General features: G+C 74.1%; 49 protein-coding genes (2 of these 49 running past the window's edge). 22 read left to right on the top strand and 27 right to left on the bottom strand.

The annotated features are described in order from the left end of the window. Positions 1–719, top strand: partial view of a diacylglycerol kinase family protein gene (locus ACWDYF_RS21300; RefSeq protein ID WP_381744280.1) — the 3' portion only. The gene continues 163 nt to the left of window position 1, outside the view; the window shows 719 of its 882 coding nt (coding positions 164–882); its start codon lies off the left edge, out of view; it ends in the stop codon at positions 717–719. Between the two features lie 42 nt (positions 720–761). On the opposite strand, the gene ACWDYF_RS21295 is transcribed toward ACWDYF_RS21300, so the two are convergent. Beyond that, on the bottom strand, positions 762–1,148 hold the full coding sequence (locus ACWDYF_RS21295; RefSeq protein ID WP_389464655.1) for a transglycosylase family protein: 387 nt from the start codon (positions 1,146–1,148) through the stop codon (positions 762–764). 80 nt (positions 1,149–1,228) lie between these two features. Between ACWDYF_RS21295 and ACWDYF_RS21290 the strand changes: the two genes are divergently transcribed. Further along, a complete protein-coding gene (locus ACWDYF_RS21290) occupies positions 1,229–1,702 on the top strand; it encodes an MSMEG_6728 family protein (protein ID WP_381744281.1) in 474 nt (157 codons plus the stop codon). Positions 1,703–1,809: 107 nt separating this feature from the next. Further along, entirely contained in the window at positions 1,810–2,847 is a 1,038-nt protein-coding gene (locus ACWDYF_RS21285) for a YihY/virulence factor BrkB family protein (RefSeq protein ID WP_381744282.1), read from the top strand. A gap of 19 nt (positions 2,848–2,866) precedes the next feature. On the opposite strand, the gene ACWDYF_RS21280 is transcribed toward ACWDYF_RS21285, so the two are convergent. Further along, positions 2,867–4,165, bottom strand: coding sequence for a PP2C family protein-serine/threonine phosphatase (locus tag ACWDYF_RS21280; protein WP_389464658.1), 1,299 nt, complete (start codon positions 4,163–4,165; stop codon positions 2,867–2,869). 253 nt (positions 4,166–4,418) lie between these two features. Here ACWDYF_RS21280 and ACWDYF_RS21275 point away from each other — a divergent pair, with 253 nt between their 5' ends. The 5 genes from ACWDYF_RS21275 to ACWDYF_RS21255 are packed head-to-tail and all read left to right on the top strand — an operon-like array spanning position 4,419 to position 11,525. Beyond that, positions 4,419–8,081 (top strand): nitrate reductase subunit alpha, encoded by a 3,663-nt coding sequence (locus tag ACWDYF_RS21275; protein WP_389465110.1) that lies wholly within the window; start codon positions 4,419–4,421, stop codon positions 8,079–8,081. Continuing rightward, positions 8,078–9,709 (top strand): nitrate reductase subunit beta, encoded by a 1,632-nt coding sequence (gene narH / locus ACWDYF_RS21270; protein WP_389464660.1) that lies wholly within the window; start codon positions 8,078–8,080, stop codon positions 9,707–9,709. The genes ACWDYF_RS21275 and narH overlap by 4 nt, the downstream gene beginning before the upstream one ends. Next, positions 9,706–10,416 carry a nitrate reductase molybdenum cofactor assembly chaperone gene (gene narJ, locus ACWDYF_RS21265; RefSeq protein WP_389464662.1) on the top strand — a complete coding sequence of 237 codons (711 nt, stop codon included), beginning with the start codon at positions 9,706–9,708 and terminating at the stop codon, positions 10,414–10,416. Before narH ends, narJ begins: the two co-directional genes overlap by 4 nt. Then, on the top strand, positions 10,413–11,156 hold the full coding sequence (narI, locus tag ACWDYF_RS21260; RefSeq protein WP_389464664.1) for a respiratory nitrate reductase subunit gamma: 744 nt from the start codon (positions 10,413–10,415) through the stop codon (positions 11,154–11,156). Before narJ ends, narI begins: the two co-directional genes overlap by 4 nt. Positions 11,157–11,192: 36 nt before the next feature. Next, a complete protein-coding gene (locus ACWDYF_RS21255; protein ID WP_037890360.1) occupies positions 11,193–11,525 on the top strand; it encodes a cupin domain-containing protein in 333 nt (110 codons plus the stop codon). Between the two features lie 121 nt (positions 11,526–11,646). Here ACWDYF_RS21255 and ACWDYF_RS21250 read toward each other — a convergent pair whose 3' ends face one another. After that, the gene (locus tag ACWDYF_RS21250; RefSeq protein WP_381744287.1) at positions 11,647–12,882 is read right to left on the bottom strand and encodes a chitinase; all 1,236 of its coding nucleotides are present in this window, start codon (positions 12,880–12,882) and stop codon (positions 11,647–11,649) included. A 172-nt stretch (positions 12,883–13,054) separates the two neighbouring features. On the opposite strand from ACWDYF_RS21250, the gene ACWDYF_RS21245 reads away from it, so the two are divergent. Together ACWDYF_RS21245 and ACWDYF_RS21240 are read left to right on the top strand one after the other, a co-directional pair. Next, a complete protein-coding gene (locus ACWDYF_RS21245; protein ID WP_234029396.1) occupies positions 13,055–14,200 on the top strand; it encodes an NAD(+)/NADH kinase in 1,146 nt (381 codons plus the stop codon). Between the two features lie 68 nt (positions 14,201–14,268). Further along, complete coding sequence (locus ACWDYF_RS21240) at positions 14,269–14,769, top strand: SRPBCC family protein (protein WP_389464667.1); 501 nt, start codon at positions 14,269–14,271, stop codon at positions 14,767–14,769. Between the two features lie 246 nt (positions 14,770–15,015). Here ACWDYF_RS21240 and ACWDYF_RS21235 read toward each other — a convergent pair whose 3' ends face one another. The 3 genes from ACWDYF_RS21235 to ACWDYF_RS21225 all read right to left on the bottom strand — a co-directional run bounded on the left by ACWDYF_RS21235 (position 15,016) and on the right by ACWDYF_RS21225 (position 19,080). Next, the gene (locus tag ACWDYF_RS21235) at positions 15,016–16,188 is read right to left on the bottom strand and encodes a PP2C family protein-serine/threonine phosphatase (protein ID WP_234029395.1); all 1,173 of its coding nucleotides are present in this window, start codon (positions 16,186–16,188) and stop codon (positions 15,016–15,018) included. A 220-nt stretch (positions 16,189–16,408) separates the two neighbouring features. After that, complete coding sequence (locus ACWDYF_RS21230; protein ID WP_234029394.1) at positions 16,409–17,323, bottom strand: LysR family transcriptional regulator; 915 nt, start codon at positions 17,321–17,323, stop codon at positions 16,409–16,411. Next, positions 17,320–19,080: an FUSC family protein gene (locus ACWDYF_RS21225; protein WP_389464669.1), complete on the bottom strand. Its 1,761-nt coding sequence runs from the start codon at positions 19,078–19,080 to the stop codon at positions 17,320–17,322. Before ACWDYF_RS21225 ends, ACWDYF_RS21230 begins: the two co-directional genes overlap by 4 nt. 289 nt (positions 19,081–19,369) lie before the next feature. Between ACWDYF_RS21225 and ACWDYF_RS21220 the strand changes: the two genes are divergently transcribed. Together ACWDYF_RS21220 and ACWDYF_RS21215 are read left to right on the top strand one after the other, a co-directional pair. Next, positions 19,370–20,956 (top strand): hypothetical protein, encoded by a 1,587-nt coding sequence (locus ACWDYF_RS21220; protein WP_389464671.1) that lies wholly within the window; start codon positions 19,370–19,372, stop codon positions 20,954–20,956. Between the two features lie 114 nt (positions 20,957–21,070). Further along, positions 21,071–21,346 (top strand): hypothetical protein, encoded by a 276-nt coding sequence (locus ACWDYF_RS21215; protein ID WP_389464672.1) that lies wholly within the window; start codon positions 21,071–21,073, stop codon positions 21,344–21,346. On the opposite strand, the gene ACWDYF_RS21210 is transcribed toward ACWDYF_RS21215, so the two are convergent. The 8 genes from ACWDYF_RS21210 to ACWDYF_RS21175 all read right to left on the bottom strand — a co-directional run bounded on the left by ACWDYF_RS21210 (position 21,330) and on the right by ACWDYF_RS21175 (position 29,533). Then, complete coding sequence (locus ACWDYF_RS21210) at positions 21,330–22,343, bottom strand: zinc-binding dehydrogenase (RefSeq protein WP_389464674.1); 1,014 nt, start codon at positions 22,341–22,343, stop codon at positions 21,330–21,332. The genes ACWDYF_RS21215 and ACWDYF_RS21210 overlap by 17 nt on opposite strands. Positions 22,344–22,718: 375 nt before the next feature. Continuing rightward, a complete protein-coding gene (locus ACWDYF_RS21205) occupies positions 22,719–23,963 on the bottom strand; it encodes a cytochrome P450 family protein (protein ID WP_389464675.1) in 1,245 nt (414 codons plus the stop codon). After that, positions 23,960–25,183 (bottom strand): cytochrome P450, encoded by a 1,224-nt coding sequence (locus tag ACWDYF_RS21200; RefSeq protein ID WP_389464677.1) that lies wholly within the window; start codon positions 25,181–25,183, stop codon positions 23,960–23,962. The genes ACWDYF_RS21205 and ACWDYF_RS21200 overlap by 4 nt, the downstream gene beginning before the upstream one ends. Beyond that, positions 25,180–25,806 (bottom strand): GTP-binding protein, encoded by a 627-nt coding sequence (locus tag ACWDYF_RS21195; protein ID WP_381744296.1) that lies wholly within the window; start codon positions 25,804–25,806, stop codon positions 25,180–25,182. Before ACWDYF_RS21195 ends, ACWDYF_RS21200 begins: the two co-directional genes overlap by 4 nt. Further along, the gene (locus ACWDYF_RS21190; RefSeq protein WP_018569909.1) at positions 25,787–26,134 is read right to left on the bottom strand and encodes a DUF742 domain-containing protein; all 348 of its coding nucleotides are present in this window, start codon (positions 26,132–26,134) and stop codon (positions 25,787–25,789) included. The genes ACWDYF_RS21195 and ACWDYF_RS21190 overlap by 20 nt, the downstream gene beginning before the upstream one ends. Next, positions 26,131–26,538 carry a roadblock/LC7 domain-containing protein gene (locus ACWDYF_RS21185; protein ID WP_018569908.1) on the bottom strand — a complete coding sequence of 136 codons (408 nt, stop codon included), beginning with the start codon at positions 26,536–26,538 and terminating at the stop codon, positions 26,131–26,133. Before ACWDYF_RS21185 ends, ACWDYF_RS21190 begins: the two co-directional genes overlap by 4 nt. Then, positions 26,535–28,244, bottom strand: a complete 1,710-nt coding sequence (locus ACWDYF_RS21180; protein ID WP_389464679.1) for an ATP-binding protein — start codon at positions 28,242–28,244, stop codon at positions 26,535–26,537. Before ACWDYF_RS21180 ends, ACWDYF_RS21185 begins: the two co-directional genes overlap by 4 nt. Positions 28,245–28,411: 167 nt before the next feature. Further along, positions 28,412–29,533, bottom strand: coding sequence for a PP2C family protein-serine/threonine phosphatase (locus tag ACWDYF_RS21175; protein WP_381744607.1), 1,122 nt, complete (start codon positions 29,531–29,533; stop codon positions 28,412–28,414). Positions 29,534–29,852: 319 nt separating this feature from the next. Here ACWDYF_RS21175 and ACWDYF_RS21170 point away from each other — a divergent pair, with 319 nt between their 5' ends. The 3 genes from ACWDYF_RS21170 (at position 29,853) to ACWDYF_RS21160 (ending at position 34,417) form a co-directional block, all read left to right on the top strand. Beyond that, the gene (locus ACWDYF_RS21170) at positions 29,853–31,088 is read left to right on the top strand and encodes an EfeM/EfeO family lipoprotein (protein WP_389464681.1); all 1,236 of its coding nucleotides are present in this window, start codon (positions 29,853–29,855) and stop codon (positions 31,086–31,088) included. Further along, a complete protein-coding gene (gene efeB, locus ACWDYF_RS21165) occupies positions 31,085–32,383 on the top strand; it encodes an iron uptake transporter deferrochelatase/peroxidase subunit (RefSeq protein ID WP_389464683.1) in 1,299 nt (432 codons plus the stop codon). The genes ACWDYF_RS21170 and efeB overlap by 4 nt, the downstream gene beginning before the upstream one ends. Before the next feature lie 213 nt (positions 32,384–32,596). Next, the gene (locus tag ACWDYF_RS21160; protein WP_389464684.1) at positions 32,597–34,417 is read left to right on the top strand and encodes a phospholipase C; all 1,821 of its coding nucleotides are present in this window, start codon (positions 32,597–32,599) and stop codon (positions 34,415–34,417) included. A gap of 75 nt (positions 34,418–34,492) precedes the next feature. On the opposite strand, the gene ACWDYF_RS21155 is transcribed toward ACWDYF_RS21160, so the two are convergent. Together ACWDYF_RS21155 and ACWDYF_RS21150 are read right to left on the bottom strand one after the other, a co-directional pair. Beyond that, complete coding sequence (locus ACWDYF_RS21155; protein WP_389464686.1) at positions 34,493–35,824, bottom strand: lipase family protein; 1,332 nt, start codon at positions 35,822–35,824, stop codon at positions 34,493–34,495. Between the two features lie 174 nt (positions 35,825–35,998). Then, entirely contained in the window at positions 35,999–38,782 is a 2,784-nt protein-coding gene (locus ACWDYF_RS21150; protein WP_389464688.1) for a SpoIIE family protein phosphatase, read from the bottom strand. A gap of 165 nt (positions 38,783–38,947) precedes the next feature. Here ACWDYF_RS21150 and rpmG point away from each other — a divergent pair, with 165 nt between their 5' ends. Further along, entirely contained in the window at positions 38,948–39,112 is a 165-nt protein-coding gene (rpmG, locus tag ACWDYF_RS21145; RefSeq protein ID WP_389464689.1) for a 50S ribosomal protein L33, read from the top strand. A 30-nt stretch (positions 39,113–39,142) separates the two neighbouring features. Here rpmG and ACWDYF_RS21140 read toward each other — a convergent pair whose 3' ends face one another. From ACWDYF_RS21140 to ACWDYF_RS21130, 3 genes are all read right to left on the bottom strand, one after another. After that, the gene (locus tag ACWDYF_RS21140) at positions 39,143–41,587 is read right to left on the bottom strand and encodes an ATP-binding SpoIIE family protein phosphatase (RefSeq protein ID WP_389464690.1); all 2,445 of its coding nucleotides are present in this window, start codon (positions 41,585–41,587) and stop codon (positions 39,143–39,145) included. 96 nt (positions 41,588–41,683) lie between these two features. After that, entirely contained in the window at positions 41,684–42,160 is a 477-nt protein-coding gene (locus ACWDYF_RS21135) for a GNAT family N-acetyltransferase (protein ID WP_381744304.1), read from the bottom strand. 119 nt (positions 42,161–42,279) lie between these two features. Then, positions 42,280–43,725, bottom strand: coding sequence for a glyceraldehyde-3-phosphate dehydrogenase (locus ACWDYF_RS21130; RefSeq protein WP_018569897.1), 1,446 nt, complete (start codon positions 43,723–43,725; stop codon positions 42,280–42,282). Between the two features lie 178 nt (positions 43,726–43,903). On the opposite strand from ACWDYF_RS21130, the gene ACWDYF_RS21125 reads away from it, so the two are divergent. Further along, the gene (locus ACWDYF_RS21125) at positions 43,904–44,965 is read left to right on the top strand and encodes a PucR family transcriptional regulator (protein WP_389464692.1); all 1,062 of its coding nucleotides are present in this window, start codon (positions 43,904–43,906) and stop codon (positions 44,963–44,965) included. A 22-nt stretch (positions 44,966–44,987) separates the two neighbouring features. Here the strand turns inward: ACWDYF_RS21125 and ACWDYF_RS21120 are convergent, their stop codons facing one another. Continuing rightward, positions 44,988–45,989: an SDR family NAD(P)-dependent oxidoreductase gene (locus ACWDYF_RS21120; protein WP_389464693.1), complete on the bottom strand. Its 1,002-nt coding sequence runs from the start codon at positions 45,987–45,989 to the stop codon at positions 44,988–44,990. A 519-nt stretch (positions 45,990–46,508) separates the two neighbouring features. On the opposite strand from ACWDYF_RS21120, the gene ACWDYF_RS21115 reads away from it, so the two are divergent. Then, the gene (locus tag ACWDYF_RS21115; protein WP_389464694.1) at positions 46,509–47,045 is read left to right on the top strand and encodes a DUF3566 domain-containing protein; all 537 of its coding nucleotides are present in this window, start codon (positions 46,509–46,511) and stop codon (positions 47,043–47,045) included. Positions 47,046–47,205: 160 nt separating this feature from the next. Then, on the top strand, positions 47,206–49,257 hold the full coding sequence (locus ACWDYF_RS21110) for a flavin monoamine oxidase family protein (protein WP_389464696.1): 2,052 nt from the start codon (positions 47,206–47,208) through the stop codon (positions 49,255–49,257). A 115-nt stretch (positions 49,258–49,372) separates the two neighbouring features. Here ACWDYF_RS21110 and ACWDYF_RS21105 read toward each other — a convergent pair whose 3' ends face one another. From ACWDYF_RS21105 to ACWDYF_RS21095, 3 genes are all read right to left on the bottom strand, one after another. Continuing rightward, positions 49,373–50,281 (bottom strand): DMT family transporter, encoded by a 909-nt coding sequence (locus tag ACWDYF_RS21105; RefSeq protein WP_389464697.1) that lies wholly within the window; start codon positions 50,279–50,281, stop codon positions 49,373–49,375. An 85-nt stretch (positions 50,282–50,366) separates the two neighbouring features. Continuing rightward, positions 50,367–51,230, bottom strand: a complete 864-nt coding sequence (locus ACWDYF_RS21100; RefSeq protein WP_381744311.1) for a ribonuclease BN — start codon at positions 51,228–51,230, stop codon at positions 50,367–50,369. 175 nt (positions 51,231–51,405) lie between these two features. Beyond that, complete coding sequence (locus ACWDYF_RS21095; RefSeq protein WP_018569890.1) at positions 51,406–51,882, bottom strand: SPW repeat protein; 477 nt, start codon at positions 51,880–51,882, stop codon at positions 51,406–51,408. 301 nt (positions 51,883–52,183) lie between these two features. Here ACWDYF_RS21095 and ACWDYF_RS21090 point away from each other — a divergent pair, with 301 nt between their 5' ends. Continuing rightward, positions 52,184–52,981, top strand: a complete 798-nt coding sequence (locus ACWDYF_RS21090) for an SAM-dependent methyltransferase (protein ID WP_018569889.1) — start codon at positions 52,184–52,186, stop codon at positions 52,979–52,981. Positions 52,982–53,075: 94 nt separating this feature from the next. Here ACWDYF_RS21090 and ACWDYF_RS21085 read toward each other — a convergent pair whose 3' ends face one another. The 3 genes from ACWDYF_RS21085 to ACWDYF_RS21075 all read right to left on the bottom strand — a co-directional run bounded on the left by ACWDYF_RS21085 (position 53,076) and on the right by ACWDYF_RS21075 (position 54,116). Further along, positions 53,076–53,270 carry an antitoxin gene (locus ACWDYF_RS21085; protein ID WP_381744608.1) on the bottom strand — a complete coding sequence of 65 codons (195 nt, stop codon included), beginning with the start codon at positions 53,268–53,270 and terminating at the stop codon, positions 53,076–53,078. 80 nt (positions 53,271–53,350) lie between these two features. Further along, a complete protein-coding gene (locus ACWDYF_RS21080; RefSeq protein WP_389464699.1) occupies positions 53,351–53,830 on the bottom strand; it encodes an ATP-binding protein in 480 nt (159 codons plus the stop codon). Positions 53,831–53,960: 130 nt separating this feature from the next. Continuing rightward, positions 53,961–54,116 (bottom strand): DUF6131 family protein, encoded by a 156-nt coding sequence (locus ACWDYF_RS21075; protein WP_018569886.1) that lies wholly within the window; start codon positions 54,114–54,116, stop codon positions 53,961–53,963. Positions 54,117–54,268: 152 nt separating this feature from the next. On the opposite strand from ACWDYF_RS21075, the gene ACWDYF_RS21070 reads away from it, so the two are divergent. Further along, the gene (locus ACWDYF_RS21070; RefSeq protein WP_389464701.1) at positions 54,269–54,676 is read left to right on the top strand and encodes a hypothetical protein; all 408 of its coding nucleotides are present in this window, start codon (positions 54,269–54,271) and stop codon (positions 54,674–54,676) included. Between the two features lie 16 nt (positions 54,677–54,692). Here ACWDYF_RS21070 and ACWDYF_RS21065 read toward each other — a convergent pair whose 3' ends face one another. Continuing rightward, the gene (locus ACWDYF_RS21065; protein ID WP_389464703.1) at positions 54,693–55,478 is read right to left on the bottom strand and encodes a polysaccharide deacetylase family protein; all 786 of its coding nucleotides are present in this window, start codon (positions 55,476–55,478) and stop codon (positions 54,693–54,695) included. A gap of 258 nt (positions 55,479–55,736) precedes the next feature. Between ACWDYF_RS21065 and ACWDYF_RS21060 the strand changes: the two genes are divergently transcribed. Then, a protein-coding gene (locus ACWDYF_RS21060; protein ID WP_381744609.1) for a pyruvate carboxylase crosses the window boundary here: on the top strand, positions 55,737–56,513 show its 5' portion. Its footprint extends 2,598 nt past the window's final position; the window shows 777 of its 3,375 coding nt (coding positions 1–777); the start codon lies at positions 55,737–55,739; the stop codon falls past the right edge of the window.

Genomic DNA, 56,513 nt, shown 5'->3' with positions numbered 1-56,513 from the left:
AGCGCGGCCGGGTGGTCCTCGCGGTGGGCGGCGACGGCATCGCGGGCGGGGTCGGCGGGGCGCTCAGCGGCACCGGGACCCTCTTCGGCCTGGTCCCGGCCGGCCGCGGCAACGACTTCGCGCGGGCGCTCGCCCTGCCCGCCGACCCGGCCGGACTCGCCGCCGTGCTGCTCCACAACGCCCCGCGCCGGGTCGACACCATCGAGGTGGAGTCGGCGGTGCACGCCCGCACCGTCGTCCTCGGCAGCGTGTACGCGGGCGTCGACGCGCTCGCCAACCGGCACGCCAACCGCTCCCGGCTGCTGCGCGGCGCCGCCTCCTACTACGCGGGCGGACTGCGGGCCGTCGCCACCTGGCGGGCCGCGAGCTACCGGGTCACCGTCGACGGCGAGGAGCACCTGCACCGCGGGTACACCGTGGTGGCCGCCAACTCCGCCTACTACGGCTCGGGCCGGATGATCGCGCCGGGCGCGCGGGTCGACGACGGCCTGCTCGACGTCGTGCTGATCCGCGCCGCCCCGCGCCGCATGTTCTTCACCCTGATGAACGAACTGAAGTCCGGGGGACACGTGGACCGGCCCGAGGTGCGCGTGCTGCGCGGCCGGGAGATCCGCGTCGAGGCCGACCGCGCCGTCCCCTACGGCGCCGACGGCGAGGTCGACGCCGTCCTCCCGGTCACGGCACGCGTCCTGCCGGGCGCGCTCGACGTGCTCTGCTGACCGGCGGACCGCACCGCCCCCGGCGCACCGCGGACGGCCGCGTCAGGAGCAGCCCCAGGCCGACATGCCCTGGAGCGCGGCGAGCCGCCGGGCCACCGCGATCTGCTCCCGGCGCGTGGCCAGGTCCGCGCGCGGCGCGTACTGGAGGCCGCCGGCCGCGATCCAGCTCGACTGGGCGAACTGGAGCCCGCCGTAGTAGCCGTTGCCGGTGTTGGCGTTCCAGTCGCCGCCGGACTCGCACGCCGCGATGGAGTCCCAGTCGGCGGTGCGGGTGCCGAAGGGCGAGGCCGCCGCGGCGGGGCCGCCGGCCAGCGCGGCGGTGGTCACCGTGACCAGCAGTGCCCCGCGCAGTCCGCGACGACGTGAGTGACGAACGGGGGCCCGGTCCGGGCGGACGGGGGCCCTGTCGATGTTCTGCTGCCAGATCATGTGCAGACTGTCACATCATATGAACACGCTGTGACGGAGCGACGCGCCGCCGTTCACCCGCCGAGACCCGCGGAGATCTCATGCAGACCTTCCTGCCCTACCCCGGCTTCACCGAGTCGGCGCGGGTGCTCGACCGCCGCAGACTGGGCAAGCAGCGCGTCGAGGCCCTCCAGGTGCTGCGCGGTCTGACCGTCCCCGGCTACGGCTGGCGCAGACACCCGGCGGTGCGCATGTGGGCCGGGTACGAGGAGGCGCTGGTCCGCTACGGCCTGGACGTGTGCCGCGTCTGGCGCGGCTACGGCCACCAGGACAGCTGCGCCGCCACGCTCGTCGCCGACCTGGCCGCCCACCGCCCCGGCGCGCGGGTGCGAGAGCAGTCCGAGCTGGCCGCCGCCGGTGAACTGCCGCCCTGGCTCGGCGACGAGGCTCTGCACCTCAGCCACCGGTCGGCGCTGGTGCGCAAGGACCCGGACCACTACGCGCCGCTGTTCCCCGGGGTGCCCGACGACCTGCCGTACGTGTGGCCCGGCTCGGACCGGCCCTCCGCCGTCTGACCCGCGTACCGCTCCCGTGGTCACCGCATGGAAATCCCTGGCCAGGGCACCCGGAAGAGGTGGTGTCCCGCGTCGGCGGACCCACGGCGGACCGTGTGGGAGAACGCATGGGAGTGCTGGCCCGGGTGGATTCCTACCAGCGGCGGCACCGCTGGGCGGGCCTGCCGCTGGCCGTCGTCTACAAGTTCTACGACGACCAGGCGGCCTATCTGGCCGCGCTGCTGACGTACTACGGCTTCCTGTCGCTCTTCCCGCTGCTGCTCTTCCTGGTCGCGGTGCTCAGCGCCGTGCTCAGCAGCAGCCCCCACCTCCAGCACGCGGTGCTCAACTCGGCGCTGAGCGAGTTCCCGGTGATCGGGGACCAGCTCGTCCACAACATCCACTCCTTCCAGGGCAACGCGGTCGCCGTCGCGGTGGGTGTGGCGGGCAGCCTCTACGGGGTGCTGAACGTCGCGCAGGCCGCCCAGCACGCGCTGAACAAGATCTTCGCGGTGCCCCGGCACGCCCGGCCCGACCCGTTCCGCTCCCGGCTGAAGGGCCTGAAGTTCCTGTCGCTGCTCGCCCTCGGACTGTGCGTCACCACCGGTCTGTCCACCACCGCCGAGTGGGCCGCCGGTCTGTTCGCCGCCCGGCTCGCCGTCGGGGTGCGGGTCGCCGCCGAGGCCCTGGCCATCGTGCTGAACGCCGCGCTGCTGATCGCCAGTTACCGGCTGCTGACCCGCAGACGGCTGCCGCTGCGCGTGCTGTACGGCCCGGCGCTGGGCGCCGCGTGCGCCTGGCAGGCGCTGCTGTGGGGCGGCACCTACTACGTCGACCATGTGCTCCAGGGCGCCACGGCGACGTACGGCCTGTTCGGCATCGTGCTCGGTCTGCTGGCGTGGATCTACCTGGGGGCGCTGGTGTACCTCGGCACGGCGGAGATCGGCGCCGTGCGGTGCATGCGGCTGTGGCCCCGGAGCCTGCTCACCCCCTTCACCGACCGCGTCCACCTCAGCGCGGGCGACCAGCGGGCCTACCGCTCCTACGCGACGACCGAGTCCTTCAAGGGCTTCGAGAAGATCACCGTCCACTTCGACCCGCCCCCGCACGCGCGTCCCGGCGACACGCACGAGCCGGGGGACCACGACCCCGGCCGCCCCGGCTGAGACCGGGCACCGGCGGCGGTCACCGCGCGGCCGGGACCCGCAGCGCCAGCAGGGCCACATCGTCGTCGTACGTCTCGCGCCGGCTCACCAGCGCCTCGCACAGCACATGCGGCGGGGCCGCGGCCAGCGCGGCGGCGTGCGCGGCCAGGTCCCGCAGACCGGTGTCGATGTCCTGGCCGCGGCGCTCGATCAGACCGTCGGTGAACAGCAGCAGGGTGCTCGCCGCGGGCAGCGCGCGGCGGTGGTCGGGGCGGGGCAGCGAGGGATCCACCCCGACCGGGATGCCGTGCGGCTCGGGCGCCAGCACGCACACCGTGCCCTCGGCGGTGACCAGCAGCGGCGGCGGATGCCCGGCGTTGGTCCAGCACACGGAGTAGCCGGTGCCCGGCACCTGCTCGATCCGGGCCGCCACCAGGGTGGCCGCGGTCGCGTCGCCGTACAGGGCGAGCGCCCGGTCGAGCGCGTCCACGACGAGGCCGGGCGGCCCGCACCGGTCGAACGCCAGGGCGCGCAGCATGCTGCGGATCTGTGCCATCACCGGCGCCGCCTCCACGTCGTGCCCGGTGACGTCGCCGACGACGACGAAGACCGCGCCGTCCGGCAGCACCATGGCGTCGTACCAGTCCCCGCCGAGCCGGGGCGGCTCGGCCGCCGGCTCGTAGCGCGCTGCCACCCGCAGCGGCCCCAGATCGGGCAGCACGGGCAGCATCCGGCGCTGGAACTGCTCGGTGGCCCGCTTCAGCCGCTGGTACAGCCGGGCGTTCTCGATGCTGACGCCCGCCGCGCTGGCCAGCGCGGTCAGCAGGGCCTCGTCCTCGTCGCCGAACGGGCGGCCGTCCCTGCGGTCGGCGAGGTACAGATTGCCGTACACCGTGCCGCGCACCGTCAGGGGCACCCCGAGCAGCGTGGTCATCGGCGGGTGCCCGGCCGGGAAGCCGACCGAGCGCGGGTCGGCGCGCACATCGTCCACGCGCAGCGGCCTGCGGTCGGTGACGAGGCTGCCCAGCAGCCCGTGCCGCTGCGGCAGTCCGGCCTCGGCCTTGAGCCGTTCGGCCTCCGCGTCCGCCCCCACCGTGATCAGATCGGTGAAGTCCCCGCCCTCGCCGAGCACGCCGAGCGCGCCGTACCGGGCGCCGACGAGATCGGCGGCGACGTCCACGATGTGCTGGAGCAGGGTCCTGGTGTCCACCTCGGCGCTCATGGCCACCATGGCGTCCAGCAGCCGGTGCAGCCCGCGCCGGCCGGCTCCCTCGGCTGCGGGGGCCGTCCGTCCGGCCGTCTCGGCGCCCGGGACGGGCCGCCGTGGGTCGTCGGACATGCAGGTACCTCCCGCCAGGGGCCGGAGCCCGTTCCTTCCCCCGCAGTGCCCCGGCACGATCACCCTACGCCGACCCCCGTGCGGAAGCTTTCCGATGATTCGCACGATTGGCTGCTTGTGGGCTGATACCTCCCGATCAAGACTGGTCGACGGCCGGACACCGACATGCGCGGGGACGCGTCCGGCGGCATCCCGGCGCGAGAGAGGCAGGAGCGTGGGCACCGACCGCTCGGGTGAGGCCCTCGAACGTCTGATGCGCTCGGCGCAGTACTTCTTCCCCGGGGAGCAGTCGCCCGACCGGCGGGTCCTGTACCGGGACGGCGGCCGGGGGGCCGACGAGTTCTACCGGGAGCGCTGGCGGCACGACCGGGAGGTGCGCTCCACCCACGGGGTGAACTGCACGGGCTCCTGCTCCTGGCGGGTGTTCGTCAAGGACGGGATCATCACCTGGGAGACCCAGGCCACCGACTACCCGTCCGTGGGCCCCGACTCGCCCGAGTACGAGCCGCGCGGCTGCCCGCGCGGGGCGGCCTTCTCCTGGTACACCTACTCGCCGACCCGGATCCGCTATCCCTATGTGCGCGGCCCGCTGCTGGACCTGTGGCGCGAGGCCAGGGCGCGCACCGCCGACCCGGTGGCGGCCTGGGAGTGGCTGACCGCGGACCCCGGGCGTACCGCGGTCTACAAGCGGGCCCGCGGCAAGGGCGGTTTCGTGCGCTGCACCTGGCAGGAGGCCGTCGAACTGATGGCGGCCGCCCAGGTGCACACGGTCAAGCGGTACGGCCCCGACCGCATCGTCGGCTTCTCGCCGATCCCCGCGATGTCCATGGCCTCGTACTCGGCGGGCACCCGCTATCTGTCGATGATCGGCGGGACGATCTCCTCGTTCTACGACTGGTACGCCGATCTGCCGATGGCCTCGCCGCAGGTCTTCGGGGACCAGACGGACGTACCGGAGTCCGCCGACTGGTGGAACTGCGGCTATCTGATCGTGTGGGGCACCAACCTGCCGATCACCCGCACCCCCGACGCGCACTTCATGACCGAGGCCCGCTACCGCGGCCAGAAGGTGGTCGTGGTCTCCCCGGACTACGGCGACCACACCAAGTTCGCCGACGAATGGCTCGCGGCGGCGCCCGGCACCGACGGCGCGCTGGCCATGGCCATGGGCCATGTCATCCTCACCGAGTTCCACCGCGACCGGCCGGTGCCGCGCTTCATGGAGTACGCCAGGACCTACACGGACCTGCCCTTCCTGGTGCGGCTGCGGGAACGCGAGGGCATGCCGGGCGTGTACGTCCCGGACAAGTTCCTCACCGCCGCCGACCTGCCGGACCGCGAGGGCGAGGAGGCCGCCGCGTTCAAGACCGTGCTGCTGGACGCCCGCACCGGTGAGCCCGCCGTGCCCAACGGCTCGCTCGGCTTCCGCTGGACCGCTCCCGAGGACGGCCCCCGCTGGAACCTGCGCCTGGAGGGCACCGACCCGCTGCTGTCGCTGTACGGGCGGCCGGACGGCGAGGCGGTGGCGGTGGACCTGCCGCGCTTCGACGCGGGACCGGGCCAGGCGCAGGACACCGTGCGCCGCGGCGTGCCCGCGGCCCGCGTCGGCGGCCACCTCGTCACCACCGTCTACGACCTGGTCCTCGCCCAGTACGCGGTGGGCCGCCCCGGGCTGCCCGGCACCTGGCCCACCGGCTACGACGACGCGAGCGTGCCCTGCACCCCCGCCTGGCAGGAGGCGATCACCTCGGTGCCCGCGCGGGCGGCGGCCCGGATCGCCCGGGAGTTCGCCCGCAACGCCGAACGCACCGGCGGCCGGTCCATGATCGCCATGGGCGCGGGCACCAACCACTGGTTCCACTCCGACCAGATCTACCGCTCCTTCCTCTCCCTGCTGCTGCTCACCGGCTGCCAGGGCGTCAACGGCGGCGGCTGGGCGCACTACGTCGGCCAGGAGAAGGTCCGCCCGCTCACCGGCTGGTCCCACCTCGCCTTCGGCCTGGACTGGCAGCGGCCCACCCGGCACATGGCGGGCACCCCGCTCTTCTGGCTGGCCACCGACCAGTGGCGCTACGAGGCGTTCTCCGCCGACCTGCTCACCAGCCCGCTCGGCCGGGGCCGGCTCGCCGGCCGGACGCTGCCCGACTGCAACGCGCTCGCCGCCCGCCTGGGCTGGATGCCCTCCCACCCGGCGTTCGGCCGCAACCCGCTCGACCTGTGCGACGAGGCCGAACGCGCCGGCAAGGAGGTCGCCGACCACGTCGTGGACGAACTCAGGTCGGGGCGGCTGCGGTTCGCGGCCGAGGACCCCGACGACCCGGCCAACTTCCCCCGTGTCCTGCTCATCTGGCGCGCGAATCTCTTCGCGTCCTCGATGAAGGGCCACGAGTACATGCTGCGCCACCTGCTCGGCACCGACGACGCCGTGACGGCCGCCGAGACACCGCCCGGCCTGCGCCCCGAGGAGGTCACCTGGCGCGAGGAGGCACCGGTCGGCAAGCTCGACCTGTCGGTGGCCGTCGACTTCCGGATGACCAGCACCTGCCTGTTCTCCGACGTGGTGCTCCCGGCCGCCACCTGGTACGAGAAGTACGACCTGTCCTCCACCGACATGCACCCCTTCGTGCACGCCTTCAACCCGGCGATCGCACCGCCCTGGGAGACCCGCAGCGACTTCGACGTCTTCCACACGCTGGCCGCCGAGTTCTCCCGGCTCGCCGCCGCCCACCTCGGCGTGCGCCGGGACGTCATCGCCTCCCCGCTCGCCCACGACACCCCCGACGAACTGGCCCAGCCGCACGGACGGGTGCGCGACTGGAGGGCCGGCGAGTGCGAGCCCGTGCCCGGCCGGACCATGCCGCGGCTGACCGTCGTCGAACGCGACTACACCAAGGTCGCCGAGAAGATGGCCGCCGTCGGGCCGCTGCTCGACACCCTCGGCACCTCCACCAAGGGCATCACCTGGAAACCCGGACCGGAGATCGACGACCTGCGCTCGCGCAACGGCACCGTGCGCGGCGGCGTCGCCGACGGGCGGCCCTCCATCGCCCGCGACGACCAGTTCTGCGAGGCGCTGCTCGCGCTGTCCGGCACCACCAACGGCCGGGTCGCCGTGCAGTCGCTGCGCGCCCTGGAGGAGAGGACCGGCGTGCCGCTCGCCGACCTGGCCGAGGAGCGCTCCGGTGACCGCATCACCTTCGAGGACACCCGCGTCCAGCCCCGCGCCGTCATCACCTCCGCCGAGTGGTCCGGCACCGAGTCCGGCGGCCGCCGCTACTCGCCCTTCACCGTCAACGTCGAACGCCTCACCCCCTGGCACACCCTGACGGGACGTCAGCACTTCTTCCTCGACCACGACTGGATGGCCGAGTTCGGTGAGCAACTGCCCGTCTACCGGCCCCCGCTGAACCTGCTCGCCCAGTTCGGCGACCCGCGCAGACACCCGGCGGGCCACCCCGAACTCGTGGTCCGCTACCTCACCCCGCACTCGAAGTGGTCCATCCACTCCGAGTACCAGGAGAACCTGCTCATGCTCACCCTGTTCCGCGGCGGGCCGGTGATCTGGATGAGCCCCCTGGACGCGGAGAAGATCGGCGTCGCCGACAACGACTGGATCGAGTCCTACAACCGCAACGGCGTCGTCGCCTGCCGCGCCGTGGTCACCCACCGCATGCCCGAGGGCACCGTCTACATGCACCACACCATGGACCGCCATCTGAACGTCCCGCGCACCGAGACCTCCGGACTGCTCGGCGGCGGCGACAACTCCCTGACCCGGCTGCTGATCAAACCCACCCATCTGATCGGCGGCTACGCGCAGTTCACCTACGCCTTCAACTACATCGGTCCCACCGGCAACCAGCGGGACGAGTTCACCGTCATCCGCCGCCGCGCACAGGAGGTCGACTTCCGGTGAAGGTCATGGCCCAGGTGGCGATGGTGATGAACCTCGACAAGTGCATCGGCTGCCACACCTGTTCGGTGACGTGCAAGCAGACCTGGACCAACCGGCCGGGCACCGAGTACGTCTGGTTCAACAACGTGGAGACCAAGCCGGGCACCGGCTATCCGCGCCGCTACGAGGACCAGGACCGCTGGAAGGGCGGCTGGACCCTGAACCGGCGCGGCAGGCTGCGGCTGCGCTCCGGCGGCCGGGTGCGCAAGCTGCTCACCCTCTTCTACAACCCCGAACTGCCCGCGCTGGACGACTTCTACGAGCCGTGGACCTACGACTACCGCAGCCTGACCACCGCCCCGCTCTCCGACCGCTTCACCAGCGCCCGACCCAAGTCCCAGCTGACCGGCCGCGACATGCGGCCCGTGCACGGCCCCAACTGGGACGACGACCTCGCCGGGGCGCAGGACCACGCCCGCTCGGACCCCAACCTGAAGGACCTGGGCGAACGGGTGCGTCTTGAGTTCGAGCACACCTTCATGTTCTATCTGCCGCGCATCTGCGAGCACTGCCTCAACCCGTCCTGCGTCGCCTCCTGCCCCTCGGGCGCGATGTACAAGCGGGAGGAGGACGGCATCGTCCTGGTCGACGAGGACCGCTGCCGCGGCTGGCGGATGTGCGTGTCCGGCTGCCCGTACAAGAAGGTCTACTTCAACCACCGCACCGGCAAGGCCGAGAAGTGCACCTTCTGCTACCCGCGCATCGAGGCCGGGCAGCCCACCATCTGCTCCGAGACCTGTGTGGGCCGGCTGCGCCACCTCGGCGTCCTGCTCTACGACGCCGACGCCGTCCTGCACGCCGCCTCCGTGCCGGACGAGAAGGACCTCTACGAGGCCCAGCTGTCGGTCTTCCTGGACCCGGACGAACCCTGGGTGCGGGAGGCCGCCGCACGCGACGGCGTGCCGCCCGACTGGATCGAGGCCGCCCGGCGCTCACCGGTGTACGACCTGGTCGAACGGCACCGGGTGGCGCTGCCCCTGCACCCGGAGTACCGCACCCTGCCCATGGTCTGGTACGTCCCGCCGCTCTCGCCGGTCGCCGACGCCGTGCACACCACCGGCCACCACGACGACGACCCCGACCGGATCTTCGCCGCCATCGACGAACTGCGCATCCCCGTCGAGTACCTGGCGAACCTCTTCACCGCCGGGGACACCGCCGTCGTCGAGGGCGTACTGCGCAAACTGACCGCACTGCGCGCCCACATGCGCGCCCGGCAGCTCGGCGACCCCACCTCCGCCGCGCTGCTGGAGCGGGCCGGCGCGAGCGCCGCCGACCTGGAGGACCTGTACCGGCTGCTCGCCGTCGCCAAGTACGACGAACGCTATGTCGTGCCCAAGGCGCACACCGAGGACTCCGGGGCGCTCATGGCCCAGCACTGTTCCCTCGACCGGCCCGGCGGCGTGGGCGACCGGGCGGCGGACGACGACCCGCTCGGCCCGCTGCCGCCGCCCGCGCTGCCCGGACTCGCCGCGCCGGGCGGCGGCGGCCACTTCCGCGACAGCGACGGACAGGTGCGCTTCAACCTGCTCGGCTGGAACGGCGACGGCCCCGCGCCGGGGCTCTTCGGCACCCCGGACGCCCCATGAGCCCCCGACTGGCCGGGCGCCGGGCCGCCGCCGGCACCCCGCTCGTGCACCGCCTCGCGAGCGTCCTGCTGCGCTACCCGGACCCGGCGGTGCTCGCCCGCCTCGACGACATCTCTGCCGTCCTGCCGGGCGTCGCCGCCCCCGCCGACCGGGCCCGGCTCGCCGCCGTCGTCGCGCATCTGCGCGCCCTGGAGCCGACCGAGGCCGCCGCCCGCTACGTGGCCACCTTCGACCACACCCGCAGCCGCAGCCTGCACCTGACGTACTACCGGCACGGCGACACCCGCGCCCGGGGCATGGCGCTGCTGGCCCTCAAGCACGCCTACCGCCGGGCGGGGCAGGACCCGCCCGAGGGGGAACTGCCCGACTTCCTGCCGCTGATGCTGGAGTTCGCGGCCCTCGCGCCCGAGCCGGGCCACCGCGTCCTCCTCCAGTGCCAGGCCGGTCTCGAACTGCTGCGCGGGGCGCTCGCCGAGCGCGGCGACCCGTACACGCCCGTGCTGGACGCGGTGTGCGGGCGGCTGCCCCGGCCGGGCCGCCGTACGCTGGCCGACTGGCGGCGCCGGGCCGCGGAGGGCCCGCCCGGCGAGGAGGTGGGCCTGGAGCCCTTCGCCCCGCCCGAGTACCTGGCCGCGGCAGGCCATTCTCCGGCACCCCGCGCGCCGCACCCCGCTCCCGCACCCCCGCCGACCGGAGAGAGCCGATGAACTCCTGGGACCTGTGGTGGTGGGTCATCCTGCCCTACCTCGCCCTCGTCACCTTCGTCGTCGGCCACGTCTGGCGCTGGCGCTACGACCAGTTCGGCTGGACCAGCCGCTCCACCCAGCTCCAGGAGCACCGCCTGCTCAAGTGGGGCGGCCCGCTCTTCCACTACGGGACCTTCGCGGCCGTGGCGGGACATGTGCTGGGCATCCTGGTCCCGGAGTCCTTCACCCGGTGGCTGGGCGTCCCCGAGGACGTCTACCGCTGGTTCTCCTCGATCGGCGGCACCGTCGCCGCGCTCGCGGTGCTCGCCGGAGTCGCGGTGCTCGCCCTGCGCCGCACCACCGTGCCCCGGGTGCGCGCCGCCACCAGCCCGGTCGACTGGGTGGCGCTGGTGCTGCTGGCGGTCGTGATCGTGCTCGGGGTCGTCCCGACGCTGGGCATCAACCTGTTCGGCACGGGCTACGACTACCGGCGCAGCGTGGCGCTGTGGTTCCGCGGGCTGTTCGCGGGCGACCCCGACGTCGCGGCCATCGCGCACGCCCCGCTGGTCTACCGGGTGCACGCCACCGCGGCCTGGGCGATCCTCGCGGTGTGGCCCTTCACCCGGCTGGTGCACGCCTGGAGCATCCCGCTGTGGTACCTGTGGCGTCCCTACGTCCTCTACCGGCGCCGTGTCCCGACCCGTCCGGCGGAGCCGGGCACCGGCGGCCGCCGCTGGCGCCGTATCGGCGTCCGCTACTGAACACCCGCCGCCGCCCTCACCGTTCTCAGGAGCGCCATGCAGAAGATCTCCCTCGACGCCCGCACCCGCGAGCACCTGGAACGGGCGGCGCGGTCCTCCACCGGCCGCAGCGCGGAGACCGTCTACGGCGGCCATGAGCACGTGCTGCGGCAGACGCTGGTCACCCTGCGCGCCGGTACGGTCCTGGCCGAGCACGAGAACCCGGGGGAGGCGACCGTGCTGGTGCTGCGCGGCCGGGTCCGGCTGCGCAGCGGCGACGCCTCCTGGGACGGCATGGCGGGCGACCTGCTCATCGTGCCCCCGGCCCGGCACAGCCTGGAGGCGGCCGAGGACGCGGCGGTCCTGCTGACGGTCGCCAAGACGGCCTGAGCCGCCCGCGGCACCGCGCCCGCGGAACGGCCGGGCACGAGGAACGGCCAAGCACGAGGAACGGCCGGGCGCGGCGGCGGAGTTCCGCGCCACGCCCGGCCGTCGCCGGGGGGTCAGAGCGTCAGCAGGCGCCCTCGTCCTGCCACGCCCCCCACTGGGAGGCCCCGGGCGTCTCGTTCTGCGTCCACCACTTGGCCTTCCAGTTGTGCTGGTTGTAGGAGACCTCGGTGCCGCCGGTGTAGGCGGTGGTCGCGCTCCAGGCCGTCTTGCAGCCGGTGCCCGGCGGCGGCGAGGTGGGCGGCGTGGTCGGCGGCGTGGTGGGCGGGGTGGTGGGAGGCGTCGCCCCGGCGAACTTCACCGAGTACTTCGCGAAGTCCCAGGAGTTCTGCGGCACGCTGGAGCAGGTGCCGGACGTCCGGCCGCCGTTGTCGGGCGGCGAGCACTGGCGGTCGCGGTTGAGCGACCAGAAGGTGAAGCGGTCCATGTGGTGGCCGGTCGCGTAGTCCAGCACCGTCTGGAAGTCGGCCTGCGGGAACATCTCCCCGGTGTCGCTGCGGCCGTTCATGCCGGAGAAGCCCTCGTGGGCGTAGGCGGTCGCCTCGTCCCAGCCGAACGTGGACTGGAGCACCTGGTTGAACTTGGTCAGCGCGGCGGTCTGCGAGGCCGCGCCGTTGAAGCCGCCGTCGAAGGGCATGATGGAGAAGTTGTTCGGGGTGAACCCCTGCGACTTCGCCTCCAGCAGCATCTGCTTGCCGAACCAGCCGGTGCCGTCCGCCGTGCCCGCCGTGGTGACGGAGACGTACAGGCCCGGGTTGTTCTGCTGGAGGATCTTGGCGGCGCCGATCTCGTTGTGGATGGCCGCCGTGTTCTCGTACTCCGGCTCCTCCAGGTCGAAGTCGATGGCGTGCAGCCCGTACTTGGTGATGACCTGCTGGTAGGCCGCCGCCGTGGCCGCCGGGTCCGAGCAGGCCTGGCCGAGCTTGGTGCCGCCGTAGCCGCCGATGGAGACGGAGACGTCGCCGCCCTTGGCGCGGATGGAGTCGATCACCGACTTGACGGCGGTGTCCGAGGAGACCGGGGCGGTGCCGTCCCAGGTGGGGGAGCAGCCGCCGCCGTTGGGGGCGAGGACGAAGGCGAGCTGGAACGCCTTGAGGCCGGTGGCGTCCATGATGGCGCCCGCGTCCGGCGGATCGTTGTCCAGCGGCATGAGGTACGGGGCCGCGGCGTACCAGCGGTTGCTCAGCGCGTCCTGCGCGCTCGGTGCGCCCGAGGCGTTGCCCGCGACGAGGGCGGTGGTGCCGAGGGCGGCGAGCCCGACGGCGGCGGTCGCGCCCAGACATGCGCGAAGGCGTCTCACTGTGCCTCCAGGGGGAAGGGGAGGGGGTGGGGAAGTCGCCCCAGCTTCCTGAGGCTGTTGCGGGCACGTCAATGGATTGGTCTGGACCAAATGATTCTTTGGACTGGACCATACGATTTCTTTACCTGGATCCGCCGCTGCCCGGCCCGCCGCGCGGGAACCCGGCCGAGCTGTGACAGTGCAGCGCATCGGCCTGGTCGTGCACAGCGGACGCCCCGAGGCCCAGGCCGCCGAGCGGACCGTGCACGCGTGGTGCGACGAACGCGCCGTGCGGTGCACCGACATCGACGTCTGGCACGACGGCGGACGGCGCGACGCCGACGAGGAGGTGGAGGCCGCCGGGGACCCCGACCTCATCGTCACCCTGGGCGGCGACGGCACCTTCCTGCGCGGTGCCCGGCTCGCCGCCGAGCACGACGCCCTGGTCCTCGGCGTCGACCTCGGCCGGGTCGGCTTCCTCACCGAGGTCCCCGCCGCCTTCGTCCGCACCGCCCTGGACGCCGTCGTCGAGGAGCGGCTCACCGTGGAGAGCCGCATGCTGCTCACCCTGCGGGCCTCCCGCCGCCTGCGGGTGCCCGCGGGCATCGGCGAGCTGATGCGCTACGGCCGCCGCCCGATGCTGCCCCCGCCCCGGGTGCGCACCGACTGCGAGTCCGGCGGCGACTGGGGCATCGCCCTGAACGTCACAGCCCTCAACGACATCGTCGTGGAGAAACTCGCCCGCGACCGGCAGGTCTCCGTCGGCGTCTACATCGCCGGCCGGCTCCTGGCCTCCTACTCCGCCGACGCGCTGCTCGTCGCCACCCCCACCGGCTCCACGGCGTACAGCTTCGCCGCCGGCGGCCCGGTCGTCTCCCCGCGCGCGGACGCCTTGGTCTTCACCCCCGTCGCCCCGCACATGGCGTTCAACCGCTCGGTGGTGGCCGCGCCCGACGAACCCGTGGCGCTGCGCGTGCTGGAACGGTCCGGGCAGGCCGCCGTCAGCATCGACGGGCAACTGCGCGGCGTGCTCGACCCGGGGGACTGGATCGGCGTCTACGCCGCCCCGCGCCGGCTGCGCGCCGTACGGCTGGGCCCGATGGACTTCTACGGACGGCTGCGCGACCGGATGAACCTCACCGACGCACCGGCCGCGGTCGCCGACGGGACACCGGCACCGCTGTGGCCGGTGACCACCCCGCCGCCCGGCGACCTCGCCCACCTCGCGCTGCCCCCGGGACCCGGCGGCGCGGAGCCGCACGGCCGGCCGGACACCGCCGCGACCGGCCCGGACGCGACCGGCCGCGCACAGCCGGGCGGCCCGGCGGCGGACGGTTGACCGGGACGGCCGGGGGGCACTCGGCCGACCGACCCCCGACAGCGACCCGGCGAACCGCGGAGGCTCGTGTGGCCGTACGTCACCGTCTGATCAGGACCGCTCCCGAGGCCGTGTGGGCCGTGCTCGCCGACGGCACCCGGTACGCCGACTGGGTGGTGGGCACGGCACGGTCCGCCCCGGTGCGCGGCCGCTGGCCGCAGGTCGGCTCCGCCATCGAGTACCAGGTCCGGCTGGGACCGCTGCGGCTCACCAACCGGACGACCGTCCGCAACCGCGAGGAGGGGACGCTCCTCGAACTGGAGGCCGACGCGGGCTTCCTGGGCACCGCCCGCATCGCCGTCGAGGTGCGGCCCTGGGGCGAGCACACCCTGGTGATCGTGGACGAGCACCCCCTCCGGGGCGCGGGCGGAGCCGTGCACAACAGGGGCGTCGAATCGCTGATCCAGCTCCGGCACCGCGCCATGCTCGCCCGCCTCGCCAAGGTGTGCGAGGCGGGCGGCGACCGCCCCCGGGGCGCCGCGCCGCACCCGGCCGGAGAGCCCGGCGCGCACGGCGACGCCCGTGCCTGACGCCGTGCCGACCGGAGCGGGCCGCCCCATGGCCGTTCGCGCTGTTCGGCCGGACGCCTCACCGGCATCCGGGATCTCCGGGATCTCCCGGACCGCCCGAACCTCAGGGATCTCCGGGATCTCCGGGAACAGGAGTTCGCGGCCGACGGGGTCGGACGTCAGGCCGAACGGTTCGCGCCCGGCTTCCGCGCCACCGTCCGGGCCCTCGACGCCACCCTCGGCACCGTCGGAATCGACGGCGGCCGCTCAGGGGCGGCTGTCGCCGGGCAGCCGGTACGCGGCGAGCGCGGCGATGTCGTCGTCGAGGTGCCCGCCGCTGTAGGCGAGCAGATCCTCGTGCAGCCGGTCGAGGAGTTCCCGGGGCGCGAGGCCCACCCAGGGCGCGACACGGTCGGCCAGCGGATAGAAGACGCCGTCCGCATCGCGCGTCTCGGTGACGCCGTCGGTGTACAGCAGCAACTGGTCCCCGGGCCGGAACGGCTCGACGTCCAGCTGGTAGCCGTCGCCGATCAGCACACCGAGGTTGATGGGCGGCGAGGGGTCCGAGGCGTGCAGCTCGGCGACCCCGCCCTCCTTGATGATCAGCGGCGGCGGATGGCCGCAGTTGACGATGCGGACGACCGGCTCGTGCTCCGGGATCTCCGCGAACACCGCCGTCACGAACCGCTCCGCGGCCTCGCCCCCGGGCAGCTGCGCGGCATGGCGGCTCATGCTCCGCTCCATGCGGCGGGCCACGCCCCGCAGGTCCGGCTCGTCGTGGGCGGCCTCCCGGAAGGCGCCCAGCATGGTCGCGGCCGTCTCCACGGCGACCAGCCCCTTGCCCCGTACGTCGCCGACCAGCAGCCGTACCCCGAACGCGGTCGGCACCGCCTCGTACAGATCGCCGCCGATACGGGCCTCGGCCGCGGCGGACAGATAGAGCGTCTCCACGGAGACCTGGCCCAGCCGCCGGGGGACCGGGCGCAGTAACACCCGCTGCGCGGTCTCCGCCACCGAACGCACCGTGGCCAGCGTGCGCTCGCGGCGCATCCGGTGCACCGCGAGGATCGTGCCGAGCACGCCCACCAGAGTGGTGCAGACGTAGTTGGCCACGTAGTGCCGGTCCCAGAGATAGCCCACGGACCGGCCCGCGCAGCACGGGGTGCCCGCCAGCACGCCCTCGAACACGATCGCGAAGACGGTGACGGCGGCCACCGCCGCCGGGCCGTAGGCGTACGCGGCGACCAGCGGCAGCGCGATCAGCAGGAAGCTCACCGGCCAGTCCACCGGCGTGACCGGCTCGATGGCGAGCACGGCCGCCAGATACCCGACCGGCAGCCAGCGCAGCCACAGCGGCGGCGCGGGCACCCGGGGCCGTTCGGCCTTCCTGCGCGCCGCGCGCGCCCTGGCCTGCTCGCTCCGCCGGCACGGGCGCCTCACCGCTCGCCCCCGCCGCGCCGCGCCGGGGCCCGCGAGGGCGCGGCGGGACCGCACGGGCGCACCACGGCGCACCGCGCCTCGGGGCGGCTCTCCGCGCAACGGCACTCAGGCGGCCTGTTCACTGGAACTCCCGGCGGGCTCGACCAGACCACCAGCCTGCTGCGAGAAGGCGCCGCGCGCATTTCATCGCGCCGGGCACCGGCCCCGGGCCACGGCGCCGTCATCCCGGATCCGCGGCCGGGACGGCCGCCGAGCGGAGCGCGTGGTCGAGGAAGCGCCGTGCCACCGGCGGCAGCGTACGGCCGGTGAGCCGGGCGATGCCGATGTCCCGCGCGCCGTGCACATCGGTGATCTCCAGATAGCGGATCGGGAAGCCCGAGGTCCCCGCCGCGTCCGGCGAGGACGGGATCAGGGACACCCCGAGCCCGGCCGCGACCAGCCCGCGCAGGGTGTGCACCTCCTCGCCCTCGAAGCCGACGCGCGGGGTGAATCCGGCCTGGCGGCACAGGGTCTCGGTGACGCTGCGCAGCCCGTAGCCCGGCTTGAGGAGGATGAAGGGCTCCTGGGCGACCTCGGCCAGCCGGACCCGGCTGCGCCGGGCGAGCCGGTGGCCGCGCGGAACGGCGAGCCAGAGCGGTTCGACCAGCAGCCGCCGCCAGGTGATCAGCGGGTGCCCCGGGTCCCCGCTGGTGATGACCAGATCCGCCGTGGCCTCCAGCAGATGCTGGATCAGACCGTTCTCCTCGTGCTGGTGCAGCTCGAAGCGGGCCTGCGGGAACTCCTCGCGGAACCCGGTGACGAGCCGCGGCACCAGCCAGGTGCCCAGCGTGTGCAGAAAGGCCAGCGACACCACGCCCGCCGCCGGGTCGACCACCTCGGCCACGGCCCGGCGCCCCCGGTCGTAGGCGTCCAGGGCGGCGTCGACGTACTCCTTGAACACCCGCCCGGCCGGGGTCGGCCGCAGCACCCGGCCCACCCGCTGGAGGAGTTCCGCGCCGATCTCCTCCTCCAGCCGGTGCAGCGCCCGCGACAGCGCCGGCTGGGTGACGCGCGCGTCGGCGGCGGCCTCGGTCACCGTCAGACCCTCGGCCACCGCCCGGAACGCACGCAGCACCTGGAGATCCATCGCGCTCATCCTCCCATCGCACCCGCCGCGGTGCAGCGGACGGCGCCGGGCGCGTACGCGTCCGGGGCGGACCCCACGTGGTGTGCGCCGACGGCGTCGCACAGCCGCTCGGCGGCGGCGATGGCCTCCTCCGCGTCCAGGAGGCCGGGCACCTCGCGAGCGGCCCGGCCCGGCTCCCGCCGCGCGTCCAGGACCGCCCGGCGGGCCTCGGCGAGCCGGTGGTAGGCGGTGCGGCGCAGCGCGTACCGCTCGGCGGCCGGGGCACCGGCCGGCAGGTCCCGGTAGCGGTGGGCGGCGGACACGGCGGCCCGCGTCCGGGCCGCGGCCCGGCCCCGCGCCGAGTCCGGCCACAGCGCGAAGTGCGCGGCCAGCACGATGGCCGCGGCCAGCGCCGTGTCGAGGATGCGCGCCCAGGACAGCTCCCGGTGGTCGCCCAGCAGGTCGACGAGGACGAACACGATCGCCGTCAGACCGGTCGTGGCGAGCGCGTAGTGGTGGCGCACTCCGACGGCCATGACCGCGGCGAACGCCGCCACGGCGCCGATCAGGGCGTACGTCCCGGTCGTCAGCAGGGTCACCGCGCCGATGGCGGCCACCCCGGCGACCGTCCCGGCGCAGCGGTGCAGGGCGCGGCGGAACACCGGACCGAAGTCGGGCTTGTAGACGAAGGCGACCGTCATCGGCAGCCAGTAGCCGCGCGGGCCGTGCAGCAGCACCGCGCACAGCTGGGCGGCGAGCACACAGCCCGCGAGCAGCACGGCGTAGCGGACCTGGGCCGCCCGCCCGTGCCAGAGGTACGCGGGGAGCCGCGCGGTGGCGTCCCGCGGGCGGTCCGGACCGCAGGAGGTGTACAGCGCGGTGAGCGCGCGCAGCGCGGGCGAGTCGCTCCCGGCGCAGGGCACGCCCTCCGGGTGCGCGGACCCCGCAGGCCCGGCGGCGGCGGTCGCGGCAGCGGCGCCGCGGCCCGGCTCCGGCAGCAGCCTGGCCGCCATCAGCAGCGGCACCCGGCTCACGCACCGGGGCAGCTCGCGCCCCTCCCACACCAGGGCCGAGGTCACCTCGCCCAGCCGCACGGCCGTGTGGAAGGCCGTGCGCAGGGCGTCCGGCCCCCTCCCGGGGCGCTCACGGCCGGTCAGATGGCGGTCCAGCACCCGGTGCGCGTGGTCGAGGGCGGCGGTGAGCCGCCGCCGCGCGGCTTCGGCGTCCGGGCCGCCCGCCGCCGCCAGGGCCCCGGACGCGGCCCGGTACACGGCGCGGACGGCCGCCCGCTCGATGGCGTGGCGCCGCCACAGCCACGGCGTGGCGGACAGCAGGGCGACCAGGGCGACGCCGCAGAGCAGGGCCAGGGGCGCCTGCCACCAGGGCCCCGGAACCGGGATCCCGCCGCCCACGGTCACCCCGAGCAGCAGATGCAGACCGGCCACCGAGGCGAGCCGCCCGCGCAGGCTGACGGCACCGGCGACCAGGGCAGCGGCGACCAGGCAGCAGGTCACCGCGCCCGGACGCCCGGAGCGCAGCGCGAGCTCCCCGGCGAGCAGGCCGAGGGCGGCGCAGCCGCCCGTGCAGCCCAGCCGCAGCACCCGCTGCCGGTAGGGGTCGTCACCGTCCTGGCCGACCCCCCACAGGGCGCCGATCCCCGCGAGCACCGCGAGGGCCACCTGCCCGGTCACCACCCCCAACAGCAGCGGCACGGCGAGCGCGACGGCACCCCGGGCCGCCGCGGCGAGCGGCAGCGGGGTCAGCGGCAGGCGGTACGGCGCCTTCATGGACCGGTCGGCTCCTCGGTACGGGTGCGGTGGATCCCTCCCAGGGTCGATCAGGACGGACACATGCGTCCAATGCCTGAAGTTCCACGAAATCATGCACCGGGCGCATGGGTGGGCCGGAGGGCGCCGCACTCCGGCCGCGTCCGCGTGCGGGCGGGCCGCCGCAGGGTGGCGGGAAGCGGTGGCGGGGATCCCAACTCGGTGTCGGGGCAAGCGAGTTAGCCCGTACACTGGCACACCGCCGAGCTGCGGGAACCGATCGTGACAGGCGTGACAGGGGGGAGTCGACATGTCCGGGGACGTTCCGGGACCGGCCGACGGATTCGTGGTGCCACCGATGCCGCCGAGACCGCCGGGCCCACCGCCCGCACCGCCGGTCGCGCCCGACGCCGTGCGCGCGCTCGCCGTCGCCCTGCTCAACCTCACCGGCCTCGGCCTCGGCTACGCGCTGCTGCGCCGCTGGGTGTGGGCGGCGGTGTGCTGGGCCGCGACCGCGGTGCTGCTCGTCGTCGCGCTCCCGGCCGACCCGGACGGCGTCCCGGCGGGCGTCCTCGCCGGCTACGCCGTGGTCCTGGGAGCCGCCGCCGCGCACGGCGCCGTGGCGGGCCTGCGCTCCCGGCTGTCCTGGCCCGGCAGCGCGCCCGTGGCCGCCCTCCTCGGCCTGGTGCTGCTGGCCGTGCCGGCCGGCGGCGGCGTGCTGTACGGCAGCGCCCGCGACGAGGCCACCGAGCAGATGCTCCTGGACCGGCTCCAGCACGCCGACGACCTCGTCAAGGCCCGCGCGGACCAGCCCTTCGTCACCGCGCAGCCCGGATTCCGCGACGCGCTGGCCGCCTACGCCGACCTCGGGCACCGGCACCCCGGCTCCCGGGCGGCGCACCGCCTCCCGGACCGGATGGCCGTCTACTACCGCACCGTCGCCGCCGCCTACCCGCAGCGGAAGTACTGCGAGGCCATCACCCCGCTGGAGTTCCTGCGCACGGTCCCGCGGAGCATGCGCGAGCAGGACCTGGGCACCCTGGCCACCTGGCCGGACAGCAGGCTGGCCGACTCCCTGTACGGCTGCGGGGCGAACGAGCTGAGCGGTGGACAGACCGGTTGGACGGGGCACTTCGGCGAACTGCTCACCACCTTCTCCGGGTCGGCGCAGGCCGCCAAGGCCGAGCTCGCCGTCAAGTCCGCCGTGGACAGGGCGGCCAAGGACGTCGGCGGCGGCGACCCGTGCGCCGCCGTCAGCCGTCTGAGCGGCCTCGGCGCGCAGATCCGCACGGTCGTGAGCACCGCCCCGGCCCAGGCCGCCACCCTGGACAAGGAAGCCGACCGTGCCGACCGGGGCGTCGCCTCGGGCACCTACCCCTGCGGTGTGCACCAGTACCGGACCGGTTCCTTCGACTCCGCCCTGACCAGCATGAACAAGTTCGTCCGCGACCACCCGCACGACGCGAACCGGGCCCGCGCGCAGAAGATCGCCATCGCGGCGGAGATAGCGCAGACGGTCCCCGCCGCCGGCAAGAAGCTGCCGACGACGGACTCGGGCGGCAGCATCCAGGTCACCATCAAGAACGACAGCCCGGACGACATCGAGGTCCTGTACACCGGCCCGGTCACCGGCAGCGTCACCGTGAGGGCCTGCGGCAGCTGCTCCGCCTACAGCTTCGGCGCCACCCTGGCGCTGGGCGGCTTCCACCCGTGCAGCGACAGCGGCAAGGACTACCCCCAGCGCACGATCTCGCTGCCGCCCGGCACGACGTACTTCCTGCACAAGCCGCGCGGCGGCAGCATCGCGTCGCCCGCGTCCGACACGGCCCAGCTGCGGTCCGGGTACATCTACACCGAGTGCGCCTACACCAAGAAGGGGCTGGGCGCACTCTCCTGACCTGCTGTGTCCTCCGTCCGGGGGAGCCGGTCCCGAGACCCGGGCGCGGTGCTCCCGTCTCTGCCAGCCTCCCTGTGCCGGGCGCACCGCCCGGCACACTCAGGGAGGTGGCGTTTGTCCGGTCACGTCGGACGCATCGGCGGGCGGCAAGTGGTGGCGGTCCTGGCGCTGGGCGGCGGGCTCCTGCTGGGCCCGGTCCTGCCCGCGCCCGCGGCCGAGGGCAACGCGGCGGCGCCCGGCGACCCGGGCGCCGCACCGACCGCCCCGGACGCCGCCCGCGACCTGGCCCCCGCCCTGCGCAACGCGTCCGGCGCGCACGCCCTGACCCGGGTCCTGCCACCGCTGACCGGCCGTGCTCCCGCCGGGCCGACGGTCAGGGGCGCAGGATGAGCCGCACCGGGTCGCCCTCCTTCTTCGCCAGCATCTCGACCGCGCGCCCGGCCTCGGCCAGCGGCAGCACCCCGCTCACCGACGCCGAGAAGTCCAGCCGGCCGCCCTGGACCAGCCGCAGCAGCTGCGGCAGGGCCACCGCCATGTCGGAACCGTAGTGGCCGAGGATCTGCTGCTGGAGATAGCTGAACCGGGTGCCGTCGGTGACACTGAGCGGCCGGTCGGTGAGCCCGACCAGGACGAGCCGTCCCCGGGGCGCGAGGACGGACAGCGCCTGCTCGCGGACGGCCGGGACCCCGGCGAAGTCGAAGGCCGCCGCGAGGCCCGCCCCGCCGGTGGCCGCGCGCACCTGTGCGCCCAGCCCGGGGCCGGCCGGATCCAGCGCCAGGTCGGCCCCGGCGGCGAGGGCGCGTTCGCGGGCGACGGGACTCGGGTCGACGGCGATCACCGGGCAGGCGCCGACCGCGCGCAGCAACTGCACCGCGTGCACGCCGAGGCCGCCCGCGCCCCACACGCCGACCGCCTCGGCGGGCCGCACCGCCCCGGTGCCGGTGACGGCACCCCAGGGCGTCGACACCGCGTCGGGGATGATCGCGCCCTGTTCGAAGGGGATGGTGTCCGGCAGCGCGGTCAGCGCGTCCGCGGAGGACAGCGCGTACTGCGCCCAGCCGCCGTCGTAGTCGACACCGCGCGTCCAGGTGGCGCCGTCGCGGTTCTCACCGGCGTACAGCACCACCCGCTGCCCCGGCGACCAGCGGGTGACGCCCTCGCCGACCTCGTGGACGGTCCCGGCCACCTCGTGGCCGAGGGTGACGGTGTCGCCCGGCAGCAGCGCGGGCGTGAGGGTGCCGTCGATCAGATGCACGTCGGACAGGCACACCCCCGCCGCCTCCACCTTCACCAGCACCTCGCCCGCGGCGGGCCGGGGCCGGGGCACCTCCTCCATCCGCAGGGTGCGGCTCGGCACGTGCAGGCGGGCGGCGAGCATCCGGTCCATGCGGTGACCTCCTCGATGCGGTGGCGGCGGCCCGCGCCCGTGCGGCGGGCGGCCCTGCCTCGCACCGTACGTCGCTCCCGTGCCCGCGACGACACCGCACCGCCCGGCCCGGCGGCCCCGGCCGGGCGGTGAGCTGGGACGTCCGCGCGTCCGGGTGACACCGACCGGCCCCCACCGGGCGCCCGCCGTGCGGCCCGGCTACGGTGGGAAGCGAGCGGGCCGCCGAACTCCCGGCGTCCGGCCCCGCGTTGGTGGTCCAAGGAAAGACACCCCGCTTCCCGCGGGGAGATGCAGGTGCAAGGCCTGCCCAACGCTCCCGCGCACAGGCCCCCGTCCGGTGTCCCGGCGGGGGCCCGCTCCTCGGTCCGCGGAGTCCTACGGCTCCAGCAGGACCGGCAGCTCGAACAGGTCGTTCTGGGTCACCACCGGCTTGTGGCGCAGCTCGGCGGCCGACACCGCGAGGTCCAGGCGCGGGAAGCGGGCGTACAGCGCGGGCAGCGCCACCCCCGCCTCCAGCCGGGACAGCGCCGCCCCCGGGCACACGTGCGGGCCGTGCCCGAAGGAGATGTGCCGGTTGGCGCCCACCTCGCGGGTGATGTCGAAGTCGCCCGCGCTCGGGCCGTGCGCCTGCTCGTCGCGGCCTATCGCGCCGTAGGAGACGATCAGCGCGTCCCCGGCCGGGATCACCTTGTCGCCGACCGGGACGTCCTCGGTGGCGAACCGGATCAGCACGTGCGAGGTGGGCGTCGACCAGCGCAGGGTCTCCTCGATCACCGCCGGCCAGTCGGCCGCGCCGGACAGCACCAGCGCGCGCTGCTCGGGGTGCGTGGAGAGGTTGACCACCGCGTTCACGATCAGCGAGATCGTCGTCTCGTGCCCCGCGGCCACCATCAGCTGGAGGGTGGAGACGATCTCCGCGTCGGTGAGGCGGTCACCGTCCTCGGAGGCCAGCACGAGCGCGCTGGTCAGGTCGTCGCCCGGCGCGGCCCGCTTGGCGGCCACCGTCTCGCCCATGATCTGCGCCAGCTCGGTCAGCGTGGCGACGACCTCCTCGGGCGGCGTCTGGGTGGAGAAGAACTTCTCGAACAGCACCTTCAGCCGGGGCAGCCGGTCCGTCTCGATGCCCATCAGGTCCGCGACGACGTACATCGGCAGCGGATAGGCGAAGGCCGCCTTCAGATCGACGCTGCCGCCGTCGGCGGGGAGGGCGTCCAGCAGCTCCTGGGTGAGCTGCTCGATGCGCCCGCGCATCCGCTCCACCCGGCGCGGGGTCAGCGCCTGCGCCACCAGCGTGCGCAGCCTGCGGTGCTCGGCGCCGTCGACCGTGAGCATCGAACGGCCCGGGTTGGCCAGGCCGATCAGCGGCCAGTCGGCCGGGATCTCCCCGCGCCGCCAGGCCCCCCACACCTCGATGTCCTTCACCAGCCGGGGATCGGTCAGCAGGGCCCGCGCCTCGGCGTGCCGGGTGACGGCCCACACCGGGACACCGCCCGGCAGCTCCACGGCCGCCAGCGGACCGGCCGCGCGCAGCCGGGCGCTCTCGCCGTCCAGGTCGGTGACGAAGGGATCCAGGGCGATGCGCGTGCCGTCGGTCGTCGTCTCTTCGGTGCCGGTCGTCATCGTGACGTGCCTTTCAGGGCAGGGGTCGGGGTGAACCGCACGGGCAGTTCCGTCAGCCCCCGCAGCCAGGGCGAGGGCCGACGCGTCAGGGAGTCGGCGCTCTTCGCCAGATCGATGTCCGGCAGCCGGTCCAGCACCACCTCGATGCCCGTGCGCGCGATCACCTCGGCGACCTCCTGCGCGGGGAACGGACAGCGGTGCTCACCGTGACCGAAGGAGAAGTGCGCGTTGTTTCCGCCGGTCAGCGCCGAACCGTGGGTACGCACCTGGGGGTCGGAGTTGGCGCCCTGGAGACCGAGCAGCAGCAGATCACCGGCGCGGATGCGCCGCCCGCCGAGCTGGGTGTCGCGGGCGGCCCAGCGCCCGGCCACGTTCTGCGTGGGCGTGTCCTCCCACAGCACCTCGTTCATGGCCTCCGCGACGCTGTTGCGCCCGCCGAACAGGGAGGCGGCGAACCGCTCGTCGGTCAGCATCAGGCGCAGCGAGTTGCCGATCCAGTCGGCGGTCGGCTGGTGGCCGGCCGCCAGCATCACCATCAGGTCCTGGGCGACCTCCTCCTCGGTGAAGCCGCCGGTGTCGGCCAGCATCCGCGAGGCCACGTCGTCCGCGGGCCGCTCCCGGCGCTCGGCGAGCAACTGCGCCATGGAACGGGCCAGATGCATCTGGCCCGCGATGGCGCGCTCCCGGCCGTCGATCATGTCGTTGAGCGCGGTCACCAGGGCCGGGCCCTCCTCGTCGGAGAACCCGTAGAGCCGGGCGAGGACCCGCACCGGCAGCAGCATCGCGTAGTCGGCGACCAGGTCGGCGGTGCCCTCGGCACACACCGCGTCGATCAGCTCGTCGGCGAACCGCTCCGCGTGGCGCCGCAGTTCGGCCGGTTCCACCGCCTCCAGGGCGTTGCTGATCATCGCGGCGCGCTCGCGGTGCCGCTCACCGACCGTGTAGAGGATCGACGGCTGCCGGTGGCCGATCATCGGCAGCAGCGGCCAGTCGCCGGGGATGTTCTCCCACTGGTTCCACAGCTCGGAGTCCCGGCTGAACAGCACCGGATCACCGGTCACCTGGTGCAGCTCGCGGTAGCCCAGCACCAGCCACGCCGGTACGTCCCCGTCGAGCAGCACCGGGGTGACGGCACCGTGGTCGCGCCGCATCTCCCGGTACAGGACGGCGGGTTCGGTCTGGAACCGGGGGCCGCTGAGCGGAACGGCGTCGGGGATCACACGAACTCCTGTCGGGGCGGGGCCGCAGGCGCGGCCCGTCCGGCGTAGTGGTCCTTGAGGTGCTGCACCAGGGTGATCAGCACCTGCTTGCTGGACTCCCGGGCGCGGGCGTCGCAGTCCACCAGCGGCACCCGCGGATCCAGGTCGAGCGCGTCGCGGATCGCCGCGTGCGAGTGGGCCGGGCCGCCGAAGTCGTTGCACGCCACGATGAACGGCGTGCCGTGGTGCTCCAGGCGGTCGATGGCGTACCAGGAGTCGCCGATGCGGCGGGTGTCGACGAGGACGACCGCCCCGAGCGTGCCGGAGAACAGCCGGTCCCACAGGAACCAGAACCGCTCCTGGCCGGGGGCGCCGAACAGGTACAGCACATTGTGCGCGTCCAGGGTGATGCGGCCGAAGTCGAAGGCGACGGTCGTCGCGGACTTGCCGCGCACCCCGCTGACGTCGTCGATCGCCTCGCCCGCCTGCGTCATCGTCTCCTCGGTGTTGAGGGGACGGATCTCGCTGACGGAGCGGACCAGGGTGGTCTTGCCGACGCCGAAACCGCCCACGACGACGATCTTCAGACCGTTGTCGGCGGAGGCACCCAACGGGGTGCGGGCGTCAGAGGTTGCGGAGTCCAACGAGCACCTGCTCCAGGATGTCGGGGTCGAGAACGGCGGACTTGCGCGGATGGCGGGCACTGACACGGCCCGCCGCCAGCAGGTCGCACAGCAGCACCTTGGTGATGCTCACGGGCAGCCGCAGCTCCGCGGCGATCTCCACCACGGCCGTGGGGAACGCGGCCAGCCGCAGGATCGCGGTGTGCTCCGACTGCATCCCGGGCGCCGGCTCGGACTCCGCGACGACCAGGGTGACCAGGTCGAACGGGTTGTCCGGGCCGGAGCTGGTGCGCCCGCCGGTGATGGTGTAGAGACGGTCCGGGGCGTCGTCCCTGCCGGGCCTGCTCATGACGTACGGGGCTGGGCCGTCAGATACTCGCCGAGCTGCTCCACCAGTTCGCTCATGTTGTGCCCGACGAGGCCGGCGTCCGCGTCCTCGGTGGTGACGACCGCCAGATGGGCGCCCTGGCCGGCCTCCACGATGAACAGCACCCCGCCGTAGAACTCGGTCATCGCCGAGCGCACCCCGCCGGTGCCGTCGCCGAACTCGGCGGACGCGCCGTGCGAGAGCGACTGGATGCCGGCGGCGATGGCGGCGAGCTGGTCGGCCTGGTCGACCGTCAGCTCCGGGGTGCGGCACAGCTTCAGTCCGTCACGGGACAGCACGAGCGCGTGCCGCGCGCCCGGGGTCCGCTCCAACAGGCCCTCCAGGAGCCAGGTGAGCTGGTCGTCGGCGGTGGTCTGGCCGGTCATGAGGTGGCGTCGCCTTCCGGGTGCGCGGTGGGGTGGGAGGGGAGGTCGGCCGGTGCCGGGGGAGCGGTGGCGTCGCCCCCGTCCGGCTGCGGTCCGGTGGCCGGTCCGGGAGCCGCCGCGTGGTCGGCGGCTCCGGGGCGCACGGCCTGGCGGAAGCTGCCGAAGCGGGCGGCGCGGGTCTTGACGTCCTCGGCCGCGGCGGCGGCGGGGCGCGGCGCCGGGGTCCGTGCCGTGTTCCGGGACCGCTCGGCGTCGGCGAGCGTGCGGCCCCTGCGCCGCTTGGGCAGCGCGACGGGCCATTCGGCGGTGTCGCCGTCCGTGCCGTCCGGCACGCTCTCGTGCACGGGCGCGGGATCGCCGGAGGCGGGCGCGGTGGACGCGGCGGGTACCGAGGGCTCGGCGGCCGGGGCGTCGTCCGGGGCCGTCGGGCGGGCGGAGTCCCCGCCGGTCCCGCCGGTCCCGGTGCTCTCGGCGGTCGCGGTGCTCCCGGCGCCGGGGACGTCGCGCGCGGCCGCGGGCCGCACGGGAGCCGAAGGAGCGGAGGGGGCCGAGGGAGTCGAAGCGGAGGCGACGGGGCTCGTGAGGATGTCCTGCGGGATCAGCATCAGCACACCCGTGCCGCCCCGCGCGGACGGCCGGAAGGACACCTTCAGGCCGTACTTGAGCGCCAGGCGCCCCACGACGGCGAGCCCGAGCCGGGTGCCGGTCAGACCGCCCAGCTCCGAGACGTCGCCCGCGACGGCCCGCTCGGCGCGGCGCAACTGCACCTCGCCCATCACCAGGCCGCTGTCCTCCACGGACAGGATGACACCCGCGGGCACCTCCTCCACATAGACGTGCACCTCGGAGGTGGGCGGGGAGAAGTTGGCGGCGTTGTCGAGGAGTTCGGCGAGCGCGTGCATCACGCCCTCGGCGGCGTGCCCGGCGACGGCGGTCTCGCTGGCCGCGTGCACGCGCACCCGGCGGTAGGCGCTGATGCGCCCCATCGCACCGCGCAGGATCGACTCCATGGCGATGGGCCGCGCCCAGCGCCGCCCCGAACGCGCGCCGGTGAGCACGGCGACCGAGTCGGCCAGACGGCCCGCCTGCGCCGTGCGGTGGTCCAGGTGCAGCAGATCGGCGAGGACGTCCTCGTCCGAGTGGCGCTCCTCCATGGCCCGCAGGTCGGCGAGCATGGCGGTGGTCAGGGCCTGCATACGGCCGGCCGCGTTGGAGGTCGCGGAGATCGCCGCGTCCCGGGCCCGGTGCGCCCGCTCCAGCTCACCGGTGAGCCGGGCGTTGTCCTGCGCGAGCCGGTCGGTCTCGCGCGCCGCGCCCTCCTCGGCGCGGACCCGCTCGTGCGCGAGGGACTCGGCGAACTCGGCGCGCTGCCGGCTCAGTTCGTCGATCAGGTGCTGCCGCTCCCGCTGCGCCTCCTCGGCGGTGCGGTGCCGCTCCTGGGCCAGGCGCTCGGCGTCCTGGGTGACCGTGTGCAGGCGGCGCCGCAGCGAACGGGCGGTCCGGCCGGCGCGTACGGCCCAGAACACGGCGGCCACCAGGACGACGGACGCGAGCCCCGCCCCCCAGGCCAGGGGCGTGCGCGCCGAGGCGGGCGCCGCCGGGACCGTGCCCGCGACCACGGCGGCGCACACGAGCGCGGTGGCGGCGGGAAGGGGCACGAGAGTACGGACGGCGGATCGCTCGCCGTGCGGGGAGGGGGCGGTCATCAATCGGGTCCTCGGGTGGCCGCCGCTCGGTCGAGAACGGCCCTCGTTCGGGTCCTGGAACAGGCCCTGGCTGGTGACAGGTGACACGTGCTGCTCAACTGTCGGTCACTATACGAGCTTTGGTGATCAAATTGGAAAGCCCGGGTCCGATTGTCCGTTCCGGACGGTCACTTCCGTCCGTCGGGAGCGTCCGCGCCGCCCTGTCCGGCGCCTCGGCGGCGGACCGCGATCATCGCCACGTCGTCGCCGAGCCGACCGCCGGTGTGCGCGATCAGATCGCGCCGGACATGGTCGAGCAGCGCCTGCGGGGCGCTCCCGGCCCACTGCGGGGCGCGTTCCGCCAGCGGGTAGAAGACGCCCCGGCGGTCGCGCGCCTCGACCACCCCGTCGGTGTACAGGAGCAGGGTGTCGCCCGGACCGAAGGGCAGCACGTCCACGGTGGAACCACCGGGAGCGGTCAGCCCGACCCCGAGCGGGGGAGCGGGGCTCAGGTCGGGGACGCTCACCCGGCCGTCCGGACCGAGCAGCAGCGGCGCCACATGCCCGCAGCTGGTCATCCGTACGACCGGGTCGTCGTCCGGGACCTCCAGCAGCAGAGCGGTCACGAACCGCTCCCCGGACTCCTCCTCCGGTTCGAAGTCGGCGAGGTAGCGGGTGACGCTGCGCTCCAGGGAAGCGGCGAGCGAGGGCAGGGCGGTGTGCTGGTGGGCGGCCTCGCGGAAGGCGCCGAGCAGCAGCGCCGCCTCCCCGATCGCCGGCAGTCCCTTGCCGCGCACGTCACCGATCATCAGCCGGGCCCCGCCGCCGGTGCGGGCCGCCGCGTACAGATCGCCCCCGATCGACGCCTCGTCCTCCGCGGCCAGATAGAGCGAGGCGAGCCGTACCGGGCCCAGCCGCTGCGGCAGCGGCCACAGCAGCACCCGCTGGGCGGCCTCGGCCACCGAGCGCACCTGCGCCAGTTCGCGCCGCCGCCGGTCGCGCACCAGGCACAGGGCCACGATCAGCACGGAGAGCAGCGCGAGCGCCACCACCTGCACCAGCAGGTTGCGGGACAGCAGGAGGTCGGAGCGCCAGCCGATGAACGCCTGCGCCGCCACGGCCAGCGCCCCCACGCAGCCGGTCGTCCACGGGCCCTCGGCCCACGCGGTGATCGCGGGCGCGATCACCAGCAGCGGACCGAGGACGATGTCGGACGGGGTCACGATGTCGAACACGGTGATCAGCCCGACGAGCACGACGGCGGTCAGCAGCAGCGCATGACGCCACCGCCGCGGCTGCGCGCGGCCCATGAAGCGTCCCTGCCAGGCACTCACGCCTCCACCCTGCACCGCGCCCGCACGCCCCCGCACCTCGGGAATGCCGCGGGAACACGTCGGCCACCCGTGTCCCCGGACGCCTGCCCGAGCGGCCGCCGTTGCCCCGGGCCTGTCGTCACATTGCCGTCGTCCGCGCGGAGGGCGGGTCTCGCGGCGTCAGGTGCGTGCTCCGGGGGCCCTGCTCGGAGAACTTGGGGGAGGGAGCGTGCACGGCGTCGCGAGGCACGCGGGGATCTGATGACAGGCCCTAGCATGAGGCGATCACAAGGACCTGTCCTGGGGAGGGACCGCCATGCGACTGCCCGGCTCCGGAGCGCGGCGGATCCGGCCCGGGGCCGCGACCGGCGCGCGCCGCGGCCGTGCCGGCCTGGCCGGCCTTGTCGTGGCCGGTCTCGTCCTGGCGCTCGCGGGGGCCTGGGCGTACGCCCGCGGTCCGCGCGCCGGGCGGGCCGCGGACGCCGGGCCGCCGCACACCACCGTCGAGGTGTCCTCGGGCGGCTGCGGGCGCGGCTGGGACGAACCGGTGCCCGGCGTCCAGGTCTTCGACCTGCGCAACACCTCCGACCGGGCCGCCGAGGCGTATCTGGAGGACTCGCGCAGCCACGCCGTGTACGGCGAGGTCGAGGGCATCGGTCCGGGCACCACCCGGAGCCTGACCGTGCGCGTCGGCAAGGGCTCCTACACATTCCGCTGCCTGCTGGAGGACGCCGACGCGGTCACCGGGCCCACGGTCCGCGTGGCGAGCGGGCGCGGCGGCCCGGCCGCGGCCCCCGTCACCCAGCACGACCTGATCCCCCCGGCGCTCGACTACCAGAAGTGGATCGCGGGCGCGCTGGAGGAGACCGTACGGCTGACCGGGCGACTGCGGGACGCCGTCGACCGCGGCGACCTCGCGGCGGCCCGCACCGCCTGGCTGCCCGCGCACGAGCAGTACGAGCGGCTCGGAGCGGCCTACGACGCCTTCGGCGACGCCGACGGACGGATCAACGGCACCGACGCGGGCCTGCCGGGCGGCGTCCACGACCCGTCCTTCGGCGGCTTCCACCGGATCGAGTACGGCCTGTGGCACGGCGAGGGCGCGCGCACCCTGCGGGCCCCGGCCGCCGCCCTGGTGCGGGAGGTCACCGCACTGCGCGACGACTGGGCGCAGGCCCGGATGGACCCGGCCCAGCTCGGGCTGCGCGCCCACGAGATCCTGGAGAACACCGTGCAGTTCGAGCTGACCGGCCGCACCGACTACGGCAGCGGCACCAATCTCGCCACCGCCCGCGCCAACCTGGACGGCACCCGCGCGGTCCTGTCCCGGCTGCGCCCGCTGCTCGCCTCCCGCCACGCCGCGCCGGACGGCCTGGACCGGGCCGTGGACCGGGCCGCGAACCTCCTCGACGGCTTCCGGCACGGGGACCGGTGGACACCGCTGGACCGGCTCACCCGCCCGCAGCGGGAGCGGGCCGACGCCGTGCTGGGCGACCTGGTCGAACGGCTGGCGTCCGTGGCCACCCTGTGCGACCCGCGGAGGACCTCATGAGGCGCGGGGAGCGCACGGACCGGACCGCGGGGGCCGGGCGGCCGGAACGGGAGACGGACGGCGGGGGAGCGCGCGAGAGGGTGGGACGGCGCCGGTTCCTGCGGGGTGCGGCCCTGGCCGGTGCCGGACTCGCCTCGGGCGGCGCGGCCCGCGGCGCCGGACCGGTTCCCGGCGCGGGGCCGTGGACCGGCACGCCCGCGGTGCCGTTCCACGGCCCGCACCAGCGGGCCGTGCTGGCGGCCCCGCGCCGCTCCACCGTGTTCGCGTCCTTCGACGTCACCGCCGACGGCCGGGCGGAGCTGGCCGACCTGATGCGCACCCTGACCGACCGGGCCCGCTTCCTCACCACCGGCGGCACACCCCCGCCGGCCGGGATCACCGCGCCGCCCGCGGACTCCGGGGTCCTCGGCGGCACGCTGCCCCCGGGCGCGCTGGCCGTGACCCTCGGCGTCGGCGCCGCGCTCTTCGACGACCGCTTCGGGCTCGCCGCCGCGCGTCCGCGCCGGCTGACCGCCATGCCGTCCTTCCCGGACGACGATCTCAGGCCCGACTGGTGCCACGGCGATCTCAGTCTCCAGTTGCACGCCGACGAGACGGACACCGTCCTGCACGCGCTGCGCGACATCGCCCGCCACACCCGGGGCGCGATGCAGGTGCGCTGGCGGCTGGACGGCTTCGCCGCCCCGCCCCGCCCCTCCGGCACCCCGCGCAATCTGATGGGCTTCAAGGACGGCACGGCCAACCCGGACGCCGGTGACGCCCGGGAGATGGACCGCCTGGTGTGGGTCGGCCGGGACGCGGGCGAACCGCCGTGGGCGACCGGCGGCAGCTACCAGGCCGTCCGGCTGATCCGCATGCTGGTGGAGTTCTGGGACCGGGTCGCCCTCACCGAGCAGGAACGCATGTTCGGCCGGGTCCGGGAGACCGGCGCACCCCTGGACGGCGACCTCGAGGACGACACGCCCCACTACGCGGACGACCCCAAGGGCGACGTGATCCCGCTGGACGCCCACATCCGCCGCGCCAACCCGCGCACCGCCGAGACCGAGGACCAGCGCATCCTGCGCCGCGCCCACAACTACGACCGGGGCACGGACAGCAACGGCAACCTCGACATGGGCCTGCTCTTCTGCTGCTACCAGCGCGATCTCGCCCGCCAGTTCGAGACCGTGCAGAAGCGCCTGGAGGGCGAACCGCTCACCGACTACATCTCACCGTTCGGCGGCGGCTACTTCTACGTCCTGCCCGGCGTATGCGACGAACGGGACTGGTACGGGCGCGCGCTGCTGACCTGAGAACACCGGCCCCCCGACGGCGGTTTCGCTCCGCCGTTCGGTCAATACCCGGTCAAGAATGGGCTCGGCTTGACTGACCCGGTGTCCCTTCCCGCGTCATCATGGCTGCTCCGCCACGCCGCCCGCGCGGCGGAGCGGCCCGGTCCGTACGCCGCGGCCACGATCCTGCCCGGAGGGTGAACTCACATGGCCAGCAGGGGAAGACGAGCAACGATGCGGAACCTGGGGGCGCTCGCCGGCGCCGCCGCGCTCACCGTGCTGGGCGGCGCCGCCCCCGGCTGGGCCGCGTCCCCCACACCGGACGGGCACCGGCCCCCCGCCACCCCGATCGAGCACGTCGTCGTCCTCTTCGACGAGAACATCTCCTTCGACCACTACTTCGCCACCTATCCGCGGGCCGCGGGCACCGACGGCACGAAATTCACCGCGTCGCGCAGGACCCCGAAGGACATCGACACCCTGGAGCACGCCGGGCTGCTGGAGCACAACCCCAACCAGTACACGCCCAAGCGGCTCGGCCCCGACCAGGCCCTCACCTGCGACCAGAACCACTCCTACGGCCCCGAGCAGTACGCGTACAACGGCGGCAGGGCCGACCGGTTCGTGCAGAACACCGAGGTCGACAAGTGCAGCGGCGGCCTGTTCGGCGAGCCCGGCCTCGTCATGGACTACTACGACGGCAACACCGTCACCGCGATGTGGAACTACGCGCAGCACTACGCGCTCAGCGACCGCTCCTTCGGCTCGAACTACGGCCCCTCCACACCCGGAGCCATCAACCTGGCCTCCGGGCAGACGCACGGCATCGTCTCCGTCGACCCGGCCTCCGGCACCGAGAACCCGAAGCAGACGGCCACCCCCGACCCGTCCGTGGTCAAGTCGCCCGACGCCGACGGCGTGGGCACGATGATCAACGACCCGGACCCGGCCTTCGACGACTGCTCCGGCAAGAACCACACCTCCAGCGCCGCGCTCGCCGTGATGAAGGGCCGCACCATCGGCGACCTGCTCAACCGGGCGCACCTCAGCTGGGGCTGGTTCCAGGGCGGCTTCCGCCCGTCCACCGCCTGGAGCGGCGAGCAGGGCGAGTACGCCCGCTGCGACACCGCGCACGCCAACGTCGGCGGCGCCCGGGTCGTCGACTACAGCCCGCACCACAACCCGTTCGCGTACTACCGGACGACGGCCAACCCGCACCACCTGCCGCCGAAGAACGTCGCCGAGATCGGCCACGACGGCCGGGCCAACCACAACTACGACCTGACCGACCTCTCCGCCGCGCTGACGGCGGGCCGCCTCCCGGCCGTCAGCTTCGTCAAGGCGCCCTCCTACCAGGACGGGCACGCGGGATACTCCGACCCGCTCGACGAACAGCACTTCCTGGTCGACCAGATCAACGCGATCCAGCGCTCCCCGCAGTGGCGCTCCACCGCCGTGATCATCGCCTACGACGACTCCGACGGCTGGTACGACCACGCCTACGCCCCGGTGCGCAACGGCTCCACGGACACCTCGGCCGGCTCCAACGGCAAGGCCACCGACAGCCCCGCGTGCCAGGCCGGGCCCCCCGCGGCCGGGGGCTACCTGGACCGGTGCGGCCCCGGCACCCGCCAGCCGCTGCTGGTCGTCTCCCCGTACAGCAAGGTCAACCAGGTCGACCACACCCAGACCGACCAGGCGTCGATCATCCGGTTCATCGAGGACAACTGGCACACCGGGCGCATCGGCGACCACTCCTTCGACGCGACGGCGGGCTCGCTCGCGGGCATGTTCGACTTCAAGCACCCCAACAACATGCAGGTGCTGCTGAACCGGGACGGTTCGGTCAGGTCGGTCGGGCCGATCCGCGTGGTGGCGCCGAGGGCGGCCGCCGTCACGGCCGGTGCGGCGTTCGAGAACGCGGCCGCGACCGCCGACGCCGCCGCCTCGGACTTCCCGGTCCTGCCGGTCGGTCTCGGCGCGGGCGCGCTGCTGGCCGTGGGCGCCACCGGGACGTACGTCGCGCTGCGCCGCAGACGCCGGAACGACCTCTGAGGTCCGGGCGGCCCCGACGCGCCGGACCGCCCCGCCGGTGGTGGCGGGGCGGCCCGGTCCGTCGTGCGCGGGACGTCAGGGCTGGAGGGGCATCGTGAAGCAGTTGGACGGGGCCGCCCTGCCCTCCAGGCGGTCGGTGAGCCAGGACACGGCGGTGCCCTGGTCGGTGAGCAGCGGACCGAAGTGGTTGAGCAGGGGACTGACGACGTTCGGGAGGACGACCGGCGCGTAGGTGACGTCGGCGCCCTTGCGGCACCAGTCGACGGCGAGTTGCCGCGCCTGGCCGTGCGGCACCAGGTTGTCGCTGACGCCGGTGGCCACCCGGACGGGCCCGGCGGGCTTGAGCCGGCCGATGCGCTGGGTGTCCAGGAAGCCCTGGAGGACGGGGTTGGCGCCGATGATGTCGCTCAGCGACTGCCCGTCGGTCGTCCACTTGGTGCTCTTGGCGTAGCCGTAGTGCAGGATCGCGTCGCCCACGCACATGGTCGACAGGTCCTTCAGGGCCGCCTTGCCCGCGGAGTTGAGATGGGCCTCGGCGATCGGCCGCAGATCCGGGTCGGTCTGGAGGAATCCGTTGAGTGACCAGCCGAGGGCGCCGGCCAGTTCGCTGCCGTCGATGCCCTTGGTGACCTCGGTCAGGTTCGCGGGCGGCGCGCCGGAGTAGGTGCCCGCGAGGGTGACGTCCGGGGCGTAGGAGGGCTGGAGTTCGGCGGCCGCGGCGGTCGCGCCGCCGCCCTGGCTGTAGCCGAACAGGCCGACGCGCGAGTCCGCGGTCACCGAGGTGCCCGCAACCGTGCGCGCGGCCCGTGCGGCGTCCAGGACGGCGTGCGCCCCGTCGATCCGGTTGACGTAGGTGTGCAGCCGGTCGGTGGCGCCCAGGCCGACGTAGTCGGTGACGACGACCGCGGTGCCCTGGGCCAGCAGCCGGTAGACGGACAGGTCCTCGTAACCGATCGACACCGTCTCGCCGTTGAACGCCAGCGGGTGCTCCAGGCCCAGTGAGGCCGCGCACTGGTCGCCCTGGCCCATGGTGCCCGGGGCGACGACGACGAGCGGGCGCGGGCCGCCGCCCTTCCAGCGGGCGGTGGGCTCGATGTAGGCGCCGGTGACGGCCACGGGCGCGCCGTTGGCGTCGGTCGACTTGTACATCAGGCGGGTGGCGCGGCCCGGCAGCGGGCCGTGCAGGCTGGGCAGGCTCAGCGCGAGCGGCAGCGGCTCGGTGCGGACCAGGGTGCCGTCGGCGGCAGGGAGTTCGGCGGGCGGGTCGTAGAACTCCGGGATGGTGACGCCCCGGGACACCACGGGGGCGGAACCGGTGGCCGCCGCGGCGGGCAGGGCCTGGGCCGCGAGGCACGAGGCGGCGGCAGCGGCGACCGCCACGGCGAGCAGCCGTCTGGACGCGGGCATGGGGAACCTCCTGGGGTGAGGCCGGGCGCGCGGGTGGGGGTGTGACGGAAGGAGACCGTACCCAGGTGCTGTTACCGCGGGTAGCAGGCGGTAGGTTACGGTTCAGTAACTTACTCGGCTTCTAATAAGGCGCCGTGCCGACGCGCCGCCCCGCCCGTAGGCCGGTTCCGCCCCTCACCAGGCCAGCTGGTCGATCAGCGCGGCCGGGTCCGGCTCCGGGGTGCGGCCCAGGCTCTGCTCCGCCCAGATCACCTTGCCGTCGGCCACATAGCGCGTGCCCCAGCGGTCCGCGAACTGCGAGACCAGGAAGAGCCCCCGGCCCCCCTCGTCGGTCGTGGCCGCCCGGCGCAGCCGCGGGGAGGTGTTGCTGCCGTCCGAGACCTCGCAGACCAGGGTGCGGCCCAGCAGCATCCTGACCCGCACCGGGGGAGCGCCGTAGCGGATCGCGTTGGTCAGCAGCTCGCTCAGGATCAGCTCGGTGGCGAACGCGGAGTCCTCCAGCCGCCATTCGGCCAGCCGCCCGCTGACCTGCGTCCGCACCCGGGAGACCGCGCTCACGTCGAACGGCACGTCCCAGACGGCGACATGGGACGGGTCCAGCAGCCGGGTGCGGGCCACCAGCAGCGCCACGTCGTCGCTGGGGTGCTCCGGCAGCATCGTCTCCATCAGGGCCCGGCAGGTCTCCTCCGGGCTCTGGTCCGGGTGCGCGACCGCGGCGGCGAGCAGGGAGAGGCCCTCGTCGATGTCGCGCCGCCGGTCCTCGACCAGCCCGTCGGTGAACAGCACCAGGCGGCTGCCCTCCGGCAGCGTCAGCTCACCGGTCTCGAACGGATGCCCGCCCACCCCCAGCGGCGGCGACAGCGGCAGGTCGGGGAAGGTCACCCGGCCCACCGGGTCCACCACGGCGGGCGCGACATGCCCGGCCCGGGAGAAGGTGCAGTGCCCGCCCACCGGGTCGTAGATGACGTACAGGCAGGTGGCCCCGGTGACCAGCGACCCCTCACCGTCGTCCGGGCCGTCGGCCGGGGTGTCGAGCCGGGCCACCATCTCGTCCAGATGCCCGAGCAGTTCGTCCGGCGGCAGGTCGAGCGAGGAGAAGTTCAGCACCGCCGTGCGCAGCCGCCCCATGGTCACCGCGGCGTGCAGCCCGTGCCCGACGACATCGCCGACCACCAGCGCCGTCCGGAAGCCCGGCAGGGGTATCACGTCGAACCAGTCGCCGCCCACACCCGACTGCGCCGGACGGTAGCGCCAGGCCACCTCCAGGGCGTCCTGCTCGGGCAGGTCCCGGGGCAGCAGGCTGCGCTGGAGCGTCACCGCCATCGCGTGCTCGCGGGAGTAGCGGCGCGCGTTGTCGATGGCGACCGCCGCCCGCGCCCCCAGCTCCTCGGCGACCGCGACGTCCTCCTCCTCGAACCGCGGTGAGCCCGCCCCCCGCCAGAAGTTGACCATGCCGAGCACCACGCCCCGCGCCCGCAGCGGCACCGCGATCAGCGAGTGGATGCCGGAGTCCAGCACCCGGCCCGCGCCCTCCGGGTCCTGGGCCCGCCAGTCCTCGGCCGCCCGCAGGTCCGGCACCAGGACGGCCCGGCCCTGCCGCAGCGCCGCCACCATGGGCGTGTCGGCCACCACGAACTGGATCAGGTCGCCCACCGGCTGGAGCGGATGGCGCGAGCCGCGCAGCGCGGTGCGGCGCATCCGGTGCACGGCTCCGGTGGGCTCCTCGCCGTGCAGCACGGCCTCCAGCAGCTCCACGGTGACCACGTCGGCCAGCCGGTCCACCGCCACCTCGGCCAGCTCCTCCGCGGTGCGCCGTACGTCCAGGGTGGTGCCGATGCGCACCCCGGCCTCGTACAGCAGGGTCAGCCGGCCGCGGGCCGTCTCCGCGCGGCCGGACAGGGCGCGCAGCTCCGTGGTGTCGCGGAAGCTGGCCACCAGGCCCGGCGCGTCCCCGTACGGGGCGGTGCGCCGGGTGTTCACGGCCAGCAGCCGGTCCCCGGCCGGGCACACCTCGTCGGAGACCACCTCGCCCGCCACCAGGATCCGGGTCAGGTCGGGGGCCAGCCCCAGCTCCGTGACGTGCCGCTGGTCGGCGTCCGGCGGCAGCAGGAGCAGCCGGCGCGCCTCGTCGTTGGCCAGCAGCAGCCGGCCGTCGGCGCCGACGATCAGCACGCCCTCGCGCACCGCGTGCAGCACCGCGTCGTGGTGCTCGTACATCCGGGTCATCTCGGCCGGTCCGAGGCCGTGGGTCTGCCGCTGGAGGCGTCTGCTGACCAGGGCGGTGCCCGCGGTGGCGAGGGCGAGCGCGAGCGCGGCCGAACCCAGCACCATGGGCACCTGCTGGTCCAGCAGATACCCCACGTTCTCGACCTGGATCCCGGCGGTGACCACCCCGACCACCCGGCGGCTCGCGTCCATCACGGGCACCACCGCGCGCACGGCGTCGGCCGGTTTGCCGTGGAAGGTGTCGGTGAAGGTCTCGCCCGCCACGGCCCGGCTGACGTCCTGCGCCCTGGTCCCGATCAGCCGCGGCTCGGTGTCGGCCAGCCGCACCCCCTTGGTGTTCAGCACGGAGATGAAGTCGATGCCCGCGCCGGCCTGTGCCTGCATCACGGGGGTCTGGAGCAGCTTCGTCGGGTCCGGGGCCGCGAAGGCGAGGGCGGTGCCCGGGGCGTGCGCGAACGCCTCGGCGGCGGCCAGGGAGCGCTTGCGGGCGTCGTTGTCGCCGTCGTAGCGCCCCTGGAGGACGAGCGCGGTGGCCGCCGCGGCGACCAGCACCAGGACGACGATGACCTGGAGCAGGAAGACCTGCGCCGCCAGCGTGCCCGGCCCCCAGGGCGAGGGAAGGCGGCGTCCGGGCGGGCGGCGCGGTCCCGGGCGCCGGGACGGATCAGCGGACCGCCGGCCGTCGCGCGGCGCTGCCGCCTTCGAGCGGGACCGGCGGGAACGTCCGATCATGCTCCCAGTTCTAGCACTGCGCTCACCCGCCGGGCGACCGATATGTCCGATCAGAACTCTTTCTTGGCCTCCGCCGCGCGCCGGGAATGCCGTGGCCGTCCGCCCTGTTGACGCCCGTGGCTGGCATGTCTGGATCAATCCGGGATGCGGCCGAAAGGAGGATCCATGGCACGCACCACCATGCGCCCCGTCGTCCGGCTGAAGTCCACCGCCGGGACCGGCGCCACCTATGTGACGCGCAAGAACCGGCTCAACGACCCCGACCGGCTCACCCTGCGCAAGTACGACCCGGTCGCCGCCCGGCACGTCGTGTTCCGCGAGGAGCGCTGACCGTCCGGCTCCCGTCCGGCGGGGGTGTGCTCACCCGCCCCCGCCGGGCAGCGGCTGCTCCGCCCAGATCGTCTTGCCGCCGCCGGTGTACCGGGTGCCCCAGCGCAGCGCGACCTGGGCGACCAGGAACAGACCGCGCCCGCCCTCGTCGGTGCTGAGCGCGCTGCGCAGGTGCGGGGCGGTGCTGGCCCCGTCGGAGACCTCGCAGATCAGGGTCCGCTCATGGATCAGGCGCAGCCCGATCGGACCGCAGGCGTGCCGGATCGCGTTGGTCAGCAGCTCGCTGACGATCAGCTCCGTGCTGAAGGCCATGTCCTGAAGGCCCCACCGGGCCAGCTGCGCGGCGACGTCCTCGCGCGCCACGTGCACCGCCGCCGGGTCCTCGGGCACCTCCCAGTACGCCACCCGGTCGGCGCTGAGCACATGGGTGCGGGCGATGAGGAACGCCACGTCGTCGCGCGGCCGGTCGGGCAGCAGGGTGCGCACCATCACGTCGCAGATCTCCTCCAGCGGCCGGTCCGGATGGGCCAGCGTGAAGCACAGGCGCTCGATGCCGACGTCGACGTCCCGGTCCGACGCCTCGATCAGCCCGTCCGTGTACAGCGCGACGACACTGCCCTCCTCCACCGCGACCTCGGCGCACTCGAACGGCAGCCCGCCCAGACCGAGCGGCGGCCCCGCCGGGATGTCGGGGAACTCCACCGGCTCGTCCAGATGGGCGATCACCGGACTGGGGTGCCCGGCACGGGCCACGGCGATCTTGCGGGCGATGGGGTCGTACACCGCGTACACACAGGTCGCGCCGACCGCCGCCGGGCCCTCGTCGGCCGCCTCCGCCTCCTCCGACAGCCGGACGACCAGATCGTCCAGCCGCGCCAGCAGTTCGTCCGGGGCCAGGTCCAGATCGGCCAGGGTCTGCACGGCGGCCCGCAGCCGGCCCATGCTGGCCGCCGCGTGCAGCCCGTGCCCGACCACGTCGCCCACCACCAGCGCGACCCGGGCGCCGGAGAGCGGGATCACGTCGAACCAGTCGCCGCCCACGCCCGCCTCCGCGTCGGCGGGCAGATACCGGTGCGCCACCTCGACGGCGCTGTGCTCGGGCAGCGACGGCGGCAGCAGACTCGTCTGGAGGGTCAGCGCGGCCCGGTGCTCGCGGGCGTAGCGCCGGGCGTTGTCCACGCACACGGCGGCCCGCGCCACCAGATCCTCCACCAGCAGCAGATCGTCGTCGTCGAAGGAGTCGGGGTTCTTCCAGCGCATCAGGGTGACCACGCCCATCGTGACGCCGCGGGCCCGCAGCGGGACCACCAGGTGCGTGTGCACGCCCAGCCGGATCAGCTTGTGCCAGCGCACGGGATCGTCGCCGATCCAGGGCGTCGCCGGGCCGACGGCCGCCACCCGCAGCGGCTCCCCGGTGGCCAGGCAGCGCCGCTGCGGCGAACGCGGCGGATAGCGGGTGGGCTCACCCACGTCCACGACCCGGTCCGGCTCGTCCTCCTGGATCGACAGGTGCGCCGCCCGGAGCAGGGTGGCCGTGCCGCGCTCCGGCCACGCGACCGGCATCGTCCGGGCCCGGACCACGTCCAGCAGGTCCACGGCGACGAAGTCGGCGACCTGCGGCACCACGACCTCCGCCAGTTCCCGCACCGTACGGTCCAGGTCCAGCGTGGTCCCGATGTGCTCGCCCGCCGCGTTGAGCAGCGCGAGCCGCTCCCGCGCCGGGTCCTGCCCGGTGAGGTCGAGAGCGGCGTAGCAGACCCCCAGGGGCCGGTCCGAGACGTCCCGCAGCGGGAAGAAGGCGCGCAGCCTGGAGCGGCCCGGACACGGTCGGCCCGGCGGCGCGGCGGCGCGCGGCGCCACCGGTTCCAGGGTGACGCGGTACTGCCCCGACAGCAGTGTCTGCCGGGCCTGCCGGGTCACCACCGGCGAGGCGGCCGACGCACCGGTCACGGACCCGGCGCCGCCCGCGCCGCCCGCGGCGCCTTGCTCCAGATCGGCCAGCGCACGGTTGGCCCACCGGTAGCGCATCCCGGGGCCGAGCAGCCCGACGCCGATCGGCGACTGCTCCAGCACGCCCCGCGCCACCAGCGCGGCCAGCTCCCGGCGCTGCCGCCGGGCCGCGTCGCACCCGGCGACGAGCCATTCGACGGTTTCGGACCCCCCGCTCAGCGGCGCCACCCGGACGGCGAGGCGGACGGTGTGACCGGCCCGGTGGCGCACCCGCACGGTGCCCTGCCAGCCCCGGCGGATCCGGCGCAGCCGGGACACCACGGCGGCCGGGTCGGCGTCCGCGAGCAATGCCCCCACCGGGGAGCGCAGCACCTCGGACGGCGGATGCCCGACCAGGTCCTGCGCCGCGCGGCTCCAGCGGACGATCAGCCCGTCGGCGTCGACGACGGCCACGGCCGCCGGGACGGACGTGACGTCGAGCGGATCGCCCGGAAACGCGCTGTTCGCAGCACCGCCGACGCCCATGCTGTCATCCCCATCCGCGGGCAGGACCCCACGGCCACATTTTCGCATCGGGGCCCCTCTCCCGCCGCCCGGGACGGACACGGCGGGGGGGAGGGGCTACGCCGGGGCGCCCAGCGCGGCCAGCGCCTCGTCCGTCAGCCGGTACACCGTCCACTCGTCCTGCGGGCGGGCGCCCAGGGACTCGTAGAAGTCGATCGACGGACGGTTCCAGTTCAGGACCGACCACTCCAGACGCTCGTAGCCGCGCTCCACGCACAGCCGCGCCAGCTCGGTCAGCAGGGCCTTGCCGTGGCCGCCGCCGCGGGCCTGCGGCCGTACGTACAGGTCCTCCAGATAGATGCCGTGCACCCCGCGCCAGGTGGAGAAGTTGAGGAACCACAGCGCGAAGCCCACCACCTCGCCGTCCGCGTCCTCGGCGAGATGGGCGAAGGCCGCGGGCCGCTCGCCGAACAGCGCCTCGGCCAGTTGCTCCGGGGTGGCGCGCACCTCGTCGAGGGCCTTCTCGTACTCGGCCAGATCGCGGATGAGCGTGTGGATGACGGGCACGTCGGCGGGGGTCGCGGTACGGATCATGGCCGCAGTCTCACACACCGTCCGGGGCCGCCCACCGGGTGGGTGCGCGCCCCCGGACGACGGCGCCCCGGCATCCCGCGCGCGGGATGCCGGGGCGTACGACGGGTCCGGGGCCGGGGTCAGACGGCGGGCGCCGGGTACGTCGGGTACTCGACGCCGGAGACGTGCTGGACGACCCGCACGACCTGGCAGGAGTAGCCGAACTCGTTGTCGTACCACAGGTAGAGGATGGCGTTGTCGCCCTCGACCTTGGTGGCGCCCGCGTCGACGATCGAGGCGTGGCGCGAGCCGATGAAGTCGCTGGAGACCGCGTCGGGGGCGCTGATGAAGTCGATCTGGCGCTTGAGCGGGGAGGTCAGCGAGACCTCGCGCAGATGGTCGAGGACCTCCTCGCGGGTGGTCTCGCGGCGCAGCTGGAGGTTGAGGATGGCGATCGACACGTCCGGCACCGGCACCCGGATCGAGCTGCCCGTGATCCGCGCGCGCAGGTCCGGCAGCGCCTTGGCCACGGCGGAGGCGGCACCCGTCTCGGTGATGACCATGTTGAGCGGCGCGGACCGGCCGCGGCGCTCGGACTTGTGGTAATTGTCCAGCAGGTTCTGGTCGTTGGTGAAGGAGTGGACGGTCTCCACATGGCCGCGCGCCACACCGAACTCGTCGTCCATCGCCTTCAGCGGCGGGACGATCGCGTTGGTGGTGCAGGAGGCGCAGGACAGGATCCGCTCGTCCGGCTTGATGGTGTCGTGGTTGACGCCGTGCACGATGTTGGGCACGTCGCCCTTGCCGGGCGCGGTCAGGACGACCTTCTCGATGCCGGGGCGCAGGTGCTCGGACAGGCCCTCGCGGTCCCGCCACTTGCCCGTGTTGTCGATCAGGACGGCGTCCTTGATGCCGTACGCCGTGTAGTCCACCGCCGAGGGGTCGTCGGCGTAGATCACCTTGATCGCGTTGCCGTTGGCGAGGATGGTGCTGTTCTCCTCGTCGACGGTGATCGTGCCCTGGAACTGGCCGTGGATGGAGTCGCGGCGCAGCAGGGAGGCGCGCTTGACGATGTCCTGGTCGCCGCCGCCGCGCACGACGATCGCGCGCAGCCGCAGCCCGTTGCCCGAACCGGCCTTCTCGATGAGCAGCCGGGCCACCAGGCGGCCGATGCGGCCGAAGCCGTAGAGGACCACGTCGCGGCCCTCGCGGCGGCCCTCCCCGGCCGTCCCGACGGCGCCCGCGACGGCCTCGGCGGTGAACTCGGCCACGGACAGACCGCGGTCGTCGGCCCGGTACGTCGCCGCCAGCATGCCGATGTCGATCTGGGACGGGCCGAGGTCCAGCGCGGTGAGCGCCTGGAGGAAGGGGAGCGTCTCGGTGACCGACAGCTCCGCTCCGGCGATCTGCCGGGCGAACCGGTGGGTCTTGAGGATGCTCACCACCGACTTGTTCACCAGGGAGCGGCTGTGCAGCAGGACGGTGACGTCCCGCTCGCGGTGCAGCTTCCCGATCATCGGGATCATCGACTCCGCGATCTCCTCGCGGTGCTTCCAGTTGGTGAACGAGTCGTCGTTGACAGTCACAGGTTTCTCTTTCGAGCTAGGCAGCGCTCATATGCTAACCCGACCGGATCTCGCTCTTTCAGGGGGTGCACCCGCGGGTCCGCGCCCGGTCCCCGGGCGCGCCGCACACCGGGGTTTGGCACCGGCGTTCGGTGTGGGTTAAGAAAACGCGAGCGACCGATCAAGCCTGGGAGGGTCCGTGACGAGGCCAGAGGCGCCCGACGACTGTCTGACCGAGTACACCCGGATCCTGGCCGACGTGTGCGTCACCGGCCGTCGGCTCACCCGGGACGAACTGGAGTCCCTGCGGACCCAGGGGGAGCGGGCGGCCGAGCACGGACACGGACTGCGCCGCCTGGTCCGCAGGCATCTGGCCGAGACCCGGGCGGTCGCCGCCACCCTGCGCACGACCGGCGTCGACCAACTGCTCGCCGCCGTCGAACAGGCCGTCGACGCCTTCGCCGAGGGCCACGAACGCGCCCAGAAACTCGCCATGCGCCAGGAGGAGGCCGCCCGCCGCGAGTTCATCGACGACCTGCTCTACGGGCGCAGCGACCTCGGCCGGCTCGCGGAACGCGCCGAACGCTACGGACTGCTCTTCTCCCGCGCCCACGCCGTGGCCGTCGCCCAGGGCGCGGAGCCCGTCGACGACACCCATCCGGCCACCCGGCACGTGGAGACCTCGCTGCTCGCCCGCTTCGCCGAGCGCCGCGTCCTGCTCACCACCAAGGACGGCAGACTCGTCTGCGTCGCGCCCGGCGACCAGGACGACGTCCTGGCCTTCTTCGCCAAGCAGGCCTACGCCGCCACCGACGGCGGCCGGGTCGCCATCGGCCGCCCGCACCCCGGCGCCGGGGGAGTCGTCCACTCCTACGAGGAGGCCCTCAACGCCCTCGACCTGGCCCACCGCCTCGACCTCCAGGAACCGGTGCTGCGCGCGGCGGACCTCCTCGTCTATCCCGTCCTGACCCGCGACCGGCAGGCCATGGCCGACCTCGTGCGCGACACGCTCGGCCCGCTGCGCGGAGCACGCGGCGGCGCCCAGCCCCTGCTGGACACCCTCACCGCGTACTTCGACGCCGGGTGCACGGCCGCCGAGGCGGCGCGCCGCCTGAGCCTCAGCGTCCGCGCGTTCACCTACCGCCTGGAACGCATCCACAAGCTGACCGGCGCCGATCCCGCCGACCCGATGCACCGCTACACCCTCCAGACGGCGGTCATCGGCGCCCGCCTGCTGGGCTGGCCGGACCGCGAGGTGTAGGAGGGGCGGGGGCGACCCCGGCTCACACCGGGGTGACTCCGGTCAGCGCGGCGCTCAGCTCCCACAGCCACGCGGCGTCGGTGTGCTCGGTGAGAAGCGGCCAGACCGGCTCGCTGCGCGGCCGGCCGCGCAGCCCCAGGACCCGCGGTCCCCATATCTCCCCGCCGCGCGCCGCCGGGTCGAGCACCGCCCGCACCGCCGGCCAGGCTCCCGCGTCCTTGCCCTGGAGGACGGCGCCGGCCGGCAGGCCGAGCAGCCGGGCACCGGCCGAACGCGTGTGCACCAGCGGACGCGAGGGCGTGAGCGAGTCCAGGGCGCCCCCGGGATGCGCGATCAGACTGAACACCGGACTGCCCGCGGTGCGCAGCCGCCGGTCGAGTTCCAGCGCGAAGGACATCTGCGCCAGCTTGGACCGGCCGTAGGCGCGCTTGGGCCGGTAGTCGTGCGCGGACTGCGGGTCGGCCGCGTCCAGCCGCTCCGATCTGGCCGCGATGCTGCCCATGGTCACCACCCGGGCGGCGGGAGCCGCGGCGAGCAGCGGCATCAGATGCGCGGTGAGGGCGAAGTGACCGAGGTGGTTGGTCGCGAACATCAGTTCGTTGCCGTCCGCCGACTCCCGGCGCGGCGGATGGTCCAGCGCGATCCCCGCGTTCAGCACCACCGCGTCCAGGCATTCCGTCCGCAGCTCCGCCACGGCGGCCGGGAGGGACAGCGGGTGGGCGAGGTCCATCCGCACGGCGCGCACCCGGGCACCGGGCACCCGGCCGCGTACGGACGCCATGGCCGCCTGGGCGCGCGCCGGGTCGCGGCTGCCGAGCACCACCTCGGCCCCCGAGGCGGCGAGTTGCTCCACGACGAAGTAGCCGATGCCCGCGTTGCCCCCGGTGACCAGGAAGACACGTCCGTCCGCGCGCGGCGGGCGGGCGACGTCCCAGGGCGGGGCGGCGGCGGAGCGGGAAGCGGAGGCGGAAGAGGAGGCGGAAGAGGAAGCGGAGGGGGTGGAGGAGCCGGACGGCGCGGTCATGGCGGGTTTCCTTGCGGCAGGTGGTGGTTGCGGTGTGTGGGGGCGTTGCGCGTGGGGGCGTGTGCGGAGGGCGGGGCGAGCCGGTCGCCCGGCCGTCCGCTCACTCAAAGTGACAGCCGCTGCCGACACTTCGCCGATGGATCACCGACAGCCGCCGACGCCCGCCGACAGCCTCCGGCACCCGACGACGGTCTCCGACCGGGTGAACCGCGGGTGCGGGCCGCCGTCGCCGCGCATAGCGTCGAGACCGCCTGACCAAGGGGGTTTCGCACGGCTCGGACGTCGTCCGGAGCATCTGAACCCGAAGAGGAGACAGCCATGGGCCGGGCCAGCCGAACCGGACGTGCCAGGAGCCGAGGCGGTGGCGCGGGGCGCTCCGCGCCACCGAAGGGGCGGGCCGCCGCCGAGAGCGCCACGGATGCCGCCGACACGGCCGCGGACACGGGCGCGGAGGCGAAACCGGAGGCAGAAGCGGAGGCGAAAGCGGACGCCGCTACGGCCGCGAAGGCGGACGCGAACATGGGCATGTGCACGGGCACGGACGCGGACGGCGGCACGGACGAGGGCACGTCCCCCGCACCCGCACCCGCTGACGCTCCCGCCCCTCCCGCAGAACCGGCCTCCGCTCCCGCTGCCGCCCTCGCCCCCGCCTCTGATCCCCTCTCCGATCCCGCCCCCGCCCTCGGCGAACCCGCCCCGGCCCCCCACCCCCTGAGCGGACGGATGCGCCTGGACACCGCCGAGCCCTGGACGCTGATGGTGGCGGGCTTCCTGCTGTCCCTCGGTCTGATCGTGTGCGCGGCCGTCACCATGCCGCCGGTGTGGATCCTGCTGCGGCTGCTGGGCCAGGATCCCTGGCCCCCCGCCGAGGGACTGGCGGTGCTGGCGATCGTCGCGATCGTGTTCGTCACCGCCTTCACCGCGCTGTGCACCTTCCTCTACAACGTGGTGGCGCGCTGCGCGGGCGGCCTGGCGGTGACCCTGACCGAGGACGCTCCGGCGGCGACCGCGCCGGAACCCGCCCCACCGGAGCCCGAGGCGCCGTCCGGCACCTGAAGGGGGCGCGCGGTACCCGGAAGGAAGAGGGGGCGTGCGGAAGCATCCGCCCCCGCGCGTGCGCGGCGCACCAGGGCGGCTCGCTCCCCGCGCTCGCCCGTTCAGGTGACGGTTGATCATCTTCGGTCCGGGGGACCCGTGCGGGCCCTATCCAGGACGTATGCATGAACTCCGCACCACAGCCAGCCAACCGCCCCTGTCCCGGCGGCTGTTCACCACCGCCGCCGGGACGGCGGCCGGCGCGGCGGCCCTCGGGCTGGGCAGCGCCGAGCCCGCCGCCGCGACCCCCCTGGCACCCCCGGCCGCTCCGGTGGCCCCCGCCGCCCCCGGGCGGGCGCCCGCCCCGGCCCGCTCCACCGCCGACTGGGACACCTGCCTCGCCGTCGCCCGCGCGCTGCTGGTCGTCGACGACCAGGACAAGCCCCTCGTCCCGCAGTACGAGAAGATCCTCGGCTCCGGACTGCCCCGCGCCCGTTCCGGGGCGGCCAAGAAGATCCTCGTCGTGGGCGCCGGTCCGGCCGGCCTCGTCGCCGCCTGGCTGCTCAAGCGCGCCGGACACCATGTGACGCTGATCGAGGCCAACGGCAACCGGGTCGGCGGACGGATCAAGACCTTCCGCACCGGCGGCCACGAGCAGGCCCCGCAGCCGTTCGCCGATCCGAAGCAGTACGCGGAGGCCGGGGCGATGCGCATCCCCGGCAGCCATCCGCTGGTGATGCGTCTGATCGACCAGCTCGGCCTCAAGAAGCGGCCGTTCCACCTCCTCGACGTCGACGGCTCCGGCAAGCCTGTCAACCACGCCTGGCTGCACGTCAACGGCGTCCGCGTCCGCCGCTCCGAGTACGCGAAGTCGCCGCGCCGCGTCAACCGGTCCTTCGGCGTCCCGCGCACGCACTGGGACACCCCGTCCTCGGCGATCCTCGCCGCCGCCCTCGACCCCGTGCGCGACGAGTTCAGCACGGTCGGCGCGGACGGCAGGCGCGTCGACAAGCCCCTGCCCGAACGGGTGCAGGGCTGGGCGCGTGTCGTCCAGCGCTACGGCGACTGGTCCATGTACCGGTTCCTGACCGAGCAGGCCGGGTTCGACGAGCGCACCCTGGACCTCGTCGGCACCCTGGAGAACCTGACCTCGCGGCTGCCGCTCTCCTTCATCCACAGCTTCATCAGCCAGTCCCTGATCAGCCCGGACACCGCCTTCTGGGAGCTGACCGGCGGCACCGCGACGCTGCCGGACGCGCTGCTGCGCCAGGTGTCCGACGTGCTGCACCGCGACCGGCGTGCCACACACATCGAGTACTGGGACGGCACCCGGCAGCAGGGCGCCGACGGCGGGGACACCTCGCACGTGCGCCGGGACGGGCCCCACGTGTGGATCGACACCGTGTCGGAGGGGCGCGGCGGCAAGGTGGTGCGCGAGCAGTTCACCGGTGACCTGGCCGTCGTCACCGTGCCGTTCTCCGGGCTGCGGCAGGTGCAGGTCAGCCCCCTGATGTCGTACGGCAAGCGCCGGGCCGTCGCCGAACTGCACTACGACAGCGCGACCAAGGTGCTGCTGGAGTTCGGCCGCCGCTGGTGGGAGTTCACCGAGGCCGACTGGAAGCGCGAGCTCGACGCCGTCCGGGCCGGGCTGTACGACGACTACCGCAGCGGGAAGGCGCCCGCAGACGGCAGTCTGCTCGGCGCGCACCCCTCGGTGCCGCGCGGTCACATCAGCGCGGCGCAGCGCGCGCACTACGCCGCCACCCGCTGGGCGGGCCGCGACCAGCCGGAGGCCGCGCACATCGTCGGCGGCGGCTCCGTCTCCGACAACTCCAACCGCTTCATGATCAACCCCTCGCACCCGGTGCCCGGCAGCGAGGGCGGCGTCGTGCTGGCGTCCTACAGCTGGGCCGACGACGCCTCGCGCTGGGACTCCTTCGAGGACGAGGCCCGCTATCCGTTCGCCCTGCGCGGTCTCCAGCAGGTCTACGGGCAGCGCCTGGAGGTGTTCTACACCGGTGCCGGGCGCACCCAGAGCTGGCTGCGCGATCCGTACGCGTACGGCGAGGCGTCGGTGCTGCTGCCCGGCCAGCACACCGAACTGCTCGGACACATCCGCACCCCCGAGGGACCGCTGCGCTTCGCCGGGGACCACACCTCGGTCAAGCCGTCCTGGATCGAGGGCGCCGTCGAGTCCGGTGTCCGGGCGGCCCTGGAGGCGCATCTGGCCTGACCGATCGACTGATCGATCGGCTGACCGACCGACCCATCGGTTGACTGACTGACTGACTGACCGGCGGACCGGTTCGCGCCCGGAGCGCGGCCCGGTCCCGGCTCGTGCCCCGTCGTCAGGGGGCGGGGCCGGGACCGTCGCGGGGGCTGTCGTCGGGCGGGCTGTCCCAGCCGCCGTCGGCGGCCGTGGCCCGCGCCAGTCCCACGCTGCCCGCGCCGATCAGGGCGACACCGATCGCCTCGGGCAGCACCCGCACCCCCAGCCCGATGTACTCCTGGAACAGCACCCAGCCCAGGACCACGCTGGTCAGGGCGTCACCGAGGGTCAGCGCGGGCTGGGACGCGGTGAGGCTCCCGGCCCGGAACGCGCTCTGCAACAGCAGGAAGCCGAGCGTGCCGACGACGAGGGTGGCGTACGGCGGCCAGGAGGCCAGCACCGCGGGCACGCCCTGTCCGAGCCGCCCCATGACCTCCTTGAGCAGCGCGGCGGTGCCGGCGAAGGACACCGCGGCCGCCAGACCCAGCAGCCCGGCCCGCGGGGCGCCCCGCACCAGGCGGGAAGCGGCCGTGAACACCGCCACCAGGGCGAGCACCGCGGGACCCGCCAGCAGCCACAGACGCGGCTCGGCGGTCGGCCGGCCCTCCGAGGGGGAGGCCGCGCCGAGGAAGAGGGAGAGGCCGACGGCCAGCGCGGCGAAGGCCAGCCAGGTCCGCCAGTCCGGCCGGCTGCGGAAGACGACACTGCCCACGGCCAGCGTGAACAGCAGCTCACTGGCCATGAGCGGCTGGACCAGGGACAGACTGCCCACGGCCAGTGCCGCCGCCTGGAGGACGGTGGACAGGCCGAGCAGCGCGGCGCCCGCCAGCCAGGAGGGGCGCCGCAGCACCCGGGTGAGCCAGCGCGCCGCCTGCCGGATCCCGGAGCCGCCCGGGTCCTCGTCCGTCGCGGCCCGGCGCTGGAGCACCGAGGCGGAGGCGTTGGACAGCGCAGCGAACAGGGCGAGCACGATCGTCAGGGCGCTCATCGGCGGCCGCCCCGGACGTCGTCGGGAGCCCGGTGCGGCCCGGTTGCCGCGCGGGCCCGGACAGGCGTCCGGGACGGTCCGCCGCTCACGGGGTGTCCCGCCGTGCGCGCCGCCGGATGTACCGGCCGGGTCCCCGCCCGTCGTGGCCCGGCGCGCGCCGGGGCGTCCAGTGGTGGTCGCAGAACCAGCGGCCGAACATCGCGCCCCCGTAGACGACGAAGCCGACCCCGGTGAGCCAGGACTCCACCACCAGCACGATCCCGACGGTGCCGTAGCTGATCGCGTTGTCGACGATGAGCGGGGTGAAGACCAGGTAGGAGAAGACACGCAGGCCGCCCAGGCCCACCATGGTGGCGAGCGCGCCGGGCAGCAGGGTCCGCCAGTGCAGCTGGCCGCCCAGCAGGAAGTGCTGGCCCCACCAGAAGAACAGCACACCCGTCGTCGCGGACACCACGATCCGCGGCAGGCCGTGGAACTGGTGGCCGTTCAGTACCTCCTGGTAGAGGTACGCGGTCAGCACCGCCAGCCAGCTGACCTGCCGCCACACCCGGTGCCACGGGCCGGGCGGCAGCCCCCAGACGCGTTCGTAGCCGTTCTGGACGCTCCCGGCGAACGACACCCCGAACACCGCGAGCAGGACACCGCCCCACACGCTGGTGGTGCCGATCACCTTGACCGGCGGGGTGATGATGTCGGTGAGGACATGGGCGGAGCGGCCCGACAGCCCCATGCCGTCCACCAGCCACGACGCGAAGCCGCCCTCGCCCAGCGGATCGGCGGCGGCCACCACGATGAGCAGCGGCGCCAGGGTGACCAGGGACAGGGTGGCGAACCCCATGGCCCGGTGCATCAGCTCGATGTCGCGACCGCGCCGGACCAGGACGTACGCGCCGAGCCGGTGCTCCAGATCGAGCACCGCCTGCCGGACCCGCGGCACGTGGCGCTTCACGAGCGCCACTCTGCACGCGAGGACGCCCGTCCGCAACGCGCGGGCGTCCGCCCGGCCGCACCCGGCACCGCCCCGCGCCCGCGTCCCGAGGTCCCGTAGCACCTCGGCGGGGCACAGGGCCCGCGCCGTGCCCGCTCGGCTGTGTGCGGGTACGGCGCGGGCCGGGACGGCGGGGTCAGTGGTGGGTGCGGCCCCGGCGTGCCACGCCGATGGTCAGGCCCATGGCCGCGAGGCCCAGCGCGGCGATGACCGCTCCGACCCAGCAGTTGTTCCAGATGATGCCCGCCCGTGCGCCGTGGGTGAGGGTGACCACCCAGGGGGAGATGAACAGCCACACGCCGAGCGGCACGAGCGCCCAGGCCAGCCGGAACATGCGTTCCGGTGCCAGTGCCAGACCGAGCCCGATGACGCCGACGGTGATCCCGACGAGCAGGTTGTTGACGGTGATGGCGGGCTGGATCGCGAAGTGCACGACCCAGGGAGAGATCGCGGCGTACAGGCCGGCCAGGACGATGAGACCTTCGACGGCCATCGCCGGACCGCTCGACGCGGTGCGTTCGAGCCGTTCCCGCATCTCCGCGATCTCGGGATGCGAGCCCATCATCTCCGGATGGTGGGTGCCCACGTCACTGGAGCGGTGTGGATACGACATCGCTGTCGTCTCCTCTCCATCAAGGGGGGTTCTTTACGTCATGTAGAGGTTCCCCCGTATGGGTGACTTATATTCCTTTTATACCTCTTGTATCCCTTATGTGCGGACCGTGCGCCGCCCCTTGCGGCAGTGGCCGGCCAGGTGGGGGAAGGCGGTCGCGCCGGACCCGCGGCGGGACGCCGTGAGGGCGGCGATCCCGCGGGCCCGCGTACGGCAACTGCCCTTATCGGCAGGCGAAACGGTGTGCGAGACTGCGGTGATCGACACCCCTTGCCCGTTCCACTCGCACGACGGAGTCCGCATGGTCACCGGTACCCCCGATCTCCCGTCCACCCCGCCGATAGACACCAGCAAGGCCCATCCCGCCCGGGTGTACGACTGGCTGCTCGGCGGCAAGGACAACTACCCCGTGGACGAGGCCGTCGGCCGTCAGCTGCCCCCCGAGGCCCATGACGCGGCCCGGCAGAACCGGGCGTTCATGAACCGCGCCGCCGCCTGGCTCGCCGGGCGCGGCCTGGACCAGTTCCTCGACGTCGGCACGGGCATCCCCACCGAGCCCAACCTGCACCAGATCGTCCAGCGCACCGTCCCGACCGCCAGGGTCGTCTACACCGACAACGACCCGATCGTGCTGCGGCACGCCGAGGCGCTGCTCGTCAGCCGCCCCGAGGGCGTCACCGACTACATCCAGGCCGATGTGCGCCGCCCGGACCAGATCCTCGAACACGCCCGCCGGATACTGGACTTCGAGCGCCCCGTGGTGCTCTCGCTGATCGCGCTGATGCACTTCGTCCCCGACGACCAGAACGCCCACGGCATCGTCCGCGAGCTGGTGGCCGCGCTCCCCTCCGGCAGCCACCTGGTGCTGTCCCACGCGGCGTCCGACCTCTACCCGGAACTGGCCGAGCAGGTCACCGCCGAGTACGCCAAGGGCGGCATCCGCCTCGGTTTCCGTACCCGCGCGGAGGTCGCCCGCTTCTTCGACGGTCTGGAACTCGTGGAGCCGGGCCTGGTGACGGCCACCGAGTGGGTCAAGGACGTCCCGGCGCCGCGCCCCGAGGGCAGCGGCATCTACGCCGGAGTCGCCCGCGTCCCCTGAGCGGGGACCCGCCGCCCGGCGGCCGCGCCGCGCGCGACGGCCCCGGTGTGATCACCCGTGGGGCATCACACCGGGGCCGGGACGGGCCGAGGGGTCAGCGCGGCGGCTCGCCGGTGTCCCGGCCCTGGTCACCGAGCTGCCCCCGGAGCTTGTCCTGCGCCGTGTCCACCTGGCCGCTGTACTTGCCCTGGGTGCGTTGGTCGATGTAGTCGCCGCCCTTGTCGATGCCCTTGCCGGCCTGCTCCTCATGTCCCTTGAGCAGCCCCTTGAGCTTGTCCATCATGCCCATCGCGTACTCCTTCACGGCTCGTTCTCCTCCAGCATGGCCCGCCCGTCCGGGTGACGCATCCGCTGGCGCGGGCCGCCGGTTCACTGCTCGCGGGACGGCGCGGGCAGCAGCAGTTGAGCGGTGATCTCCTTTCCGGTCTCACGGTCGGTGACCGTCAGGCTGTGACTGAGCGCTTCGACGATCTCCAGCCCGTGACCGCCCACCCGGCGCCCGTCCGGGGGCCGGGGCCGGGGCGGCTGCGGGGAGGTGTCCCACACGCTGATCCGCACGAGCCCGCTGTCGGGCTCCGCTTCCAGGCACAGCCCGCAGGGGCCTGGGGCGTGCCGTACCGCGTTGGTGATCAGCTCGCTGACCACCAGTTGCGCGTCCTGTGCCACGCGGTCGGGGACGGGTGTGCGGCCGGTGACTCGGACGCGGTCCAGAAACCTGCCGACAGCCGCTCGGGCCTCGGCGGCGCTGATCGCGCCACTGTCCCAGCGGACGTCCCAGCGCAGCGCTGTGGGCGTGCTCCCGTACCGGTCCGGCTCATCCGACGCCTTCTGCCTAAGCGGGATGGCCATATGGTTGCCTCAAACTGTCACACTGTGTTACTGCTCTTCCGATTGTCCGGTTACCCCGCCCCGCGCGGAATAGACCACTCCCGTACGGGTGGCGTGAGGCGGACGTGACGATGAGGCGCTGCCGGGCCGGTCACCAGTAGTGGCGATGGCCGGCCACCGCGTGCCCCATGGCTCCCAGGATCCACAGCACCGCGCCGATCACGGCCAGGATGATGCCGATGGTCCACAGGATCGAGATGCCGGTGACGAAGCCGACGATGAGCAGAATGACGCCGAGGAGGATCATGGCCGCCTCCTGTTGGGGGTAGTACTCCCTCCACTGTGCACCCAAAGAAGCCCCAACGGGTATGTGTGCACAGGAATCAGGACAAGGAGTGCCGATCGCTCGCGCGAGGCATTCCGCGCAAGAGGCTTTTCCCGCTCGGTGGAGGTGTGTCGGTGCGTACAGGACTGCTGCGTACGGTCGGGGCGGTGACGGCTGCCTACGGAGCCGTGGCGGCGTACCGGCCCGGCTGGCTGGCCCGGCCCGTGGGACTGGTGGACCCGGAGGGGAACACCCATCCGCACACGGCCACGGCCCTGCGTCCGCTGGCCTGGCGCGACGCCGCCTCCGGGCTGGCCATGCTGCTCGCGCCGCGCGGCCCGGCCCTGGTCACCGCGACCGCCGTACGGATCGCCTCCGACGTCGGTGACGCGGTGCTGTTCGGCACCGGCTCGGGCGGCCGGGTCCGCCGGGCCGGCGCCGTCGTGACCGCGCTGGGCTGGGCCGCGGTGACGGTCGCCGCCCTGGCCGGTGGCCGGGGCGGCGCGGCGGACGGACCGGTCCCCGGGGATCCGGGGACCTGAGACGGCCGGGACGGGGTCAGCGCACCGGGAAGCCGAAGGAGTAGCCCTGCTGCTTCAGCCAGGGCAGGACCTCCCGCAGCGCGGCCACGGTCTGGGAGCGGTCCCCGCCCGCGTCGTGGAAGAGGACGGTCGGTCCGTTGTGCAGCTCCTGCTTGACGGTGGCGACGATGGCCGCGGTGCCGGGGCGCTCGAAGTCCTTGGTGTCCACGTTCCAGCCCAGCGGCCGCATCCCCCGGTCCGCGGCCAACTGGCGGCTGTAGGGAGTGAACGCGCCGCCCGGCGCCCGGTAGTACATCGGCCGGACACCCCCGGACGCGTCCGTGATCATCTTCTCGGCGTCGAGGATCTGCTGCGACTGGTAGGACTCCGGCTTGTGGTCCATGGAGGTGTCGTGGGACACCGTGTGGTCGCACAGCCGGTGCCCGGCGGCCACCACCGCCTTGACCATGTCGGGGTAGGCCTTGGCCTGCGTGCCGACCATGCAGAAGGTGGCCTTGACGTCGTACTCCCGCAGCACCTCCAGCACCTTGGGCGTCCAGGTCGGGTCGGGGCCGTCGTCGATGGTGATGTTCACGCCCCGGTCACCCTTGTCCGAGGCGTGGGCTATGGTCACCGCCACCTTCGCGGCCTTGCCCTGCTCGCCCGCCGCCGCGCCCGCCGAGGCGCCCGCGTGGGAGGAGTGACCGCCCGTCGGGTCGGCCTGCGCGGTCCACACCGAGGTCGCGGCGGCCACCGCGGTCACCCCGAGAGCCGCCGCCAGCACCCGCCCGTGCCAACCCCGTCCGCCGCCGTGCCGCATCATGTCCCGCTCCGCTTCTCGCCGTCACCGTGTTGCCCTGCACCCTGGATGACGGCCGGACGCCCCCCGGGGATCCCGCTGTTACCGATCAAGGACAATTCCGCGGGCAACGCGCGACACAACGGCGGCGCCGGGGGCCTTCTGACGGCCCGTCGGGCGTATCGGCGCGACAGATCACGACGAGTGGCCCGGTTCATATGGCACGGCGTGGAGGTGACCGACACCATGGTCCTCGTCACCGGCAGGCCGAAGGGATCCAGGATGTTCCGCAAGGTACTGGTCGCCAACCGCGGCGAGATCGCCATTCGCGCGTTCCGCGCCGGATATGAACTGGGGGCGCGCACCGTCGCCGTCTTCCCGCACGAGGACCGCAACTCCCTGCACCGGCTGAAGGCCGACGAGGCCTACGAGATCGGCGAGCCGGGGCATCCGGTGCGGGCCTACCTCTCGGTGGAGGAGATCGTCGCGGCGGCACGCCGGGCCGGTGCCGACGCCGTCTACCCGGGCTACGGGTTCCTGTCCGAGAACCCGGAACTGGCGCGCGCCTGCGAACAGGCGGGCATCGCCTTCGTCGGACCGGACGCCGACACCCTCGAACTCACCGGGAACAAGGCCCGTGCGGTGGCCGCCGCGCGGGCGGCCGGGGTGCCGGTGCTCGGCTCCTGCGCCCCCTCCACGGACATCGACGAACTCGTCCGCGCCGCCGAGGACGTCGGGTTCCCGGTGTTCGTCAAGGCCGTCGCGGGCGGCGGCGGGCGCGGGATGCGCCGGGTCGAGAGCCCGGCGACGCTGCGCGAGTCCATCGAGGCCGCCTCCCGCGAGGCCGCCTCCGCCTTCGGTGACCCGACCGTCTTCCTGGAGAAGGCCGTCGTCGAACCGCGCCACATCGAGGTGCAGATCCTCGCCGACTCCACCGGCGAGGTGATCCACCTCTTCGAGCGCGACTGCTCGGTGCAGCGCCGCCACCAGAAGGTCATCGAGCTGGCCCCCGCGCCGAACCTGGACCCGGAGCTGCGGGAGCGGATCTGCGCCGACGCG

The sequence above is a fragment of the Streptomyces sp. NPDC003284 genome, assembly GCF_053589675.1.
Note: the sequence above shows the minus strand (reverse complement) of the source record. Positions and strands in the feature narration are given on the sequence as shown.

Coding starts and splice junctions, on each gene's coding strand:
- ACWDYF_RS21295 (WP_389464655.1), bottom strand. CDS start 1,148: ATGATCTGGCAGCAGAACATCGACAGGGCCCCCGTCCGCCCGGACCGG.
- ACWDYF_RS21290 (WP_381744281.1), top strand. CDS start 1,229: ATGCAGACCTTCCTGCCCTACCCCGGCTTCACCGAGTCGGCGCGGGTG.
- ACWDYF_RS21285 (WP_381744282.1), top strand. CDS start 1,810: ATGGGAGTGCTGGCCCGGGTGGATTCCTACCAGCGGCGGCACCGCTGG.
- ACWDYF_RS21280 (WP_389464658.1), bottom strand. CDS start 4,165: ATGTCCGACGACCCACGGCGGCCCGTCCCGGGCGCCGAGACGGCCGGA.
- ACWDYF_RS21275 (WP_389465110.1), top strand. CDS start 4,419: ATGCGCTCGGCGCAGTACTTCTTCCCCGGGGAGCAGTCGCCCGACCGG.
- narJ (WP_389464662.1), top strand. CDS start 9,706: ATGAGCCCCCGACTGGCCGGGCGCCGGGCCGCCGCCGGCACCCCGCTC.
- narI (WP_389464664.1), top strand. CDS start 10,413: ATGAACTCCTGGGACCTGTGGTGGTGGGTCATCCTGCCCTACCTCGCC.
- ACWDYF_RS21255 (WP_037890360.1), top strand. CDS start 11,193: ATGCAGAAGATCTCCCTCGACGCCCGCACCCGCGAGCACCTGGAACGG.
- ACWDYF_RS21230 (WP_234029394.1), bottom strand. CDS start 17,323: ATGAGCGCGATGGATCTCCAGGTGCTGCGTGCGTTCCGGGCGGTGGCC.
- ACWDYF_RS21225 (WP_389464669.1), bottom strand. CDS start 19,080: ATGAAGGCGCCGTACCGCCTGCCGCTGACCCCGCTGCCGCTCGCCGCG.
- ACWDYF_RS21220 (WP_389464671.1), top strand. CDS start 19,370: ATGTCCGGGGACGTTCCGGGACCGGCCGACGGATTCGTGGTGCCACCG.
- ACWDYF_RS21210 (WP_389464674.1), bottom strand. CDS start 22,343: ATGGACCGGATGCTCGCCGCCCGCCTGCACGTGCCGAGCCGCACCCTG.
- ACWDYF_RS21205 (WP_389464675.1), bottom strand. CDS start 23,963: ATGACGACCGGCACCGAAGAGACGACGACCGACGGCACGCGCATCGCC.
- ACWDYF_RS21190 (WP_018569909.1), bottom strand. CDS start 26,134: ATGAGCAGGCCCGGCAGGGACGACGCCCCGGACCGTCTCTACACCATC.
- ACWDYF_RS21185 (WP_018569908.1), bottom strand. CDS start 26,538: ATGACCGGCCAGACCACCGCCGACGACCAGCTCACCTGGCTCCTGGAG.
- ACWDYF_RS21180 (WP_389464679.1), bottom strand. CDS start 28,244: ATGACCGCCCCCTCCCCGCACGGCGAGCGATCCGCCGTCCGTACTCTC.
- ACWDYF_RS21175 (WP_381744607.1), bottom strand. CDS start 29,533: ATGGGCCGCGCGCAGCCGCGGCGGTGGCGTCATGCGCTGCTGCTGACC.
- ACWDYF_RS21170 (WP_389464681.1), top strand. CDS start 29,853: ATGCGACTGCCCGGCTCCGGAGCGCGGCGGATCCGGCCCGGGGCCGCG.
- efeB (WP_389464683.1), top strand. CDS start 31,085: ATGAGGCGCGGGGAGCGCACGGACCGGACCGCGGGGGCCGGGCGGCCG.
- ACWDYF_RS21160 (WP_389464684.1), top strand. CDS start 32,597: ATGCGGAACCTGGGGGCGCTCGCCGGCGCCGCCGCGCTCACCGTGCTG.
- ACWDYF_RS21155 (WP_389464686.1), bottom strand. CDS start 35,824: ATGCCCGCGTCCAGACGGCTGCTCGCCGTGGCGGTCGCCGCTGCCGCC.
- ACWDYF_RS21150 (WP_389464688.1), bottom strand. CDS start 38,782: ATGATCGGACGTTCCCGCCGGTCCCGCTCGAAGGCGGCAGCGCCGCGC.
- rpmG (WP_389464689.1), top strand. CDS start 38,948: ATGGCACGCACCACCATGCGCCCCGTCGTCCGGCTGAAGTCCACCGCC.
- ACWDYF_RS21140 (WP_389464690.1), bottom strand. CDS start 41,587: ATGGGCGTCGGCGGTGCTGCGAACAGCGCGTTTCCGGGCGATCCGCTC.
- ACWDYF_RS21135 (WP_381744304.1), bottom strand. CDS start 42,160: ATGATCCGTACCGCGACCCCCGCCGACGTGCCCGTCATCCACACGCTC.
- ACWDYF_RS21120 (WP_389464693.1), bottom strand. CDS start 45,989: ATGACCGCGCCGTCCGGCTCCTCCACCCCCTCCGCTTCCTCTTCCGCC.
- ACWDYF_RS21115 (WP_389464694.1), top strand. CDS start 46,509: ATGGGCATGTGCACGGGCACGGACGCGGACGGCGGCACGGACGAGGGC.
- ACWDYF_RS21110 (WP_389464696.1), top strand. CDS start 47,206: ATGCATGAACTCCGCACCACAGCCAGCCAACCGCCCCTGTCCCGGCGG.
- ACWDYF_RS21105 (WP_389464697.1), bottom strand. CDS start 50,281: ATGAGCGCCCTGACGATCGTGCTCGCCCTGTTCGCTGCGCTGTCCAAC.
- ACWDYF_RS21095 (WP_018569890.1), bottom strand. CDS start 51,882: ATGTCGTATCCACACCGCTCCAGTGACGTGGGCACCCACCATCCGGAG.
- ACWDYF_RS21090 (WP_018569889.1), top strand. CDS start 52,184: ATGGTCACCGGTACCCCCGATCTCCCGTCCACCCCGCCGATAGACACC.
- ACWDYF_RS21085 (WP_381744608.1), bottom strand. CDS start 53,270: ATGGGCATGATGGACAAGCTCAAGGGGCTGCTCAAGGGACATGAGGAG.
- ACWDYF_RS21080 (WP_389464699.1), bottom strand. CDS start 53,830: ATGGCCATCCCGCTTAGGCAGAAGGCGTCGGATGAGCCGGACCGGTAC.
- ACWDYF_RS21075 (WP_018569886.1), bottom strand. CDS start 54,116: ATGATCCTCCTCGGCGTCATTCTGCTCATCGTCGGCTTCGTCACCGGC.
- ACWDYF_RS21065 (WP_389464703.1), bottom strand. CDS start 55,478: ATGATGCGGCACGGCGGCGGACGGGGTTGGCACGGGCGGGTGCTGGCG.